Genomic DNA, 57,671 nt, shown 5'->3' on the forward strand with positions numbered 1-57,671 from the left:
CAGTTGGAACAGCTGCTGCGCGGCTATGGCCATGAGCCGCATTTCGTGACCGTCACCGATGCGGACAACACCGCCCAGGCGCACCGGGATTTTGCGGCGGCGCTTGAGGAGTGCCTGGCCGAAATCGGGGCCATCCAGGACTCCCGCCGCGGCACTGCGGAAGACGCTGCCACCGATGGGGACGGGGCAGCGCCGCGCTGGCCCATGATCGTGCTGCGCTCGCCGAAGGGCTGGACCGGGCCGAAGGTTGTGGACGGCCAGCAGGTGGAGGGCACGTGGCGGAGCCACCAGGTCCCGCTCGCCGAAGTCCGAACGAATCCCGAGCACCTCCAACAACTCGAGGAATGGCTGCAGTCCTACCGCCCCGACGAATTGTTCGACGGCGATGGCCGGCTCCGTCCTGATATCGCCGAGGCGGCTCCCACCGGCGATTTCAGGATGAGCGCCACCCCGCACGCCAACGGCGGGCTGCTGCGCCGTGCGTTGGAGCTGCCCTCGTACGGGGCCCACGCAGTAGAGGTGCCGGAGCCAGGTACGGAGCGGATCAGCCCCATGATCACGCTGGGTTCGTGGATGCGGGACGTGATCTCGCTCAACATGGAGAATTTCCGCCTTTTTGGCCCGGATGAGACAGCATCCAACCGGCTCCAGAACGTCTATGAGGTCACCGACAAGGTGTGGCAATACCGGATTGACGACGCCGACGAGCACCTTGCGCGCTCCGGCCGGGTGCTTGAGGTGCTCAGCGAGCACCTGTGCCAGGGCTGGCTGGAGGGCTACCTCCTGAGCGGACGGCATGGCGTGTTCAACTGCTATGAGGCTTTCATCCACATTGTCGACTCGATGTTCAACCAGCACGCCAAGTGGCTGAAGGTGCACCGCAAGCTTCCGTGGCGCCAACCAGTGGCTTCGCTGAATTACCTGCTGTCCTCGCACGTCTGGCAGCAGGACCACAACGGGTTCTCGCACCAGGATCCGGGCTTCATAGACCACGCGGTGAACAAGAAGGCCGAGGTCATCCGGGTCTACCTGCCGCCGGATGTGAACACGCTGCTATCAGTCATGGAACACTGCCTGGCATCAACGGATTATGTGAACATCGTGGTCAGCGGCAAGCAGCCCTCGCCCACGTGGCTGGGGCCGGCTGACGCTGCGAACCACTGCCAGCGGGGGCTGGGCATCTGGGGTTTTGCAGGTTCCGAGGTATCCGGCGAGGAGCCCGACGTCGTCCTGGCCTGTGCCGGCGACGTGCCAACTGTCGAGACAGTCGCGGCTGCGGAGCTGTTGAAGCGCGGCGTTCCGGGGCTGAAGGTCCGCGTGGTCAACGTGGTGGACCTGATGCGGCTCCAAGACGCGAGTGAGCACCCGCACGGCCTCCCGGCGTCGGACTTTGACGGAATCTTTACCCCGGACAAACCTGTCATTTTCGCCTACCACGGCTATCCGGCCCTGATCCATCGGCTGACGTACCGGCGCACCAACCAGGAGGGCCTGCACGTGCGCGGCTACAAGGAAGAGGGGACTACCACCACGCCGTTCGACATGGCCATGCTCAACGGCATCGACCGATTCCAGCTGGCCATCGACGCCATCGACCGTGTACCGGGCCTGGCGGAGAAGCATTCGCTGGTCCGCCAGAGCCTCCAGGACCGCCGGATGCAAGCGCGCGAACACACCCGCATACACGGCGAGGACCCGGAGGATCTCCGCAACTGGACCCTGGGCGGCAGCAGCTAAATGTCGATGAGGCCGGTGAGCTCGACGGACGGCACATGGATCCAGCTTTTCGGTCAATGCCGCCGCGGCATGGGTTCCCGGCGGCACGACGGTCTGCTTCTGGATGACGGCCCGGGCGGCGTCGAAATTCAGGTGTCCCCTACCCCACGGAGCTAAACGGACCGGTACTGAAGGGCCCCGGGGATGCCGCCTGTTTCGCCGAGGCTGTCACCCCGGGCAAAAGCGGCCCACAGGCTCCGCAACTCCCGGCCCACGGCATTGATCTCATCCCATGTTGCTCCCGTGAGGAGTCCGGCGGCGGCCCAGGTCTGCTGATTGCCGAACAACAGGGGCAGGTCAACCGTGTGCGCGGCGCGATAGTAGTTCCCGGGGGCGCCCCAGGAGATGACGTAGCTGTGGGCCTTGCCGCCGGCGCGTGCATGGCGCCGGGCAAACTTCCGGGCTGCCCGGCCGTACACCGCCTCCGTCACGGCCCAGTTGATGGCTTTGACGGCGGCGTTTCCGATGCCGGGGACTTTGCCCAGCCGGCTGACCAGGGGGCTCCGGGGAAGGAAAAGCCGTGCCTCGTCGGCTGTATGCCCGATCAGCACCTCGATGTCCGGAGCCGTCACGTTCCAGGCGGCCTCGATGTCGGCCTCCGGCGGAAGGGGAGCGTGCCCGTACTGCGTACCGAACGGCATGGCCGCCATGAGCCCGTACTTTCGGGCCACCTGGGACACGCGGTCCTCGACGGCCACCACTTCCATGGCAGGAGTGTCTACGGTGACAGCCTCCGCAGCGATGCCCATGGCGTGGCTCATCTTGTGCCGGCCGCGGGTGATGCCAAGGGGAGCACTTTGGATGATGGCCCGCTGGAACAGCGACGGCGCTTCGGGCGTCGCCATGAGGTGGGCCACGGAGTCGCCACCGGCTGACTGGCCGAACGCGGTAACGCGTCCTGGATCGCCGCCGAAGGCAGCAATATTGCGCTGCACCCAGCGGAACGCTTCCAGTTGGTCGAGCAGGCCGAGGTTGGCGGGCCGTCCGGTGCCGGTGGCCAAGTAGCCGAACAGGCCCAAGCGGTAGGTTACCGAGACAACAATCACCCGGTTTTCAGCCACCAGCGATGTGGCGTCGAAGATTGCCAGGTCACCGGAACCGGAAGTGTAGGAACCGCCGTGCAGCCACACCATGACCGGGACCCGCTCATCCTCGGCCAAGCCGGCAGGCACGGTGATGGACAGGCGCTGGCAGTCCTCGCTGCCGGGAAGCTCGCCGTAGCGCGTGCCGAGGATGTCATCCAGGAACGGGACTGGCCCCTGCGGGCAGGCTGGTGCGAGGGTAGTGGCGGCGAAGTCAGTGGCCCAGTCCGGTATGGCCGCCGGAGGTTGAAAGCGGGCCGCGGTGGCGTAGGGGATCCCCGTAGCGCGCAGCACGTCACCGTCCCGCCAACCGCTGACCGGACCGCACGGAGGATTAAACGAAGGCTCGGAACTCACAGGGCAACGATTCCACAGATTTACTTTTGGAGGGGCAACAGAAAATCCCCGCCTCCCGGACATTTCCCCCTCGCATGACGCGGGGATTTGTCCGGGAGGCGGGGATTTTGCGGCGGGGCGCTTAGTGCGCGGCCGGCACGTAACGCTTGATGGAAGCTTCCAGCTCGGCCTCGGCGGCGGCGCGGTCGCCCCAGCCTTCGGCCTTGACCCACTTGCCGGGCTCCAGGTCCTTGTAGCGGGTAAAGAAGTGCTCGATTTCCTTGATCAGGAACTCGCTGACGTCGCTGACTTCCTGGATGTGGTCAAAGCGGGCGTCAACCGGGACGCACAGGACCTTGGCGTCTCCGCCGCCGTCGTCGGTCATGTTGAAGACGCCGATGGGGCGGGACTCAACAATGACGCCGGGGAGCAGGTCAAAGTCCTGCAGGAGCACCAGTGCATCCAGCGGATCGCCGTCTTCGCCCAGGGTGTTTTCGAAGAAACCGTAGTGCGTGGGGTACTGCATGGAGGTGAAGAGGACGCGGTCCAGGCGGACGCGGCCGGTCTCGTGGTCAACTTCGTACTTGACGCGGGACCCCTTGGGGATCTCGATGGTGACGTCGTGCTTCATGGAATGCTCCTCGGCAATTGCAGGGGGTTCGCGGCACAGTAGACGCTCAGCAAAATGGAGTGTCGGTGCCGCCGACTACTATTGAGGATATAGCGAGAGGCCCAGGTTTCAGGAACTTGCGGGGAAATTTCAGGACTTGAGGACCAGCACCAACATGAAGGAAACATCGGGGCCCGCAGGGTTCGGGGCGCCGTTCACGGATGCGTTGCGGCGCACCTTCCACCGCGGAGTTAAGGCCTGGCCCACGGCGCTGCTCCTGGTTTTGATCGTTATTCTGGCGCTCCCCGCCGGCTGGCTGCTTGCCCCCGCCTTCACGGGTCCGGCTTCGGTCCAGGCGCCCGAAACGCCAGCCTGGCAGCAGGCTCCCACGTCACTTTCCACCCGGCAGGGCCTGTCCCCGTTGACGGATTCCGCGCCGGTACCGGTACCGGCAGCCGTCACGGCCCAGTTGGAACCGGTGTTAAAGCCCGACGGCGGCGGTACTTTCACCGGGATGGTCCAGGATGCGCTCACCGGCCAGGTCCTCTTTGACCGCGGCGGTTCGGAGAACCGCATTCCCGCGTCCAATATGAAGCTGTTGACCGCGGTCGCAGCCCTGCGGGTCCTGGGGCCGGACGAGCGGTTCAGCACCAGAGTGGTCGCCGGTCCCACGCCCAGCCAAGTGGTGCTGGCCGGCGGCGGCGACGTCCTCCTGGGAACGGGGAAGTCCGCGCCGGAGCAGGTAATGGGCCATGCCGGGCTTGCCACGCTGGCCGAAGCGACCGTAGCTGCCCTGCGGGAGAACGGCGCAACCGGGGAGCTGACGGTCCTGGTGGACGACTCCCTGTTCAGCGGCCCGTCCCTGAATCCGGCCTGGGCGTCCGGCGACGTTGAGGCCGGCGAAGTGGCCCCGCTGTACCCCCTGGCATTGAATTCCGCGCGGTTCGATCCCGCCGTCATCACCGGACCGCGCCCGCAGGATTCCGCGATCACCGCAGGGGAGGCGTTCGCCGAGCAGCTCAAGGCGGCAGGTGCTGCCGCGGGACTGACGGTGGCGGCCGGCGTCGGGCGTTCCAGCGCGCCGGCGGGCAGTGACCCAACCGTCCTGGCCGAGGTTCAGTCCGCCACCGTGGGCGAGCAGGTCGACCTGATGTTGCAGACCTCGGACAACTACCTCGCGGAGGTCCTGGGCAGAATGGCGGCCGCCGCCCAGGGGCAACCGGCCAGCAACGACGCCGCCACCGCCACAGTCCGTGCCCAGCTCACCGAACTTGGGATCCCCACCGATGCCATGCGGCTCGCGGACGTGTCCGGGCTGGCGCTGGACAACCAGGTCTCGGCCCGCCAGTTCTCCGAAGTGGTGCGGGCCATCACCTCCGGAACGGACCTCAGGCTGCGGGCCGCGCTGGCCGGATTCCCGGTGGCCGGCCTGACCGGAACGCTGGACACGCGTTACGGGGACAGCTCCACCGCAGGCGGTGCCGGGCTGGTGCGGGCCAAAACCGGGACGCTGAATTCGGTGATCGCCCTCAGCGGTTACGTGGTGGACGCCGACGGCCGGCTGCTGGTGTTCTCGTTTATCGGCAACGGGCTCACCCCCGGGGCGGGCGGGAACAAGGAAGCCCTCGATAGGGCCGCCACGGCGCTCGCCGCCTGCGGCTGCCGCTAGGAACGTTCGCCAGGGAATCACAGAATCCGCGTGTCGGCGGCGGGAAAGTCTTAGCGGCCCTCGCCCGCATTGGCGGTGCTGCCCAGCACCGTTCATGAAGGCGGGGACCGGTCTGGCTGGCTCCGGCGGCGCCTGCCGGGGGTTCGCCGGTCAGCGAACTTAAGGACGTTCCGCGGTCTGCTGTGTTCTGATGGGAACTATGGAGTCCACCGCACGTGATTCGTCCGCACCGGCGTCGTCCAGCCCGGCCCAGGCCCTGATCAACTGGGACCTCGCCGCGTCCACAGCTGCACGGCTGACACCGGCGGGACCCATACTGTCATCGGCGGAAATCGGTGACGCCGTGGACAGCCTGCGGCGGCTGGCGGACGCCTCAGTGCACCATGTGCACCACATCACCGGGCTGGAAGCGGCGCGGGATCTGCGGGACTCGTCGGTGCTCATAGTGGACCGGGCGTCCTGGGCCAAGGCCAACACCCAGAGCTTCGCGGTGATGCTGAAGCCGGCCATGGAGAAAATGCTGGAAAGCCGCCGCGGAACAGTCAGCCCGGCTGCGGCCAGCGTCAGCGGTGCCATCACGGGCAGCCAGCTGGGCGCCGTCCTGGCTTTCCTCTCCAGCAAGGTCCTGGGCCAGTACGATCCCTTCGCGGCCCTGGCCGAAGGCTCCAATGCACCGGCGGGCGGCAGGCTGCTCCTGGTCGCCCCCAACATCGTTTCCGTCGAGCGTGAACTCAACGTCACGCCGGAGGACTTCCGGCTCTGGGTCTGCCTGCACGAACAGACGCACCGCGTGCAGTTCGCCGCCGCGCCGTGGCTGCGCCACCATATGCTTTCCGAGATCGACAACCTCAGCGGGCATCTGTTGGGCAACGTTGACTCCCTCTTGGAGCGTGCCTCCGCCGCGGCGCGCTCCCTCAAGGACCGGACCGCCACGGGCAACACTCCCGGCCGCGGTGCCATCCTGGACCTCCTGCAGAACCCCGAAGAGAAGGCTTCCCTTTCCCACCTCACGGCCGTGATGAGCCTGCTGGAAGGCCACGCCAACGTGGTGATGGACGCCGTTGACGCCAGCATCGTGCCGTCGGTGAAGACCATCCGGCAGCGCTTCAACGACCGCGGCAAGGACCGTGGCGTGATCGAAAAGTTCATCCGCAGCCTGCTGGGCCTGGACGCTAAGATGCGCCAGTACTCGGACGGCGCCAAGTTCGTCCGTGCCGTGGTGGATGTTGCCGGGATGCAGGGTTTCAACCGGGTCTGGGAATCGGCAGAGAACCTTCCTACTGAACCTGAAATCCACGACGCCAAGATCTGGCTTGACCGGATGGGCCTCTAATTGCCTGAAGCGCCTCACGCCCGCTCCGGGTTTCACAGCGGACGACGGCGGCCCGGCAGGCTGGCGCCCGTCGTCGGCACTGCGCGCAAGGCGCTCCAGAACGCGCTGGCGGACGCCGGCTTTCCGGCGCACGTAGTGGTGGCCTGCAGCGGCGGGCCCGACTCCCTGGCGCTTGCCGCCGTCGCAGGCTATTTCGCCCGCCGCGGCCACGTGGACGGGCACCCGGTGACGGTGGGCGCCGTGGTGGTGGATCACCAGCTGCAGCCAGGCTCCGCTGACGTGGCCGTCCGGACCGCGCACACGCTCAAGGAGTTGGGCCTGGCCCCGGTGGAGGTGCGGACCGTTATTGTCGCGCCCACAGGCATGGGACCGGAGGCTGCCGCCCGTGATGCCCGCCATGCCGCCCTTGAGGCTGCAGCCGCGGAACAGGGAGCCGGGGCAATCCTCCTGGGCCACACCCTGGATGACCAGGCCGAACAGGTTCTCCTGGGGTTGGCCCGCGGTTCAGGGACCAGGTCCCTGGCCGGGATGAGGCCTGCCAGGGGGATGCTGCTGCGGCCGTTCCTGGGACTTCGCCGTGCGGACACCCTGGAGATCTGCCACGCCGAGGAACTCGAACCCTGGCATGACCCCAGTAACGCGGACCCGGCGTTCGCTCGCTCCCGGACCCGCGTAGAAGTGCTGCCGCTGCTCGAAGAGAAGCTCGGGCCCGGCGTCGCAGAATCTTTGGCCAGGACGGCGTCCATCCTCCAGTTGGACGCCGATTACCTCGAGGACGTGGCGGAGCGCACGTTTGCGGCCTTGGCGGAACGCTCCGGAGCCGAAGTGAGCCTTCCGGAGGAGGCCTTGGGGGAACTTGCGCCGGCCATCAGGTTCCGGGTCATCGCGAAGGCGGCTGCCGACGTCGGGGGCCAGCAGCCCAGCTACCAGAGGCTCCTCGCGGCGGAAGCGCTGCTGCGAAGGCAGGGATCGGCCGGCCCGGTTGAGCTACCCGGAGGAGTGAGTGTCTACCGGTTGTCGCTGGCCCAGCTGCAGGCAGCAAACCGGCCCGCCAGGGACGCCGCCCAGCCCGATGGCAGCTTTCCCGTTCCCCGGGAAGCCCCCCGCTGTGGGAAGCTAGTATTCCGGCCTCAAAAACCGCCCCAAAATTAGTCGCACCCCGCATCTACACAGGAGCCATTGGTGGATTCAAACGACGTCCAGGCAGACCTCAAGCACGTTCTCTACACCAAGGAACAGATCCAGCAGCGGATCTCCGAACTCGCTGCCGAGATCGACAAGGACTACGAAGGCCGTGAAATCCTCATTGTTGGCGTGCTCAAGGGTGCGGTGATGGTCATGGCAGACCTCGCCCGCGCGCTGCACAGCCACATCTCCATGGACTGGATGGCTGTTTCCTCCTACGGCTCCGGCACCCAGTCCTCCGGGGTTGTCCGCATCCTCAAGGACCTGGACACGGACCTCATGGGCAAGGACGTCCTGATCGTCGAGGACATCATCGACTCCGGCCTGACGCTGTCTTGGCTCAAGACCAACCTGGAGTCCCGCGGCACTGCTTCGGTGGAAATCTGCACCGCCTTCCGTAAGCCCACTGCCGCCAAGGTGGAGATCGACGTTAAATACGTCGGATACGACATCCCCAACGAGTTTGTTGTGGGCTACGGCCTGGACTACGCCGAAAAGTACCGCAACCTGGACTTCGTGGGCACCCTGGCGCCGCACGTCTACGAGTAACCCGCGCTTCCCTGCCGCGCACCTGTTGTAAGGGCGGCCTCTTTCGGGAGGCCGCCTTTTGCACACCCGGACAACCAGCATGTGGAAGAGAAGTTGAACAACAAGAACATTGGCATCAAGGACGTAGCAGTCGCCGCCGGAGTGTCCGCCACCACCGTCTCGCACGTCCTCAACGATGTCCCGTACGCGCGGATAAGCGCCGAGACCCGGGAAAAGGTGAAGTCCGCGGCGGTGCAGCTCGGCTACGGCCCCAACCGCCTGGCCCAGGCGCTGCGCACGCAGCGCACCGGCTTGCTCGGGCTGGTCAGCGAGGATATCGCAACTACGCCCCATGCGGGCAGGATCATTCTGGGCGCAGATGACGCCGCACGTGCCCGCGGCTACAACCTCATGATCATCAACACTTCCGCGTCGGCCAGCGATGAATCCAGGAAGTCAGACGTTGATGCCCTGCTGGAGCGTCGGGTGGACGGCATTTTGTACGCCACCATGTACCACCGCATCCTGGATGTGCCCGGCAATCTCGCAAACGTCCCGGCGGTACTGGTGGACGCCGTCAGCAGCGGGGCAACCATCGCCGCCGTTGTCCCCGACGAAGAAGCCGGAGCCAGGACGGCGGTCACTACCCTGCTGGCCGCCGGGCACACCCGCATCGGCTTCCTCAACAACACCGACGACGTTCCGTCCACTCACGGCCGCCTCCGGGGGTTCCGGAAGGCCCTGTCCGAGGCAGGGCTCGACGGCGGTGCCGCGCCGGTGCACACCGGACCGTCCGAAGTGCAGGGCGGCTATGAGGCGGCACGAAGGATGCTGCAGCTCAGCGATCCCCCCACGGGCATCTTCTGCTACAACGACCGGATGGCCATGGGCGCCTACCGGGCCGCGGCCGAGCTGGGACTTGCCATCCCCGCTGACCTGTCCATTGTGGGCTTCGATGACCAGGAACTCATCGCCGGCAACCTGCATCCGGGCCTCACTACGCTGGCCCTGCCGCACTACGAAATGGGTGCCTGGGCCACAGGAACGCTGATTGACGCCATTGAGGGCAAAGGCGACCTCGCCGGGCTGGCACTGGATCCGACGGTCCTGGACTGCCCGCTGGTCACCCGCGGATCCGTCGCGCCGCCCCGGTCCTGACCGCTACGCCCACAGGGAACTTTTGTGCCATACCGTGCGTGATTTACTCCGAACGGTGTATAGCTAGAAGCTGACGCAGCACCACACGCGCGCAGACCACTCGCCGTGCAGCACTACCAGGAGGGACGGGGCGAATCCCCGAACAGATGAAAGCTAAGAGTTTCTTCAAGGGCCCGGGCATCTGGATCGTTGTTGTTATCGGCATGCTCCTTGTGGCCTTTGCAACGCTGGCTCCCGGCGGTGCCGCCCGGATCGACACGAACAAGGGCCTGGAGCTGCTGTCTGAAAACCAGGTTGAGCAGGCGAAGATCTTCGACGGCGAAAACCGCGTGGACCTGGTGCTCAAGGAAAACCTGCAGCTCAACGGCCAGGACAAGGGCAAGAGCGTCCAGTTCTTCTTCGTTGATGCCCGTGCGGTGGACGTGGTCAAGGCCGTCACCGATGCCAAACCTGCCAGCGGCTACACGGACCAGCCAATCGAGAGCAACTGGTTCTCCGGACTGCTCTCGCTCCTGATCCCGGTCATCCTCCTCGGTGCCTTGTTCTGGTTCCTGATGACCCGCATGCAGGGCGGCGGTTCCAAGATCATGCAGTTCGGCAAGTCCAAGGCCAAGATGGTCAACAAGGACATGCCGCAAGTGACTTTTGTTGACGTTGCCGGTGCGGACGAGGCCGTTGAGGAGCTCCAGGAAATCAAGGAGTTCCTGCAGGAGCCGGCAAAGTTCCAGGCGGTGGGGGCCAAGATCCCCAAGGGCGTGCTGCTCTACGGCGCTCCCGGAACCGGCAAAACCCTCCTGGCCCGGGCCGTTGCGGGCGAAGCCGGCGTGCCTTTCTTCTCCATCTCCGGCTCGGACTTCGTTGAGATGTTCGTCGGTGTGGGCGCGTCCCGCGTCCGCGACCTCTTCGAGCAGGCCAAGGCCAACTCTCCCGCCATTATCTTCGTTGACGAAATCGACGCAGTGGGCCGCCACCGTGGCGCCGGCATCGGCGGCGGCAATGACGAACGCGAGCAGACCCTCAACCAGCTGCTGGTTGAAATGGACGGCTTCGACGTAAAGACCAACGTCATCCTGATCGCCGCCACCAACCGTCCCGATGTCCTGGACCCGGCACTGTTGCGTCCCGGCCGTTTTGACCGCCAGATTTCTGTGGACGCCCCGGACCTGATCGGACGCGACCAAATCCTGCAGGTGCACGCCAAGGGAAAGCCGATGGCCCCGGGTGTTGACCTCAAGGCTGTGGCCAAGAAAACCCCGGGCTACACCGGTGCAGACCTCGCCAACGTACTCAATGAAGCGGCGCTCCTCACGGCACGTTCCAACGCCAACCTCATCGATGACCGCGCCTTGGACGAGGCCATCGACCGCGTCATGGCAGGCCCGCAGAAGCGCAGCCGCGTTATGAAGGAACACGAACGCAAGATCACCGCGTACCACGAGGGCGGACACGCCCTGGTGGCAGCGGCGCTGCGGAACTCGGCCCCGGTCACCAAGATCACCATCCTGCCCCGTGGCCGCGCCCTGGGCTACACGATGGTGGTTCCGGATAACGACAAATACTCCGTCACCCGCAACGAGCTCTTGGACCAGATGGCCTACGCCATGGGTGGCCGCGTGGCTGAGGAGATCGTGTTCCATGACCCCTCTACTGGGGCATCGAATGACATCGAGAAGGCCACGGCGACGGCCCGCAAGATGGTCACCGAGTACGGCATGAGCGAACGCGTGGGTGCCGTCCGCCTCGGCCAGGGCGGCGGCGAGCCGTTCCTTGGCCGCGACGCCGGGCACGAGCGCAACTATTCCGACCAGATCGCCTACGTGGTGGATGAGGAAGTGCGCCGCCTCATCGACCAGGCGCACGACGAGGCTTACGCCATCCTCACCGAGAACCGCGACGTCCTGGACCAGTTGGCACTGGAACTCCTGGAACGCGAAACCCTCAACCAGTCCGAGATCGCCGATATCTTCGCCGACATCCGCAAGCGTGACTTCCGCGAAGTCTGGTTGTCCAAGGAGACCCGCCCGGTCCAGCAGGCGGGCCCAGTGGAATCCCGCCAGGAGAAGGCTGAGCGCGAAGCCCAAGAGGAAGCAAAGCAGGCCCGCCTCGAGGAGCCGCTGGACGCGCAGCCCCCGCACCCGCAGGGTGTCCCGGAGGACGCAGCGTTCCAGGGCGGCGTCCCCGACTCGGGGCCTGACGGCGTCCACGGCTAAGCTTTCTTCTGTGAACCACTTCGACGACGACGACATCCACTCCTCCGCCGGACACCCGGCGGAGGACGGCCACCACCACAAAAAGCATGAGAAAGTGGACCGGCCGCGGATCGAAGCTGCTGTCCGCGAAATCCTGCTGGCTATCGGCGAGGACCCGGACCGCGGCGGCCTGCAGGACACCCCGAAGCGCGTGGCCAAGGCCTACGCCGAGGTGTTCGCCGGGCTGCACCACGATCCGGCGGACATCCTGTCCACCAAGTTCGACCTCGACCACGAAGAATTGGTCCTGGTCAAGGACATCCCGTTCTATTCCACGTGCGAGCACCACCTGGTCCCGTTCCACGGGGTGGCGCACGTGGGCTACATTCCCTCGCACGATGGCAAAGTGACCGGGCTCAGCAAGCTGGCACGGCTTGTGGACATGTACGCCCGTCGCCCGCAGGTGCAGGAGCGACTCACCACCCAGATCGTTGAAGCAATGGTCAGCCACCTCAAACCCCGCGGCGCGATCGTCGTGGTTGAATGCGAGCACATGTGCATGTCCATGCGCGGTGTCCGCAAGCCCGGAGCGAAAACCGTCACCAGTGCGGTACGCGGGCAGCTCCATGACCCGGCCACCCGCGCCGAAGCCATGAGCCTCATCCTCGGAAGGTAAGTATCAGACCATGGACTCACTAGCTGCAGCCCCGGGAACCGGGCCCGCAACATCTCCGCTGCCCATCCTGCGCAAACCGCGTCCGGCCGCGAAGTTCTCCGACCTGCCCACCGACCGCACCCTGGTCATGGGCATCCTCAACGTCACCCCGGACTCCTTCAGCGATGGCGGCAAGCATCCGACGGCGGACACCGCCATCGCCGCCGGCCTCCGGATGTTCTACGCAGGGGCTGACATCATCGACGTCGGCGGTGAGTCGACCCGTCCCGGCGCCGAGGACGTCAGCCCGGAAGAGGAACAGCGGCGGGTGATCCCCGTGATCGAGGCCCTGGTCAAGGCAGGCGCCCTGGTCAGCATAGACACCACCCATGCCTCTACGGCAGCTGCCGCGGTGGAAGCCGGCGCAGCCATTATCAACGACGTTTCCGGCCTCACCCTGGAGCCGGAAATGGCCGAGCTCGTGGCAGCGTCCAAGGTGCCCTACGTGCTGACGCACCGCCGCGGCGACGCCCGCACCATGAATTCGCTGGCCGAGTACAAGGACGTTGCCGGGGAAGTGGTGGCAGAACTCGCCGGGGTACGGGACAAGCTCTACGCAGCCGGGGTTGGGCAGGACCAGATCATTGTGGACCCGGGCCTGGGCTTCGCCAAGAACGACGCCCAGAACTGGGAGCTCCTGCAAAACCTGGACCAGCTGGAGAGCTTGGGGCACAAAATTCTGGTAGGTGCCTCCCGGAAGCGATTCCTGGGCACCCTGCTCACGGTGGCAGGAAAGTCCGCCGCCCCGGAGGAGCGGGACGCCGCCACCGCGGCCATCACTGCCATCAGCGCGTTCCGCGGGGCCTGGGCGGTCCGCGTGCACGACGTCGGCCCCAGCCTTGACGCCGTCAAGGTTGCCTCACGCTTGGCTTCCGCCCGCACAACACACTAGGGCCGGGGGACCCATGGACAGGATTACGCTGAGCGGTGTCACCGCCGTCGGCCATCATGGCGTGTTCGATTTCGAACGCCGCGACGGCCAGCCCTTTGTGGTGGACGCCGTGCTGCACCTGGACTTTTCCGGTGCGGCCGCCTCGGATGATGTCCGGGACACCGCGCACTACGGCGAGGTGGCGGAGCGCATCACAGGCTGGATCACGGGCGAACCCGTGAACCTGATCGAGGCCCTGGCTGTGCGGATTGCCGAGGACCTGCTTAGCGAATACCGGCTCCACGCCGTGGAGATCACCGTCCACAAACCCAAGGCGCCCATCGAAGTCCCCTTCGGCGACGTGTCCGTCAGCGTGTACCGGGAGCGGACATGACCACCGGCTATACCAAGGCGGTGCTTGCGCTCGGCAGCAACCTGGGCGAACGGAACGACACCCTTTCCGAAGCGGTAGCTGACCTCGTGGATCCGCCGGAGGTCCGCCTGCTGGCCGTCTCTCCGGTGGTGCAGACGAAGGCGGTAGGTGGTCCTGCCGGCCAGCCGGACTTCCTGAACATGGTCATCACCGTGGAAACCACCCTGTCCCCGGCCAAGCTCCTGGAGCACTGCCAGTCCGTGGAGAACAAGCACCACCGTGTCCGCGAGGTGCGCTGGGGGCCGCGAACGCTCGACGTCGACATCATCACCTATGGCGACTTCACCAGCGAGGACCCGGACTTGACCCTGCCTCATCCCCGCGCTGCGGAACGCGCCTTCGTGCTTTATCCGTGGTCCCTGATCGAACCGGCCGCCATGCTGAACGGTGAACGCATCAGCGCGCTGGCTGTCCGCGCCTCCGACTTTGACGACCTTGCCCCGTTTGACGGCTTCGGCGACTTCGACGGCGTCCCCACCGCCGGGGCGGTTGAATAGGCCATGAAACCGATCAACCCCCTCCGCCTGCTGCTCATCGGCCTGATCCTGGCCGTCGCCGGCTGGGCTGCCACCGTCCTGACCAACCGGTACAGCATGGCCACGCCAGTCCTGCCCGTTACGGCCCTGGCCACCATGGGCGTGATCGTGGCCATCACCCTGATCCTCGGCATCCGGATCCTGCGGTGGCGCAACAGCAACCGGGACAGTACCAAAAAGAAGACTGTTCTTGACCCCATCCTGGCCGCCCGGACCCTGGTCCTTGCCCAGGCCTGCGCCTATGCCGGCACGGTACTCCTGGGCTGGCACGTCGGCATTTTCCTGGACCAGCTGAGGGTCTGGAGCCTGCGCAGTGACCAAGGCATTACCTGGGTGGCGCTTGCCCAGGCCGGTGGCGGCCTCGTGATGATTGTGGTGGGCCTCTTAGTGGAGCGCTTTTGCAAGATTCCGCCGGAGGACACTGAAACGCCGGGCGAGGGCCACCGTGGCCGGAGCCCGCGCGGCGAAGCCGCAGGGGAAGGCGAATATGCGTACCGAGGCGATTGATCCGCCAGGCATCACCTGGCAGCGCGTGTCGCCCAAATACGTCACGGTCCGGCTGGTGGAGTGGGCCCTCGGGAACCTCATCATGGTGCTTGTGCTGTGCCTGCCGCTGGTCTTTGTGACCCTCGGGTGGTGGGTGTGGCCCCCGTTATGGCTGGCGATCCTCGTGCCCGCTGCGGCCGTGGTCATGGCCGTCTGGCGGCTGGTGCTGATCCCGCGACAGGTACGTGCCATCGGTTACGCCGAGCGGGACGAGGACCTCCTGATCCGGGGCGGCATCTTCTTCCAGCGCACCATGGTGGTCCCGTACGGGCGGATGCAGTACGTGGACATCGGGGTGGGCCCGGTGGAGCGTGGGCTTGGATTGTGCACCTTGAAGCTGCATACGGCCTCGCCGGGAACCAACGCACTGATCCCCGGGCTGCCGGCCGCGGAAGGCGCGCGCCTGCGCGAGCAGCTGTCGGCCCGCGGCGAAGCCAGGCTGGCTGGGCTGTGACCGCTGACGGCCCCGTCCCGGAGCCGGGTTCCGCGCCACTTCCGCGTAAAGCCGACGCCGCGCCTACGCCTGCCGCACCTACGGCTGCAATGACTGCGCCCGCCGCGTCCGCACCGGAAACGCACGACGGCGAGTGGCTGCGCGTGCATCCGGCGTCGCCGTTTGTGCGCGGCTGGGTGGCCTTGGCCGCCATCGGCTTTTTCTTCGGCCGCGACTTCTTTGAGCGGATGCTGCAAGGCAGGCCCCTCTTGGAAGAGGGGTTCGCCGGCCGGATTCCCTGGCTGCTGGCCGGCGGCGGGACCGTACTGCTGATCGCCGTCCTTGGCTTCATCCTGACCTGGTACTTCACCAGGTACCAGGTTGCCGGCGGCTACGTCCGGGTCAATACCGGTTTCCTTTTCCGGCAGCAGCGGCAGGCCCGGCTGGACCGCGTCCAGGCCATTGACATCGTGCAGCCGCTGCTGGCCAGGATCTTTGGCCTGGCTGAACTCAAGTTCGAAGTCGCCGACGCCGGTGAGTCGGCTGTGCGCCTCGCCTACCTCCGGATGGACGACGCCCGCCAGCTCCGTGCCACTATCCTCGCCCGGGCCGCCGGCGTAGTCCAGGACCCGGAACGGCCCGAGGAAGCCCCGCCCGAGGCACCGGAATTCCCCGTGCTGTCCGTGCCGCCGTCGCGCCTGGTCGGTTCGCTGCTGCTCAGCGAGCAGAGCTTCTTCGTGGTGCTGGGCGGCGTCGCGTCAGTGGTCCTCTCCGCGGTGACCGACAATCGCGGGTTCTACCTGTACCTGATTCCCGCCGCCCTGGGCCTCGCCGCGACCTACTGGAGTTCCTTCAACAAGGGCTACAACTTCACTGCCGCTATTTCCCCGGACGGCATCCGGCTGCGGTATGGACTACTGGACACCCAGGCCCAGACGCTCCCGCCCGGGAGGATCCAGGCGCTCAGGGTAGCCCAGCCGCCGCTCTGGCGTATTTTCGGCTGGTACCGCATACAAGTCAACGTGGCCGGATATGGTGCTGCGGGAAGCAACGGCGAAACGGCGTCGCGCACCACCCTGCTGCCCGTGGGAAAGCTGGCCGACGTGATGAGCATGCTGTCCCTGGTGCTCCCGGACCCCGGAACCCCGGAACCGGGGAGTGTATTCACCGCCGGGCTCACGGGACTGGATTCCGACGGCGGCTTTGTCACCACGCCGCGGCGCGCCCGGTTCCTGGCCCCGCTGGGGTGGCGCCGCAACGGCTACACCGCCACAGCAACCGCCCTCCTGATCCGCTCCGGCCGCTGGTGGCGGCAGCTAGTGGTAGTGCCGCACCAGCGCACCCAATCCATGGCCCTGCACCAAGGCCCGCTGGCCAGGCGGTTCGGTGTGGCCGACCTCGTTCTGCACACCACCGCCGGTCCGGTCTCGCCCCGCCTGATCCAAGCCGGGGTCGAGGAAGCCAGGACCCTCTTCGACGAACAGTCGACCCGTGCCAGGCTGGCCCGCAAACGCCAGACGAGTGAACAGTGGCTGGCCCAGGTGGCGCCGGCAACTCCCGCCGTTGAGCCCGAAACCGCGGCGATTCAGCCCGATCCAAGCCAGCCGGTTGAGTCCACACCGACCCCTGACACCCCCAAACGACAGGAAGGCCAGCAACATGGCTAAGCCGGGGCGCCTCGGCGTCGGAATCATTGGCGCCGGCAAGGTGGGTGCCGTGCTCGGTGCTGCGCTCCGCTCGGCCGAGCACGCCGTCGTGGGGGTGTCCGCGGTGTCTGACGCGAGCCTGGAACGTGCGGAAGCGCTTCTTCCCGGAGTGCCCATCCTGGAGATCCAGGACATCGTGGAGCGTGCCGAACTGGTACTCCTCGCCGTACCGGATGACGCCTTGGCCGGACTGGTGGACGGACTGGCCAAGCTGGGCGCCTGGCAGCCCGGGCAGCTGGTGGCCCACACGTCGGGCCGGTTTGGCGTGGGCGTCCTGCATCCGGTGCGCGCGGCCGGGTCCATCCCGCTGGCCCTGCACCCGGCCATGACCTTTACCGGCATGAGCCTGGACCTCACCCGGCTCCTGGACTGCACCTTTGGCGTCACCGCGGACGCGGCGATGCTGCCCATCGCGCAGGCCCTGGTGGTGGAAATGGGTGCCGAGCCCGTGGCCATCGCCGAAGGGGACAGGACCCTGTACCACGCAGCCCTCGCCCACGGATCCAACCACATGGTTACCCTGGTGGCACAGGCATCCCAGCTGCTCCGTGACGTGGGCGTGGATTCGCCCGAAAGGATGCTCGGGCCCCTGCTGCGGGCCACACTGGAGAACGCGTTGGCCTCCGGTGAGGCGGCGCTGACCGGGCCGGTGGCCCGGGGCGATGTCGGAACAGTGGCCGCCCACGCCGAGGCCCTGCGGGAGTACGACGCCGGCGCCCACGGCGATGTGTTGGAGGCATACCTGGCCATGGCCCGCTCCACCGCACGCCGCGCCGAGAGCCGCGGGCTGCTGAAGGCGGACCAGCTGGACGGGCTGCGCCAGGCCCTCGAACCCAAGGAAGACTGAAGATGCCCATCAAACTGGTGACGACGGCGGCCGATCTGCGGTCCGAGAGCGCCCGGCTCCTGGTGAACAAGTCCGGCGCCTCGCAGGGGCTGGTGCCGACGATGGGCGCCCTGCACGAGGGGCACGCGCAGTTGGCGCGCACCGCCGTCGAAGAGAACGACGTCGTGGTGGCGTCCATCTTTGTGAACCCACTGCAGTTCGGCGACGCCGTTGACCTGGACCGGTACCCGCGCACGCTGGATGCAGACCTCGCCCTGTTGGAGTCCGAAGGCGTGGACCTGGCGTTCGCGCCGTCCGTGCAGGAGGTGTACCCCGGCGGCGAGCCATTGGTCCGGGTGACCGCCGGCCCGCTGGGGGAGAAGTGGGAAGGCGCCTCCCGGCCCGGACATTTCGACGGCGCCCTCACCGTGGTGGCCAAGCTGCTGCATTACGGCATTCCCGGAACCGGGCTGCCGCCGTCGGGCGCGTTTGCAACCTCAGGTGCGCCTTCTGCCGGCATCCCGGGATTGCCTGCCTACCGCGCCTACTTCGGCCAGAAGGATGCCCAGCAGTTGGCCTTGGTCCGGCGCATGGTGGCCGACCTGAATTTCCCCGTGGACATCGTGGGAGTGCCCACCGTCCGTTCTGCCGACGGCCTGGCCCTCTCCAGCCGCAACCGCTTCCTGTCCGACGAACAGCGGGACGCCGCCCTGGTGCTGTCCCGGGCGCTGCGGCTCCTCGAGCAGCGGGCCAACCTCCACGAGCCATTGGACCTCGAGTCCGCCCAGGCACTGGTAGCGTCCCAGCCGCTGGTTGAACTCGACTATTTCGAGGTGGTGGACCAAGGCACGCTGGAACCGCTGGCCGAGAACTGCCGCGAGACCCCGTTCCGTGGCGACGCCCTGGCGATCATCGCAGCCAAGGTGGGCCCCGTGAGGCTGATCGATAATCTGCCGCTCAGCTCCTGAAGCCTCCTGAACCTTCCTGAACCTTCCGGCCTGGTTCCGGGGTCCGGGCGAAGCCGGTAGGGGGCCCCGGTCCCTGTTGGTTGGCCTGCCGGTCCGCTATGCTCGAATTGTTGCCCCAGACCCTGGCATGGCCTTACTCGGCGTCCACCAGGAGGAGCAGTCATCAACGCGGGCAATCCCCACATCACTTCCCGTCTTACCCTTGGCCTTTGTGCTGCCCGGTGGCCGTATGCCCGGCGCAGCCGCGTACGGGCGTGCGCCGTGCACGCCTGTACCCCCCACCAACGCCTGTGGCCGACGTGCCACACCAGACCAGGAGCAAGTTTCCGATGATTAGCACAATAGAGGACGGCCTGTCCTATGTCGTCAAAGTGACTGACGCGTCCGTCCTGGACGAGTATTTGAATTCCGCTGTGGACCTGGCACGCCAACATGCTGCCAAGAGGGGGATCTGCGGCATCATGGTGACCCGTCACGCGCCCGACACCTTCACGGTAGCGGTGAGCGAGGCCGTGCCTTTTGGCGAGACCCGCGAGCAGATCGACCCCTAAGGGAGGCGCTGATGTATGACGGTCATGCGATGTTGGCACTTGCCCCGGAAATTACAGCACCTGCGCAGTTCCCCGGCATGCCCCGGGCCACGCCGATCGGGGTGCAGGCGCTCGAGATCATCGCCTCCATCCTTGAGGACGAATCGCCCGGGCTGGCAGAGATCAAACTGCACCTTCGCAAATGTGTTGCCGCCTACCCGGGTGCACCGGAACGGGCGTTGCTCGCCCATCTGATGGACACTTCCCAGCGCGTGAATGCGGAAGGTGGCGAAGAGACGCCCTGATTTCGGCCCGTGATGATCATGCGCGGTGGCGGTGAGTATCCTTAGGTGACGACTCCGCCATGCCGGTTCGGCCAGCAGCCGGCGTGAGAGTGGGATGAACAACCCAGCGGGATGGACCAGGGATCAGAGGCTCAGCATGGATGTTGCACCCGGGCTGGTCGCGGGTGGAGAAGACCTGTGCGGCCCCTATCTGCAGAAATTGCCCGTCACGGGAGCTGCAGTGTCCCTGTTTGGCGGCGCCACAGCCGAAACGCTCGTGTGCGCCAGTGACGCCCTCGCCGCCCAACTGGATGAACTGCAGTTCAGCCTGGGCGAAGGGCCGCGCTGGAGGGCTGTCCGGACCCGCCTGCCCGTGCTGATCCCGGATGTGCAGGCGGTAGCGCACGCTGACTGGCCAATGTTCCACGAGGCCGTTGCCAGGACCCGGGCCGCCGCCATGTTTGTTTTCCCACTGACGGTTGGTGCGGTGGACCTGGGCGTGGTTGAGCTCTACCACTCAGAACCCGGAGCCCTCAGCAGGTCCGAGCAGGCGACTGCGGCCGTTCTTGCAGGGCAGACCTCCTGGTACCTCCTTCGAACGATCCTCACCATCAGTTCGCCTGATACCGATCCCGCCTTGGAGCCGGCCCTCATGTCACGCCGTGAGATCCACCAAGCCACTGGAATGGTGCTCGCCCAGTCCGGTGCCACTGCAGCGGATTCCTTGCTGTTGCTGCGTGCCTACGCCTTTGCCCACGACCTCACGCTCCGCCAGACGGCCGACGCCGTCCTCGAAGGCCGCCTGAGTTTCACGTCCGACGGCGGTGTCAGCGGTCCCGGCAGCCCGCCGCTGACGTAAAATAGCGCCATGGCAACGACTACCCGCGCCGAGCGCGTCAGCGGGGCGTTCGTAAAACTTACGGACACCTTGGTTGCGGACTACGACGTCCTGGACCTGCTCCACACCCTCGTTGAGGAATCCGTGGGGCTCCTCGACGTTGCTGCCGCGGGCCTGGTGCTGGCCGACCCCAGCGGAGAACTCCAGGTCCTGGCGTCCACCAGCGAGCAAAGCCAGCTTGTGGAAGTCCTGCAGCTGCGGGCCGGCTCGGGACCGTGCGTCGAATGCTACTCCACCGGACGTCCCGTGGTGGTGGAGGACATCGGCGCCCTGGAGCGCTGGGGGGACTTCAAGGCTGCGGCACTGTCCCAAGGCTTCCGTTCGGTCCACGCGGTGCCCATGCGGATCCATGACCGGACCATCGGCGCCATGGGACTCTTCGGGGCCAACCCCGGTCCGCTGACGGCGGAGGATGCTGCCATCGGCCAAGCCCTGGCAGACGTAGCCACAATCAGCCTTCTGCAGGAGCGCACCATCAGGGAAGCTTCCCTGGTCAACGAGCAGCTGCAGCGTGCGCTGAACAGCCGCGTGCTGATTGAACAGGCAAAAGGCGTCATCGCCCACACTGCGGGAGTCGATATGGAAGAGGCCTTCAACCGGCTGCGCAATCACGCGCGCGCTCATAATGAAGGCCTCCATGTGACCGCCGGCCGGATCGTGGACCGCAGCCTTAACCTCTAAAGCCGCACTGGCACCCGGCCGACACGCGGCCCAGGTGTCAGGCGGGAAGTTCCCGGTTGACCATCAGCTGTTCCAGCAGGGCCTGCTCGGGTTCTCCCGGATGCCGCGCCACGCAGCGGCGGAGCCGTGCCCGCGCCATCTCTTCCCCGGGGGACTTTCCGCAGAGCACTTCATCGATAATTTCCTGTGCCTGCCATCGAAGCGACTCGATCGCAAACCGCCGGATCTCGGCTGGATTGAAGTCCTCATCCAACCAATGTTCAGGATCCGCGGGCACGCTTTGGAACATCCGCTCTGCTGACATAGGGGCCTCCTTGCACCAGACCGGCTGGGCCGAAAACGGTCCAATCGGCGTCGAAAGCACTGCGCGTAGGGGAAACATTACCGCGAGGAAGACCGGTCTGTCTCTACCTGGCGTAAACTGGTTCGTACAATGACTTCAGCCCCAGAGACTGGACCGTCCCCCGTGCAGACGCAGGTGGGGGCGGCAGTTGGCCATGCCGATGCAGTGGGCCGGATACTGGCTGTCGCTTACGAACTTTTCTCCCGCCGTGGTGTCCGGGACGTCGGGGTTAACGAACTCATCGAACGGTCCGGCGTTGCCAAGGCAACCTTCTACCGGCACTTTCCTTCCAAGGACGCCCTGGTGCTGGCCTTCCTGGAACAACGCGACCGGCAGTGGACCGTGGACGCCATTGTCTCCGAAGCCCGGCGCCGCGGGAACACGCCCGCTGAACAGCTGCTGGCCATCTTCGACGTCTTCGGCGACTGGTTCCTGCGCGAGGACTTCGAGGCCTGCTCCTTCATCAACATCCTGCTGGAGATGGGGCCGGCGCACCCCCTCGGCCAGGCAAGTATCGATTACCTGGCCAGGATCCGCGGCCACGTCCAGGCCCTTGCGGAGGAAGCGGGGCTGGCCCGAACCGAAGATTTCGCCCGGTCCTGGCACATCCTGATGAAGGGATCCATCATCTCGGCTACAGAGGGTGACATGCAGGCGAACAAGCGTGCCCAGCAGATGGCTGCCTGGCTGATAGAACACCACCGCAGCTAGGCAGCCAACCAGTCGCGGAACTTACAGTTAAGGCCCCGGTTTCCCGGGGCCTCAACTGTAAGTACGCGCCGTACGGCGGGGGCACTCGCGCCGCCCGAGGGGCTAGCGCTTGACGGCGTCCAGCTTGAGCATCTTGGCGATGACGCTGTCCAGCTCGGAGTCGTCGAAGATCTTCTTCCAGTCGTCCTTGATGATGGTGTCCTTGCCGTACTGGATGGCGATTTCGCAGGCTTCGGAGAACGGGTTGGAGCCGCGCAGGGCGTTGGTGAGGGCAATCTGCACGTGACCGAACAGCATGGCCTTCGCCGCTGCCTCGGGAACGCCGGCGGTGTGCACGGTCTCGTGCAGCGCCTCGTTGAGCAGGGTGCCGATCATGCAGGCAACGGTCTCCACGAGGGTGGGTTCGAGGATGGCGAGCTGCTTGACGGTGACCCAATGGACGTCGATGACGGGTGCGTAGATGATGCGGATGGTGGCCTCGGCTGCCGCCTTGGTCTCCTCCGGTGCGTTCTCGTCGATCGCGGCCACCACGTTCTGCGGGGCGCCCTCGCCGCCGAAGGTGTCGGCCCATTCTTCCTTGGTGGTGCGCTCGAGGAACACGGACGGGTGGCACGGGTGAGCCACAGCCTGGACGACGTCGTCGCGCTTTGCCAGCAGGCCGGCGTAGGCGGCGGCAGGGTCCAGGGTGAGCAGGATTGCGCCGGCCTTCATCTGGGGGACTACGCCCTGGGAGACCACGCCGAGGACGGTGTCCGGGACCGCGAGGATGACCACGTCGGCGCCCTTGACGGCGTCGTCAGTGGCGGTGATTTCGCGGCCTTCTGCCTGGATGCGTTCCTGGCCTGCGGGGGAGTTCTCGCTGTAGAAGACGGTGTGGTCGCTCTTTTGGAGGTTACGGGAAACGCGCATTCCCATTTTGCCACCGGCTCCGATGACGGCGACGGTCAATTTTTCTGCTGACATTTCACTTGCTCCTTAGGAATTCGATGCTTTGTTGGGTCCACTGGTTTTCGAGGCGGATGGTGTCCGCCTCGGAGTCCTGCCACGGCAGCCAGTGTTCGACGATCTGGTTGATGTTTCTTTGGTGGGGCACGAACTTGCTGACCATGTAGTCGTAGTCGAGCAGGCCTTCGCCGAGCGGTGCGCCGGCATAGGTGAATCCGACCCACCCGTCTTTGCGGCTGAACGCGAAGTCCTTGACATGCATGTTCAGGACATAGGGCGCGACGGCGTCAATCACCTCGCGAGGCATCTCCAGCGCCGCGACCGTGTTGGCCGGGTCGGCGCAGATGCCAAGGTACGGGCTGCCCACTCCGCGGATCACGTCCAGGATCCGATTGGTGGGGACCTGCTCGTAGGTTTCCACTGCGATCTTCACCCCGGCGCCCTCGAACTCGGGCAGGACCTCCTTGAAGATCGCCACGGCTTCCTCCGGCGTCGGGGTGTGGCCCGGGACGTTGAACATGGTCCGCAGCAGGGGCGAGCCCAGAATGCCGGCGATGCGCAGGAACTTCCTCAGGTGCTCCGGGCGGATGCCCTTGGTGCCGAGCTCAAGGGAAATGCCCAGCCGGTCCGCGGTGGCCCGGACGGCCTCCAGCTCGGAATCCGGCATCGCTTCGAGTGGGGCGTAGTCGCAGATTTGGAACAGTTCCACCCCGAGCGCGGCGGTCCGTTCCAGCGCCTGATGGATACTGAGCGGTTGGGAGACCTTGTCCGAGAGCTGCCAGAAGAAGGCGTAGCTGCTCAATCCAATTCTTGAACCCTGCCCGATCCGTGAGCCGGTGCCGAGGCTGGTCATACCCTCACCTCCGCAGCGGTCATCCTTGCAGCCGTCTCATCCAGGATGGTCTTCAGCGCTTTCGGGTCGTGTGCGAAGCGGCCCAGGAACAGGCCGGCGACGGCGGGGGCCAGCTTGGTGATCAGGCCTGGTCCGGCGCTTCCGCCATAAATGACGCGGCTGTCCGCCTGGCCGGGCAGGCTGCGCAGGTGCGCGTCCAGCCCGGTGATGACCGCGCTGATGTAATCCGGTGTCGCCGGTTCCGGGGCGCCGATGGCCCACTGCGGCTCGTAGGCCACGATGGTCCGGCTGGCCGGTCCCAGGGACTGCGCGCGGTGGAGGGCGGCGTCGATTTCCGCGGAGCAGCGGGTGACTGCTTCTTCCACGGATCCCCGTTGCAGTTCGCCGACGCACAGGATCGGGGTGAGGCCATTGCGGTAGGCGGCGGCCGTTTTCAGTCCGATGACTGTGTCATCCTCGCCGAAGATCCGGCGGCGTTCGGCGTGGCCCACTTCGGCGTAGCGTCCGCCGAGCTCGGCCACGGTCTTGCCGCCGACTTCACCGGTGAACGCGCCTTCGTCTTCCCAGAAGATGTCCTGGGCGCCCGCGGCGGCTCCCGCCGGTCCCAGGATGCGGGCAGCCTCGGGCAGAACCGGGAGCGTGGGCAGGACGAACAGCTCGATGTCGCCGGCCTGGACCGCCGGGTGCGCGAACGCGATGGCGGCCACGTCGCGGCAGTAGTCCACCGAGCGCTGGTAGCCGAAGTACATCTTCAGGCTGACGCCGATGATGGCCTTCGGTTTTATCGGGGTATTAGCACGAAGTGACACCCTCATAGTCCTTAATCAGGGTGACTTTCCCGGCCGAGGCCGAGGTTTCGTCAAAGGTGTAGGTGAGCCATTCCTTGGCGAGCCGGCGGGCGAGCTCCAGGCCAACAACGCGCTGGCCGAAGGTGAGGACCTGGACGTTGTTGCTCAGGATGGAACGTTCAACCGAGTAGCTGTCGTGCGCGGTAACAGCGCGGATGCCGGGGACCTTGTTCGCGGCGATAGCCACACCAAGGCCGGTGCCGCAGACCAGCAGGGCGCGGTCGGCCTTGCCGGCGGCGATGAGCTCGGCGGCGGCGATGGCCACGGACGGGTACGGGGTGTGGCTGGTGGCGTCCACCCCAACATCGGTGACGGATTCGACCAGCTCGGAGGCCTCCAAATCAGCCTTCAGGGCTTCCTTGTACTCGAAACCGGCGTCGTCGGCCCCAACAATCAGGCGCAGTTTGGCGCTCATGCTTTCTCCTTAATGGTTGTCCGCTCGATGAGCGTGTTGTGGATGGCTCGGATGATCAGTGCCATGGATACGGCACCCGCGTCCGGCGTGCCGAGGCTCTTCTCGGCGTGCGGGCGGGCGCGGCCCATAAGGGGCAGCAGCTGGGCGGTGTCCTCGGCGGCCTGCTCCGCGGTCACTGCGGCGGCGGCCCAGGCCTCGGTGAGGGACTTACCCGCACCGACGCCGGATGCCAGCGCGTCACGGAAGGGAACCAAGACGTCCACGAGGGTTTTGTCGCCGGGTTTGGCTTTGCCGAAGTCCATGATCGCGGCCGCGGCTCCTGCGACACCGGCGGCGACAGCACCGGCGTCGGGCGCTTTGCTGTCTCCCACGGCGTCCCCAACGGCGCGCAGGGCCATGCCCCAGAGGGCGCCGGAAGTGCCGCCGGCCTTGTCGGCCCAGGCATCCGCGGCAAAGTGAAGGGTAGTGGCGGCACCGGCGCCGCGGGCGACGGCGTCCGTTGCGGCTTCGACGGCGGCGCGGACGCCGCGTTCCATGCCGATGCCGTGGTCACCGTCGCCGGCGATCGCATCGATCCGGCCCAGTTCATCGGCGTTGGCATCCACGACGGCCTTCGCGGCGCCGAGGGCGGCGAGGACACGCGCGGCGCCGGCGCGGGATTCTTCCGTGGCGTGCGGGATGACCGCCTCGGCCTCGGCAAGTTCGCCGTCGCCGGCTTCCAGTGCTTCCGCGGTAACGGCGCCGCGGCGGAAGGCCGGGGCGTCGGCGGGGGCGTCCCAGAGGGCCTCGAGTTCGTCGTCGAGCCAGAAAAGGGTTAGGGACGTGCCGGCCATGTCGAAGCTGGTGACGAGTTCACCCACCTGCGGGTCAACCGCTTCCAGGCCGGCCTCGGCGAGGAGTTGTGCGACGCGGCGGTAGACGACGAAAAGCTCTTCGTACTTGACGCTGCCCAGGCCGTTCAGAATGGGGACCACGCGGGCACCTCTGGCGTCGAGCCCCTCCGGCACTTCGGTGAGGAGTTTGGCGACCAGCAGTTCGGCAAGCTCATCCGCCGTCGGAATGTCCGTTTCATCAATGCCGGGCTCGCCGTGGATGCCCATGCCCACGGCCATCCGGCCCTCCGGGACGGAGAACAAAGGATGGTCCGCGCCCGGCAGCGTGCAGCCGGTGAACGCGACGCCGAAGGAGCGCGTGCGGTCGTTGGCGCGTTCGGCGATTTCCATTGTTGCGTCCATGGAGTAACCGGCTTCCGCTGCAGCGGCGGCCACCTTGAAAACGGTCAGGTCCCCGGCGATGCCGCGGCGCTTGGTGCGCTCGGCGGGCGGGGCGGAGGAGACGTCGTCGGTGACGGCGATGCTGCGGCAGTCGATGCCTTCCGCCCGGAGGCGGTCCTGGGCCTGGTTGAAATGCAGGACGTCGCCGGCGTAGTTGCCGTAACCCAGCAGTACACCGCCGCCGTTGTTGGCGGCCTTGGCCACGTTGTAGACCTGCTGGGCGGACGGGGAAGCAAAGAGGTTGCCCATCGCGGCGCCGTGGGCCAGGCCCTGGCCCACGAGCCCGGCGAACGCCGGGTAGTGTCCGGAGCCGCCGCCGATGACCAGCGCCACCGTGTCCGGGGTGCTCTTGGTGTTGCGGACCACGCCGCCGGAAACGCGCTTCACCCAGCGTCCGTGGGAGGCGACAAAGCCCTCGATCATTTCGTCAGCGAAAGCTGAAGGTTCGTTGAACAGGCGGGTCATGGGAAAAGGCTCCTGGAGTTATTGCTCGCTCCGGTGGCTCGACCACCGGTTAGTTGGATTGGTGCGGGGGCGTCCGCGGGTAAAACGGACGCCCCCGGGTCTGGTTTACGGCTCGGAGTGGTGTCCGGCGCCCGCAGGATCCAGTGCCTCGGCGGGGATGCCCTCGCTGACCTTGCCGGAGCGGCTGAGTGCCACCATGAGGATCGAGGAGAGGAGCATAAAGCCGCCCACGACGAACATCGGCACCGTGTAGCCCCCCGTTAGGTCCTTCAGCCAGCCGGTGACGTAGCCCGCGCTGAAGCCCGCCAGGTTGCCGATGGTGTTGATCAGGGCGATCCCTGCGGCGGCTGCTGCGCCGGTGAGGAACTGAGTGGGCACGGTCCAGAAGTTGGGCAGGGCCGCGAAGATGGACATGGCCGTGATGGTGATGACAGCGATGGTGGCCGCCGGGGAACCTGCGAACAGGGCCAGCGGGATGCTGAGGCCGCCGATGAGGGCGGGAAGTGCAATGTGCCAGGTCTTGACGCCGCGCTTGGTGGCGTCCTTGGACCAGAAGTACAGGGCGAACGCTGCCGGCAGGTACGGGATGGCCGTGATCAGGCCCTTCTGCAGGACATCGAACTTGGTGCCGTAGATGCCTTCGAAGCCCGCGATGATGGTGGGGAGGAAGAAGCCGAGGGCGTAGAGGCCGTAGATGAAGCCGAAGTAGATGGCGGAGAGCATCCAGACGCGGCCGTTGCCGAAGACGGTGCGGACGCTGACGTGCTTGTTGCTGGCCGCGGTTTCCTTCTTTTCCTTCTCCAGTGCGCCGGTCAGCCAGGTCTTCTCCTCCTGCGTCAGCCACTTGGCCTTTGCGGGGGAGTCAGCCAGGTAGAACCAGGCGACGATGCCGACGATGATTGCCGGGACTGCGACGCCGAAGAACATGACACGCCAGCCCTCAAGTCCGAAGAGGCCGTGCTGCTGGATGAGGAGGCCGGCCAGCGGGGCGCCGATCACTGTGGTCAGCGGCTGGGCCAAGTAGAACAGGGCAAGGATCTTGCTGCGGTGCCGTGACGGGACCCAGAGGCTCAGAAAGAGGATGGCGCCGGGGAAGAACCCGGCCTCGGCCACGCCCAGGATGAAGCGGAGGACGTAGAGCTGTTCCACGTTGCCCACCCAGGTGAACAACAGGGAAACGATGCCCCAGCTGACCATGATGCGGGCCAGCCAGCGGCGGGCGCCGAACTTGTGCAGGGCCAGGTTGCTGGGAACTTCCAGCAGGATGTAGCCGATAAAGAAGACGCCGGACGCAAAGCCAAACTGTGCTGCAGACAGGGCCAGGTCTGTGTTCATGCCGTTGGGGCCGGCAAACGAGATGGCCGTTCGGTCGAGGTAGTTGATGAAGAACATCAGGGCGACGAACGGCACGAGCCGGATCGCCACTTTCCTGATTGCGGATTTTTCGACCACCGATTGTGTGGTGTCCACGTTGACTCCTAGATGTTGATGTTCCCGGCAGCGTCCGTCTCTGGAGGCTTGGGGGGGCTGTTTCATCGCCGGAGGGCAGGGGGGGACCGGACCGGCGGCTAAAGCATGTGTGACTTCAACGATAAGAGCGAAACGTAAATTGGTCAACCGGTTGACGTGTTGTTTTTTTGGAAGTCCAGGGTTGGCGGCCGGGGCAGGGGCCGGTTGTTACGCTTGGGATGTGTCCATAAACTCCGCCGCATCGACGGCCAAGATCAGCGCAGCGCTCGGTTCCGTGGGCCAGGGCTCCGTTGTCTCTGAAGTCGCAGAGCGCCTGCTCGCGTATTTCACCAGTGGTGATATCGCCGTCGGAACGCGCCTCCCCGCGGAGCGCCAGTTGGCCGCCTCCCTGGGTGTTGGCCGGTCCGCGGTGCGTGAGGCGCTTGCTGCCCTGGAGATCCTGGGGATTGTGATTGTCCGGCCCGGGTCAGGCACCTACCTTCGTGACGGCATCTCCGAACTCCTGCCGCGCACGTTGAGCTGGGGCCTGATGCTCGGCGCGCCCCGGACCCGCGAACTGGTGGAATTGCGCAGTGGCCTGGAGGTCCAGGCCGCGCAGCTCGCCGCCGACCGGATCACCGATGAGGCCCTTGAGCGCATGCGGGGCAACCTGGCCACCATGGCCGAAACGCTCAATGACCTGGCGGCCTTTGTGGAAGCCGATGCCGCATTCCACCGCGAAATCGCCGAAAGCTCCGGAAACCAGGTTCTCAAGGAGCTGCTCCAAAGCATTCGCTCCCTGCTGCGCATCTGGGTGGACCGCGCGCTGACGGACGAAGGCCATGCTGCGGCCGCACTCAAGGAGCACACCGAGATATTCACCGCCCTTGAAGCCCGCGACTCCGAGGCAGTCACCAAGACCATGCGCTCGCACATGCAAACCGCGTCCCGCCGGCTGCTCGCCGGTTTTGACGCCTCGCAGTAGCTTTCCGGCTGACCCCATTCGGGCCCTCTGCGTCGTCCAACTATTGGTCAACCGGTTGACTTGTATGCAGCGATAATTCCATAATCGGATATGGCCTGCCTCACAGGCCCTCTTAAGTTTGCTTTAGCGACGCCGGGCCGCCGGGCCACAGCAGCCCCGGGCCAGGCAGAGAGCAGTGACGTGTCTTCCCAGCCCTTGACCGGTCCGCCGAAACTGTCCCCCTCCGTCCAGGCCAGGCTGGCACCCCCCGTGCGGTTGCTCTCCGCCGGACCGTGGACTGCCCGGCTTGTGGGCGACGAACTCGCACACCTCAGCTACGCGGGCCGGGAGGTCCTGCGGGCCGTCAAAGCCGTAGTCCGGGACCACAATTGGCGGACTCCGAAGCCCTCGGTTCGAAACGTCGAGATCAAGCAGGACGACGACGGCCTGCAGGTACGCTGGGCCGTAGCCTTTGCCGGATACGGCGTGGAGTATGACGGCCAACTGACGGCCGAATTCACTCCCGCGACCGTGGAAATTTCCTTTGAAGGTGCCGCTGGGCAGGCCTTCCGCAGCAACCGGATCGGCTTAGTGGTGCTCCATCCTCCGGCTGAGGCCGGCCGGGAAATCACGGTGGAACACCCCGACGGCGGCAGCACAGCCGCGCAGTTTCCTCACGACATCAGCCCGCACCAGCCCTTTACGGACATCGCGGCACTTGAGTGGGCCGACGCCGGCACCGCCTTCCGTCTTTCGTTCACCGGTGACGTCTTTGAGACCGAGGACCAGCGGAACTGGACGGATGCGTCCTTCAAGACGTACAGCACGCCGCTGTCGCTTCCCTTCCCGGTGGCCGTCGCAGCCGGGGACACTGTTCGGCAGTCCGTCCTCCTCGAGGCGGCCACGCTGGAGCCGCAGGAGGCCGTGGAGGCGGCCGCAGTGGCTGCCCGCGTTGCTTCCAGTTTGCCCACAGCGGTTTCCGCGCGGATTGGCGCTGAAGCCGGCCGGGTTCCGGCCTTGGCCGTGGGGGCTGGGTCGCAGCCCGGGGTGCTCCCGGAGATCCCCGGGCTCGACGCCCTTGTGGTTGAACTTGTCGACGAAGAAAACGACGCCGACCGATCACTCTGGACAGCCCGGTTGGCGGCCGCGGCGGCCGCCGCCTCCATCCACGGAGCCGGACTGGACATCCGGGCAGTGACCGCGGACCCGGTTGGCGCCGTCGCAGACCTCGCACCCTATCTGCCGCAAGCCAAGCGGCTCGCGGTGTTCCATCCTGCCAGCCACGTTACTGAGCCAGACACCTGGGCGGAACTCAAGGACTCGGCACACGCCGCAGGGTTCGGCGGAAGCCTCCTGGCCGGAACCCGGGCGCACTTCACGGAACTGAACCGCGAAAGCAGCCGCACGCCGTCGGACTCCGACGCCCTCACGTTCAGCATTACGCCGCAGATGCATAGTACCGAGGCCGCACACGTCATCGACAGCGTGCCCATGCAGCGGCTCGTGGCCCAGAACGCGCTGCGCCTGGGCGGCGGAAGGCCGGTCCACGTTGGTCCAGTGACGCTGCTGCCGCGGTTCAACGCCGTGGCCACGTCCGGTATCGAATCGGAGGCGGAAGCCGATGAACTGCAGGGCGAGCCGTTCACCGCCGCATGGACGCTGGCGAGTATCAATGCGCTGACCATGGACGGGGTAGCCTCCGTCAGTTACTTCGAGGCATCCGGCCCAACGGGCATTAGCGGCGCCGATGGCCAGCTGAATCCGGCCGGTGAACTACTGAAGGAGCTCGCCGGGCTCCGGGACTCCGTGGTGTTGTCGGTCGACGCCGATGCGGGGCCGGTGACGCTGTACCCTGTGCGGTCGCGGGCAGGCCTGGTCATTTTTGCCGGCAACCTCTCCGGTTCCCCGGTTGCCGTGGACGTTCGGCTTCCGGACGGTGTCAGTGCCAGCGGCGCCGTGTGCGCCGCTTTCGGGCAGGAGACCCCCGCTGCCATCGACTTCAGTACAAATAACGACGGCGACCCCGCAGCCGGGCGGCTGACGCTCGGACCATGGTCTGCCGCCGGCGTCCACTTTCCGGAAAGCAATTTTCCGGCTCCGGGCTGATGCCCCCCACTTCTTTGCTGCCGCCTTCCGACGGCCGCGCCCCCTATGTGAAAGGAGACCCCATGGGTCTGCGTCTTGAAGGAAAAACTGCCCTTGTCACGGGGGCTGGCTCGGGGATTGGCCTGGCCGTTGCCCAGCGCTTTGTCGCCGAAGGGGCCACGGTCTACTTCGCCGACATCAACGTGGAAGCTGCAGAAAAGGCCGCCGCCGCCACCGGGGCTTCGGGCGCGCTCGCCCTCCGGATGGACATCTCGGACGAAGCGAGTGTGGCGGCTGCCTACGCCGAGGTTGCAGCGGCCGGGCAGCTTGATGTGGTGGTGGCGAACGCCGGCGTGCAGTTGTTCGGCCAGGACGCGAAGGTGGGGGACCTGGACCTGGCCGTCTGGGAGAAGACTGTCACCATCAACCAGCGGGGCGCGTTCCTCACGCTCAAACATGCCGTCCGGGCCATGGAAGGGCGCGGCGGCTCCATCATCTGCACGGGCAGCCCCACCGCCGTGGTGGCCTGCGGCCAGACATTCACCGCTTACACGAGCTCTAAGGCCGGGGTCCATGGCCTGGCGAGGGTAGTTGCAGCCGACTACGCGCACGCCGGCATCCGCGTCAACATCGTGGTCCCCGGTTACACCGAAACACCGCTGGTCCAGGCCATTGCCGAGGACCCCGTCAGCCGCGCCAGCCTGGTGAATTCCACCATGCTGGGCCGTCCCGGGACGGCAGCGGACGTGGAGGGCATTATGGTCTTCCTCGCCAGCGACGACTCCGCCTACGCCACCGGCGGGATCTTCACCGTGGACGGAGGCCTCACGGCGCTGTAGGGCTGCGCTGACCTGCTGTTGCCCGCTTGCAGTGCGCGGCTAAAACTTCTCCGTGGTGACGGCCTCCAGGAACGCCACCACCTCGGCCGGCATGTCCACGGAGTCGTTGTCCAGCAGCCACTGCACCTGCAGGCCGTCCATGAGTGCCACAAGCTGGCGTGCAGCGGTGGAGGGAGCGATGCCCGAACGCAGCTGGCCTTGCCTTGCCAGCTCGTCGAAGGCTTCTGTCATGGTGCCGCGGACCCAGGTGTAGCGCCGTTGGAAGTACTCGTGGGCCGGATGGTCGGGATCGGTGGCTTCAGCCGACAGGACGCAGTACAGGGCGACCAGGCCGGGAATCGTGGTGTTGTAGCGGGTGAGCTCCACGAGGCCGCGTAGCATCTCAATCCCCTGGGCAGTCAATGCGCCCGTCCGGGTGATGGATTCCTCGTCCCTCAGCGTGAGGACAGCTTCCAGCAGGGCTTCTTTGCTGGGGAAGTGGTGCAGCAGCCCAGCCTGGCTGAGGCCCACTTTGTCGGCCACATCCTTCAGCGATCCCGCGCGGTAGCCCGACGTCGAAAACACCTCGAAGGCGGCCGTGAGGATCTCCTGGCGGCGGGCTTCGGTCTTGGCATAGCTACCCCGTGGCCGGCCCCGACGAGGTGCCTCGGCGACCGCAGTGGCAGGGGTGTCAGTCATCACATAACCCTAACAAGGTAGTTTTCAGGGGCGGAAAGCCAATTGGTCAACCGCTGTGGGTCGCGTCACATTACGGACGATTCAGCTTTTCAAAATAAAAACCTAGTACCCACTAGGTTTTCATGTTACGGTCTTTCCCAATGGCCGTCCATGGTGGACGCCACTGACCGTGAAAGGGACCAAAGATGTTCCGATCCAAGCGAATGGCCGCTCTTGTCGCCGCCGTTGCCCTAGGCCTCACCGGCTGCTCTGCCGGTGGAGACGCCTCCGGAGAACAGTCCTCCGAAACCCTCACCCTCGGCACGCTTCTGGCGCCGAAGACGTTCGCAGCAGACCAGTCCGAGTTCGCCAACCTGTCGCCGTTCTACCAGGCCGTCTACGACACCCTCATCCGCATGGAGCCGGACGGCACGCTGGTGCCCATGCTGGCCACCGAGTGGAAGTACAACGAGGCCAAGACCGTCCTCACCCTGAAACTTCGCGACGACGTGAAGTTCACCGACGGCACTCCGTTCAACGCCGACGCCGCCAAGCAGAACCTCGAGCGCTTCAAGGCCGGCACATCACCGGACGCGCAGTTCCTCGCGGCCCTGCAGACCGCCACCGCAGTGGATGCCACCACCCTGGAACTGACTTTGTCGGCTCCGGACCCGGCGTTCCTGAACTACCTGTCCAAGGACGCGTCGTTCATGCAGAGCCCGGCTTCCTTCGGCAACGCCGACATCGCCACCAACCCAGTCGGCTCCGGACCGTACATCCTGGACACCGCCGCCACCGTCACCGGCACGTCCTACACCTACAAAACCAACCCGGACTACTGGGACAAGGATCTGGTCCACTACGACAACCTGGTCCTGAACGTCTACGGCGACCAGACCTCGCTGCTGAACGCCATCAAGTCCGGCACGCTCAACGCCGCCAACACCATTGACAACAACACGCTCACCGAAATCGAAGCAGCCGGCTACAAGGTCAACCCGCTCCAGTTGAACTGGTCCGGCCTGCTGATCTTCGACCGCGCCGGCACCACCAACCCGGCCCTGGCAGACGTCCGCGTCCGCCAAGCGCTGAACTACGCGTTCGACTCCAAGGCGATGCTGGAATCCATCGGCCAGGGCCATGGCGAGCTGACCACGCAAGTGTTCCCGCCGTCGTCGGACGCCTATGACGAGTCCCTGGACTCCCGCTACAGCTACGACCCCGCGAAGGCCAAGGCGCTGCTGACCGAGGCCGGTTACGCCAGCGGGCTCACGCTGGAACTGCCCTCCTCCACCCTCCTGGGCAACACCATCCCGGCGCTGATCACCCAGCAGCTCAAGGACGTGGGCATCACGGCCCAGTTCACCGATGTGGGCAACAACTTCATCGCTGACCTCCTGGCGCCCAAGTTCGGCGTGAGCTACATGATCCTCGAGCAGCAGTCCGACTGGCAGCTGATCAACATGAAGCTCACTCCCAACGCACCCTGGAACCCCTACAACTACCAGGACCCGAAGGTGGATGAACTGGTCAACAAGATCCACCTGGGTTCCGAGGACGAGCAGAAGTCCGCAGCGAAGGAACTGAACAAGTACATCGTGGAGCAGGCCTGGTTTGCCCCGTGGTACCGCCCGCAGTCCAGCTTCGTGACCGACGCAAAGACCAACGTCGAGGTCCAGACGGGTAACGCGTACCCGTTCCTCTGGTCCTTCACCCCCGCCTCCTAGCGGACAGCTGCCGCGCCGGGCCGCACTTGAACAGTGCGGTCCGGTCCGGCAGCCTCAGGAACCTTCCCTAAGGATTTTCGAATGTACCGATTCGTGCTGCGGCGCCTGTTTTCCGGTGTCCTCCTGCTGTTCGTCATCACCACTGTCGCCTACCTGCTCCTCTACGCAGGCGGTGGTGACATCGCCCGCCGCATCGTGGGTCCCACGGCCAGCGATGCCCAGGTTGCGCTGAAGGCCAGCCAGCTGGGCCTGGACCGGCCGCTTCTGGTCCAGTACTGGGACTGGCTCACCAGCGCACTGACCGGCGACCTTGGCCGATCCTGGTTCAACGGCCAACTCGTTACGGCCGGTGTCAGCAGCCGCGTCTCCGTCACCATCTCCCTGGTCCTGGGCGCCACCATCATCGCCGCCGTTGTCTCGATCGTTGTGGCCGTCTGGGCAGCCGTCCGCCGCGGTTGGGTTGACCGGGTGGTCCAGTTTGTGGGCGTCCTGGGCTTCGCCATCCCCGGCTTCCTCATCGCCCTGGGGCTGGTGTCCCTGTTCGCCCTGAACCTCAAGTGGTTCAAGGCCACCGGTTATGTCCCGATTACGACGTCGTTCGGCGGCTGGGCGGCCACCGTCACCTTGCCGATCATCGCCCTTTCCATCGGCTGCATCGCCGCCGTGGTCCAGCAGGTCCGCGGCTCGCTGATCGACGCCCTCCGCCAGGATTACGTCCGGACCCTGCGGGCCCGCGGCCTGTCCTTCAACCGCGTGGTCTACAAGCATGTGCTGCGCAACGCCGGCGGCCCCGCCCTGGCTGTGCTCGCCGTGCAGTTCATCGGGCTGCTGGGCGGCGCCGTCATTGTGGAACAGATCTTCGCGCTGCCCGGCCTCGGGCAGATCACCGTCGCCGCAACCGGCCAGGGCGACATTCCGGTGGTGATGGGGGTCGTCGTCGCTACGGCCGCCATCGTGGTCACCGTCAACCTCATCATCGACCTCGCCCAGGGCTGGCTCAATCCGAAAGTTCGGCTGTCATGATCGAAACACCCCTCGCACTGCCCACCACGGCAGCCAAGGTTTCCCTTTTCCGCAGGCTCCTGACCCACCCCACGGGCGCGGCATCGCTGCTGATCCTGGTCCTGGTTGCCCTTGCCTCGGCCCTGGCGCCGCTGCTGGCAACCCACGACCCCAACACCGCAAACCTGAAGGACGTGCTGGCCAAAGCGGGGTCCGAACACCTCCTGGGTGCCGACAGCGCGGGCCGGGACGTTTTCAGCCGCCTGCTCTTCGCCGGCCAGTTCAGCCTCGCCGGCGCGCTGGTGGCCCTCGTTGTGGCAATGGTCCTCGGCGTCACCGCCGGCCTGATCGCCGGCTACTACGGCGGCTGGTTCGACGCCGTCTCCTCCTGGCTCACCGGCCTGATGATGGCCCTGCCGGGCATGGTGGTGCTGCTGGCAGCCCGGGCCGTGCTGGGCCCGTCCATGTGGCTGTCCATGATGATCTTCGGCGTGATGCTCTCGCCGGCATTCTTCCGGCTGGTCTACGCCTCCGTCACCGCTGTCCGCAACGAGCTGTACGTGGATGCGGCACGCGTTTCCGGCCTCAGTGACTTCCGGATCATCGCCCGCCACATCCTCACCGTGGTCCGGGCCCCGGTCATCATCCAGTCGGCCATGGTCCTGGGCATCGCGATCGCCATCCAGGCCGGCCTTGAGTTCCTGGGCCTGGGCGACCTGAACATCCCCACCTGGGGCAGCATGCTCAACGATGGCTTCATCAACATCTTCAAATCTCCCACCCTCGTACTGTGGCCGGCACTGGTCATCGGACTCGTTTGCATCGCCCTGACGCTGCTCGCGAACGCCATGCGCGATGAACTCGAACGCAGCCGCGGGCCGGTCAAGAAGAGCCGCAAGGCCGCGGCAGCAGCCGCAGCAGCCGACGCTGAAGGTGCCGCCGAAAAGCGCGGTGCTGCCGCCGTCGTCCATCCCGATGAACCGACCGAAACAGCGGGTGAGCTGCTGCTGGAAGTCACCGACCTGGGCGTCGGCTACGACCAGCCCGACGGGTCCACCACGCACGTGGTGAACCATGTGGGCCTGACGGTCCGCCGCGGCGAAGTGCACGGCCTGGTGGGTGAATCAGGGTCTGGCAAGACCCAGACCGCATTCTCCATCCTCCGGCTCCTGCCGCAGGGCGGACGCATCACCGGCGGTTCGATCTTCTTCGAGGGCAAGGACCTGGCGCACCTCTCCGAGAAGGAGATGACCAAGGTCCGCGGGAAGCGCATCGCGTACATCCCGCAGGAACCCATGTCCAACCTGGACGCCGCCTTCACCATCGGCAGCCAGCTGACCGAACCCATGCGGGTGTGCTTGGGGCTTTCCAAGGCCGAAGCCCGCAAGCGCGCCCTGGCCCTGCTCGCCAAGGTGGGAATCCCGCATCCGGAGCGCACCTTCAACGCCTACCCGCACCAGATCTCAGGCGGCATGGCCCAGCGCGTCCTGATCGCCGGCGCGGTGTCCTGCGAACCGGATTTGCTGATCGCCGACGAACCCACCACCGCCCTGGATGTCACCGTCCAGGCCGAAGTCCTCAACCTGCTCCGCGAACTCCAGGACGAACTGAACATGGGCGTCATCCTGGTGACGCACAACTTCGGCGTGGTGGCCGACCTCTGCGACCGCGTTTCGGTCATGCAGACCGGCCGTGTGGTGGAAACCGGACCTGTCCGGGCCATCTTCAACAACGCCCAGCACCCCTACACCCGGCAGCTGCTGGACGCGATCCTTGAGGACACCGCTCCCCGCGGGCAGTACCCCACGGTTGGCCCCAACCTCGCCGAAAAAGCGGCTGAGCCCAAGGAACTGAAAGGAGTGACGTCATGACCGAGACCCTGCTGGACGTCAAGGACGTTGTTGTCGAATACCCCCTCAAGGGTTTCCGGAAAGAACCGTTCAGGGCCCTCAAAGGCGTGTCCCTGGACATCCGTCCCGGCGAAACCGTGGGTCTGGTGGGGGAGTCGGGCTCGGGCAAGACCACCCTGGGCCGTGCGGTCCTCGGGCTGGCCCCGGTCACCGGGGGCAGCATCAAGTACCGCGGCCAGGAGATCTCCAAGGCCAGCCGGGCCCAGCGCAAGGAACTCAGCCATGAGATCCAAGTGGTCTTCCAGGACCCCTATACGTCACTGAACCCGTCCATGACCATCGAGCAGATCCTCACCGAGCCGCTCACGGTCCGCAAAGTTGAGCGCCAGGCAGCCAACAAGCGCGTGGCCGAACTCCTGGACCAGGTCCGGCTGCCGCACGGCGCCGCGCACCGGCTCCCGCGTGAATTCTCCGGCGGGCAGCGCCAGCGCGTCGCGATCGCCCGGGCCCTTGCCCTGGACCCGAAGCTGATCGTCTGCGACGAACCCGTCTCCGCCCTGGATCTCTCCACCCAGGCCCGGGTCATGGAACTCTTTATCGAGATCCAGGAACGCACTGGCGTCGCCTATCTCTTTGTCTCCCACGACCTCGCGGTGGTCCGGCACCTCAGCCACCGCGTGGCCGTGATGTACCACGGCGAAATCGTGGAATGGGGCGACGGCGAGCAGGTTACCGGAGCGCCCGAACACCCCTACACCCAGCGGCTGTTCATGGCCGCGCCGATTCCCGATCCCGACCGGCAGGCCAAACACCGTGCTGACCGGCTCCGCCTCCTGGAACTCCAGGACCAGCAGGACATCCAGGCCGGCGTCGCCTGACCCAAGGCATACCGGCGCCTTAACAGCACAAGCACACGTCCTCCGCAGGAACAGCCAAGAAAGCCACCATGGAAACCCTCATTACTGACTTGAATACTGACCAGAGCACCGACGCGCGATTGAAGTCCCTCCTGGCTGAACTGACCCTCGAAGAGAAGGTCCGGCTGTTGACCGGCCGCGACTTCTGGACCACCTGGCCGCTGGAAAAAATTGGCCTGCGCCGGATGCTCTTCTCCGATGGACCCACTGGTGTCCGGGGCGAGGTGTGGGATGAGCGGGAACCGTCCATGAACTTCCCCTCCGCCGCGGCGATCAGCTCCTCCTGGGACCCTGCAATCGCCGACCGGCTCGGCGCCGCGTCCGCCGTCGAGGCCCGGCGCAAGGGCGTGGACGTCGTCCTTGGCCCCACCATCAACCTTCACCGGTCCCCGTTGGGCGGCCGGCACTTCGAGGCCTTCAGCGAGGACCCGGTCCTGACGGCCGAGCTTGCCGCGGCGTACGTGACCGGGGTCCAGCGCAACGGCGTGGGCGCCACTCCGAAGCACTACATCGCCAACGACTCCGAAACCGACCGCTTCACCGTGGACGTCAAGGTTGCGGACCGGCCCCTGCGCGAGCTCTACCTGCTCGCGTTCGAGAAGGCCATTGTCGAATCCAAGGCGTGGCTGGTGATGAGCGCGTACAACTCGATCAACGGCACTACCGCCACCGAAAACGAGCTGCTGGAAACCCCGTTGAACAGTGAATGGGGCTTCGACGGCGTGGTGATCAGCGACTGGACCGCCGTGCGGACCGTGGAGAGCGCCAGCGCGTCCCAGGACCTGGCCATGCCGGGCCCGGACGGCCCCTGGGGTGAAGCCCTGGTGGTGGCCGTAAAATCCGGCCAGGTCGCCGAAGCCGCGATCGACCGCAAGGTGTTCCGGATCCTGCAGTTGGCCGCCCGCGTCGGCGCACTCGAAGGCTTCGAGGCCGTGGCGGCCGAACCGGTGGACCGTGAGGACCCCATTGCGTTCGCCCGCGAGGCCTCCGCCGCCGGCACGGTCATGGTGAAGAACGACGGCGTGTTGCCGCTGGCTCCCGCCGCCGCCAGGACTGTCGCTGTGATCGGGCACAACGCCCGGTACGCCCGAACCCAGGGCGGCGGCTCCGCCACGGTCGTGCCCGAAAAGATCGTCACCCCGCTGGACGGGATCCGCGAAGCGTTCGGCGCGGACAATATCAGCTACAGCGTGGGCGCCGTGGTCCAGGAAGGCATCGCCGAACTCCCCCTGGAACAGCTCACCAACCCCACCACCGGAACCCCCGGCGTGCGGGTCCGGTTCCTGGACTCCAACGGGAACGAACTCTTCGCCGAGGATCGCCGCTCCACCGCCCTGGTCTGGTTCGGCGGCGACGCCCCGATCTCGGCGTCCTCCCTGGTCCAGTTCCACACCATCTACACTCCGGATGAGACCGGCCCCGTCAGGCTCGGCTTCTCCACCGTGGGCCACGGCCGGATCTTTGTCGACGGAGTCCTGGCCCGCGAGGCCACCATCGAAGCGACTGGAACGGACCTCGGCGCCGCGTTCCTGGCACCGCCGTCCGCGTCCGTCGAAGTGCAGGCCACCGCCGGCGTCCCGCTGGAGGTCCGGATCGAACTGGACACCCATGACCGGGAGGGTGCCCTGTCCAACGCCCTTGCCATCACCATCGGCGTGGAAGCTGACGACGCCGACCCGGACTCCCTGATCCGGGATGCTGTGGAGGCTGCCCGCGCAGCCGATGTCGCCGTCGTGGTGGTCGGCACCAACTCCCGGGTCGAATCCGAAGGCTACGACCGGACCTCCCTGGAACTGCCAGGCCTGCAGGACCGGCTCGTGCACGCCGTCGCTGCGGCAAACCCCCGCACCATCGTGGTCGTGAACTCCGGCTCCCCGGTCCTGCTGCCTTGGCGCAACGAGGTGGCCGCGATCCTGATCGGCTACTTCGGCGGCCAGGAATTCGGCCACGCCCTCACCGACATCCTCACCGGCGCCACCGAACCCGGCGGGCGGCTCCCCACCACCTGGCCCGGCACCCAGGAAGACGTGCCCGTCATCAACGTCACCCCCGCACCCGACGGGACTCTGACCTACGACGAAGGCATCCACATCGGCTACCGCGCCTGGCTCAAAGCCGGCACGGAACCGGCCTACGAATTCGGCTACGGCCTCGGTTACACCACCTGGACCCTCGACGGTGTGGACGCCCCCGTTACAGCGGCCCCCGGCGCCGTCGTCCCCCTCACCGTCACCTTGGCAAACACCGGCACCCGGCTAGGCAAAAACGTCGTCCAGATCTACGCCGAAAAGCCAGGCTCCGCCGTCGACCGCCCCATCCGCTGGCTCGTTGCCTCCATCCCCGTGTGGGCCGGACCCGGCGAAACCGCCACCGCCATCCTGAACGTCCCCACCCGGCTCCTGGCCTACTGGGATAACGGCTGGACCTACGAGCCCGGCGACTACACGCTCCGCATTGGCACGTCAGTCACCGAACTGCCGCTGGAAACCGTGCTCACCCTGACCGGCGTCTCCGAGGAGGGGGCAGCATGAACCTGCCCAACCCGCTGATCCCCGGTTTCAACCCGGACCCCAGCATCGTCAAGGTGGGGAGCGACTATTACCTGGCCACTTCCACGTTCGAGTACCTGCCCGGCATCCCCGTCTACCACAGCACCGACCTGGTCAATTGGGCACGGATCGGCCACGTTGTGGATCGCGAAGGGCAGCTGGATTCCCGCGACGTGCCCACCCTCGGCGGTGCCTGGGCGCCCACCATCCGCTTCCACAACGGCCTGTTCTACGTTGCCGTCACGGACGCCATGGCCCGCGGCACCCTGGTGTTCACGGCAAAGGATCCGGCGGGGCCCTGGAGCGATGGCCTCGCGATCGAAGGAGCCATCGGCATCGACCAGGATCTCGCCTGGGACGACGACGGCATGGCCTACATGACCTACTCCGGGCTGGACACTGTCACTGGAAACATGGGTGAGCACGGCGGCATCCTCCAGGTCAGCGTTGATCTAGAAGCCGGCAAGGCACTTGAGGAGCCCCGCAGTGTCTGGTCCGGCACAGGCCTGATGTTCCCGGAGGCGCCGCACCTGTACAAGCGCGGCGACTACTGGTATCTCATGATCGCCGAGGGCGGCACGGAGCGCGGGCACAGCGTCAGCATCGCCCGCGGAACCTCCCCGGCCGGTCCGTTCGAGTCCAACCCGGCCAACCCCATCCTGAGTGCCCGCAGCACGGACCGCCCCATCCAGAACACCGGCCACGGCGACCTGGTGGAGACGCCCGACGGCGGCTGGGCCATGGTCCTCCTGGGCATGCGTCCCAAGGGCATGACCCGCGCCTTCTCCGCGCTGGGCCGCGAAACGTTCATCACCCCGGTCACATGGATGGATGACTGGCCCGTCGCGGAGCCGGTCATTCTGAACCCCCGCGAAGGCGGCGCCTTTGAGGATGACTTCGCGGACGCGGAGCTCGACGGCGGCTGGATCGCCGTCCGGCGCTTCCCCGGCGCGTTTGCCTCAACAGAGAAAGTCCCGGGACGCCTCACGCTGACCAGCGACGGCACGAAACTGGATGATGCCCGTCCCGCGTTCCTGGGCCGCCGCCAGCAGTACCAGGTGGAGACCATCGCAGCACTCGTGGACGTGGAAGGCGCCAGCGCCAGCGAAAGCGGCTCCGGCGGCCTGGCCGTCCGCTACGACGAGGCCCACCACTACTCCATTGAAACGGACGGAACCACTCTTACGGCCCGGGCCAGGATTTCGTCGATTGAACAGACGTGGACCCACCCGGCGCCCGCCGGACCGGTGGAACTGCGGATCGAGACCCGCGAACCGAACCCGGACAACGCCATTGGCAGCCTGAGCTCAGACACCATCGCGCTCCAGGCAGTCGTCGACGGCCAACCAGTTACCCTGGCTGAACTCGACGGCCGGTACCTCTCGGCTGAAACCGCCGCGTCCTTCACCGGACGGGTGGCGGGCGTCTTTGCCAGCGCCGGCACGGTGGCGTTCGACTGGTTCCGCAGCGAAGGCCGCGAACCCCGGTAGAAACCGGCTGGGCCCCGCATCGCAGCTCTGATCACCTCCCACCTCCGCCTGAAAGGCCTTCTGTGACAAACACGACCCTGACACCGCAGTCAGCCACCCGCGAGCAGACCGTCGTGAGCCGGTTATCGGCGGAGTACCGGACAGATACCCCGTTCGTGGCCGAGCCGCGGCCCCGGCTCAGCTGGGTCACTGCCACTGGGAGCACAGACTGGCTGCAAGTTGCAGCCGAAGTCAGGGTGAGGCGGGACGGGAAGTCGGAGTCCGTGCTGCTCGAAGGTCCCGAGTCCGTGCTGGTGGATTGGCCTTTCGCGGACATCACCGCGGGCGGGCAGGTGGAGGTGGACGTCCGGGTCACCGGGAACGACGGCGGCACCTCGGACTGGTGCGCGCCGCTGACCTTGGTGGGCGGTTTTGTGGACGGTCCCTGGCAGGCCGTGGCCATCGGTCTGCCCGCCCCTGCGGGCGAAAATTATCCGCTGGGCCAGCCCGGCCAAGTGCGTCACGAGTTCATGGTGCGGGAAGGGCTGGCCAAAGCCACGCTGTTCGCTACCGCGCACGGCGTCTACCAGGCAGAAATCAACGGGACGGAAGTGGATGACCAGGTCCTCAAACCGGGCTGGACGGCTTATGCGGACCGGCTTAATCATGAAACCACCGACGTCACGGCGCTCCTGGCTCCGGGTGCCAACGCCATCGGAGTCTGGCTCGCGGGTGGCTGGTTCACCGAAAAGTACGGCTTCCACGGCTTCGCCAAACCGTTCTATGGCGAGCAGCCGGCGGTCAAGGTGGAACTGCGCCTTGAATACACGGATGGCACGAAGGACATTGTGGCCAGCAGCCGGGACTGGCGGGCACGCACTGGCGGCCCGCTGGTATCCAGTGGCATCTACGCCGGCGAAACCTTCGACGCCCGGCGCGCGGAGGCCGGCTGGTCCGAACCAGGTTTCGACGACGCCCACTGGCTCCCCGCCGCTGTCGACTCCGATCAGAACTGGGCGGAGGCCACCCCGGCCACGGCCCCGGCCGTGCGCCGCATCGAGGAACTTCCTGTTAGGGAAGTCCTGACCACTCCCTCCGGCGCCACCGTGCTGGACTTCGGCCAGAACCTTGTGGGTCGGTTGCGGATCCGGGTTTCCGGCGAGCCCGGCCACACCATCACCCTTCGGCACGCCGAGGTCCTTGAAGATGGCGAACTGTCACTGCGCCCACTGCGCCAGGCGGCGGCCACCGACACGTATACCCTCGCGGGCCCGGGTGCTGCGGAAGACGGCCTCGGGGGAGGTGGCGAGGAGGAATGGGAACCGCGCTTTACCTTCCACGGCTTCCGCTATGCGCAGGTGGACAACTGGCCCGGCGAGCTGGACCCGGCGGCGATCACCGCCGTCGTGATCCATAACGACATGCGCCGCACCGGCTGGTTCGGCTGCTCAGACCCTTTGCTGAACCGGCTGCACGAAAACGCCCTCTGGGGGATGCGCGGCAATTTCCTGGCGCTGCCCACTGACTGCCCGCAGCGGGACGAACGGCTGGGATGGACCGGCGACATCCAGGTATTCAGCCCCACCGCCAGCTATCTGTATGACTCGCTGGGTTTACTCGGCTCCTGGCTGCAGGACCTCGCCCTCGAGCAGGGCCACCGCGACGGCGTCGTCCCCATTATCGTGCCGTCTGTCCTGGGCATGCTCGAATCACCTGTGGCCGCTTGGGGCGACGCCGCCACCGTGGTCCCGTGGGTGCTTTTCGAGCGCTTCGGTGACACTGGCCTGCTCCGCCGGCAGTTCGCCAGCATGCGTGACTGGGCCGACGCCCTCTTGAAGGTCCGTGACAGTTCGGGGCTGTGGCAGGGCCAGATGCAGCTGGGCGACTGGCTGGACCCCGCCGCTCCGCCGGACAAGCCCGGTGCCGCCCGCACCCACGGCGACATTGTGGCCAGCGCCTACCTGTTCCGGTCCCTGGACCTGGTGGCCCAGGCGGCTGCCGTCCTGGGGAACGACGCCGACCACGGCAAGTACGCTGCGCTCGCCGAGGAGACCAGGCAGGCCTTCCTGGCCCAATACGTGACGCCGGCCGGCCGCATGGTCTCGGACGCCCAGACGGCCTATTCGTTGGCCCTGATGTTCGGCATCAGCACCGATCCGGCGCAGCGCCAGGCCCTTGGTGACCGGCTCGCCGAGCTCGCACGGTTGGGCGGCTACCGGATCGCCACCGGTTTTGTGGGTACGCCGCTGGTTGCCGACGCCCTGACTGTGACGGGCCACCTCGGTGCTGCCGAGCGGCTGCTCACGCAGACCGAATGCCCGTCCTGGCTCTACCCCGTCACGCAGGGTGCCACCACCATCTGGGAACGCTGGGATTCCATCCTGGAGGACGGCAGCGTCAACCCCGGCGAAATGACCTCGTTCAACCACTACGCGCTGGGCGCGATCGCAGACTGGATGCACCGCACCGTGGCTGGCCTGGCCCCGGCAGCGCCCGGATACCGGAAACTCCGCATCGCGCCGCGCCCGCTGAACAGCCTGACGCACGCTTCGACGTCGCACGAAACTCCTTACGGCCTGGCCCAGGTTGCGTGGAAGCGCGTGGGCGACCGGATCCTGGTGGAGGCCAAAGTGCCTCCTGGAACCACCGCGGAGGTCTCTCTGCCGGACGGCTCCGCAGGCTTCGTAGTGGGCTCGGGCCAGCACAGCTGGGACGTTCCCGACGCCGGACCGGCAGCAGAACGCAGTACGGCCTCGCTGCACTCCCCGCTCGCGGACATCATGGACGACCCCCAGGCGTATGCCGCCGTATGGCAGGTCATCGATGCCCATGATCCAGCCGCCGCCGCGGCCTTCCGCAAGGACACCGTCTGGTACCGGCAGACCACCTTGGACCAGGGCCTGATCTTCACCCAACCCGCCGTCAAGCAGGACATCGCCGCCGCCCTCGCAGCCCTGGACGGACGCCGCTCCGAACGCACCCGTCACGACTCCTGAACTCCTGAATCCCGAACCAAGAAGGCATCGATGAGCACTTTTACCGCTGAAAGCCCCCTGTACTTTGTGATGCGGCATGCCGAGGGTAACCGCATCCTCACCGAGCACGTCCCCACCCTGACCAACAACCCCCTGCTGCACACCCTGTACTTCCACGAGGTGGGACTGATCCTAGGAACCGAGGAAGCCTTGAAGGGAAAGCCTGCCCAGGTTGCAGAGATCCTCCGCCTCATCGGCGAACTCGAGCCGGAGGACACCGTGGCGCAGCGGGCCGCGGCAGCCGCCGTCGACGTCCCGGCCCCCGCCGCCGACTACGAACCGGAATCCGTTGAACGGGCCAGCGCGGCTGTTTCCCTGCCCACGGCGGCTGCAGCGCAGGACCGGCTCGAAATCACCTTCGCCGGGCCCTCGCGCGGCAACCCGTTCACCGACGTCGAACTCCGTGCAGTCTTCACCGCCCCGTCCGGGAAGACGTTGGACGTGCCGGGCTTCTATGACGGGGACGGCAACTACAATGTCAGGCTCCTGGTCCCGGAGGCGGGGGAGTGGACCTTCATCACTTCCAGCAACGCCCGCTCGCTCGACGGCATCACCGGATCGTTCAGCGCAGCGGAGGCTGCAGCGGGTGCCAAGGGCGTGGTTCGCGTGGCCAACACCTTCCACTTCGCGTACGACGACGGCACCCCCTACCTGCCGATTGGCACCACGGCCTACGCCTGGACCCACCAGGGCGATGCCCTGGAAAAGCAGACCCTGGACACGCTGGCCACAGGACCGTTCAACAAGATGCGGATGTGCGTCTTCCCCAAGTCGTACCTGTTCAACGAAAACGAACCGGAGCTCTACCCGTTTGAGGGCTCCCTTGCCGGTGGTTTCGACTACGAGCGGCCCAACCCGGCGTTCTACCGCCACCTCGAACAGCGCATCAGCCAACTGGACGAACTTGGCATCGAGGCTGACCTCATCCTTTTCCACGCCTACGACCGCTGGGGCTTTTCCACCATGACCCCGGGCCAGGACGACCGCTACCTGAAGTACGTGGTGGCCCGGCTTGCCTCGCATCGGAACATCTGGTGGTCCCTGGCCAACGAATACGACCTGCTGTTCCGCAAGACCACCGAGGACTGGGAACGCTTCGCCGTGATTGTCCAGGCCAATGACCCCAGCGCCCACCTGCTGTCCATCCACAACTGCCACGCGTTCTACGACTACAGCCGGCCCTGGATCACGCACAGCAGCATCCAGCGCCAGGACGTGCACAAGACCGCGGAGTTCACGGGGGAGTGGCGCGACCGCTGGCAGAAGCCGGTGGTCATCGACGAGTGCGCTTACGAAGGCAACATCGACCAGGGCTGGGGCAACATCACCGGTGAGGAAATGACCCGGCGGTTTTGGGAAGGCGCCGTCCGCGGCGGCTACGTTGGCCACGGCGAAACATATATGCACGACCGGGACATCCTGTGGTGGGCCAAGGGCGGCGCGTTCCACGGCAGCAGCCCGGAACGCATTGCTTTCCTGCGCAGCATCCAGGAAGAGACACCCGGAGGTTTCCTTGATCCGTTGCCCAGCGCCTGGGACGTTCCCACCGCCGGCATCCGGTTCGAGTATGAGATCAGCTACTTCGGGTTCAACCAGCCCACGTACCGGAACTTCGTCATGCCAGCCGGGCGTCAGTACCAGGTGGACATCATCGACACCTGGAACATGACAGTGGAAACGCTGCCCGACGCAGTGGAAGGACGGTTCCAGGTGGAGCTTCCGGGGCGGCAGTTCATGGCTGTTCGTATCCGCGCCGTTTCCTGACATTTCCGGGAACCGCGGCAGGCCCTCAGCGGCTGGATGGCTGCGGTTCCCGGACGGGTGTTCCCGCGGCGCCGCGCTAGAATGGATCGATCATGACCGGTGCCCAGCCCCGTTATCTTGCGTGGCTCGTCGTCCTGGCGACCCTCCTCACGGCCTGCGTGCCCGCGGTCGGCATTGACGAGGCCCTCACCGATTCACCGATCCCGGCCTCCACGGCCCCGCCAGCCGCGAGCGACGCCACCCTCTCGCCCCAGCAGGCCGCGGACCCCACGGCAACATCCGTTCCCACACCATCATCGGTTTCCTCCGCACCATCGGTGCCCAGTCCGGCGTCGGTACCAATGCCGGCTCCGGTGCCCCAGGTGTTCGCCCTCAACCTCTACCAGGAGGGGGACTTCGTGCCGCAGTACACCTTCGACTGGTGTGTTGCGGCGAGCATCCAGATGGCGCACAACCTCATGGACGACACCGGTGGCGGCACGTGGACCGATCGCGCCCAGCAGAATGACCTGTGGGAGATGGCCCGGGCGCGGTCGTCCAACTCGTTCAACGGCGCCAATCCCTTCGGTTGGGCGAAGGTGCTGACCGAGGTGGGAATGGGGCCCTACGAGGTGGTCAGCATCGCGGGCTACGAGGACGCGCTGCAGGCCGCGGCACGCGCCATCGCCGCCACGGGCCGGCCGGTGGGGCTGGTCATGTGGAGTGGCCGCCACGCGTGGGTGATGAGCGGCTTCGAGTCGCTCGGCGATCCCGGCCAGTTCCCGGAATTCTCCGTCACTGGCGTCCACGTCCTGGACCCGCTCTTCCCGCACGGCAGCGGGCAGTGGGGTCCGTCGCCCGCGCCGAACACCCTGATTACCCCCGAGCAGCTGGCCTCGCAGTTCGTGGTCCGGGAGCCGCGACGCTGGAGCAGCGACCTGCCCGCGGGCTACCTGCTGGTGCTGCCAAAGTAGTCAGCTTGCTTATGAGTTTGGGTTTTCCTAGGCTGGATCATGTCAGGCAAACAACTCCAGGCGGATGACGCAGTGCTTCCATGTGCTCCCTCCGCCTCACCAGAGGAGGAAAAGTGTCAGAACACAGCATCGCAGGCAAGAAAGTCGCATTCCTGCTGACGGACGGCGTGGAGCAGATTGAACTCACCAGCCCGTGGCAGGCAGTCAAGGACGCCGGCGGCGAACCCACGCTGGTGGCTCCCAAGAGCGGCAAGCTGCAGGGTTATGAGGGCACAGAGAAGGGCGACACCTTCGACGTGGACCTGACGGTTGCGGATGCCAACGCCTCGGACTTTGACGCCCTGGTGATCCCGGGCGGAGTAGTGAACGCCGACCACCTCCGGGTGGACAAGGCCGCCCAGAATTTCACCCGGGCCTTCTTCGAACAGCACAAGCCGGTGGCCTCGATCTGCCACGGACCGTGGCTGCTGATCGACGCCGGCGTGGTCCGCGGCCGGAATGTAACCTCGTACCACACGCTCCAGACCGATTTGAAAAACGCGGGTGCCAACTGGAGCGATGACGAAGTGGTGGTGGACCAGGGGCTGGTGACCAGCCGGAGCCCGAAGGACCTTCCTGCCTTCAACAGCAAGCTGGTGGAGGAAATCTCCGAAGGCCAGCACGCGGGCCAGACGGCCTAAATAAAATTGTTCCCTCAGGGTTAAGAAAAATGCCCGGCGGAGGAATTAGTCCACCGGGTAGAGTGTTTGAATCTGCAGCGACGAAGCTCGCCTGCCATCAAACTCAAACTCCCTGAGGGAACACTTATGTCTACAAAAGTCTCTTCTGACGCCCACGGAGAGCCCGTGCAGGCCACTGAGGCGCAGCCGTCCGCACCGGCGAAGATGTCCCGCGAATCGGTGACCATCATCGCCACACTGCTGGTGGCAACATTCGTGGTGATCCTCAACGAAACCATCATGAACGTTGCCCTGCAGCGGCTGATGGTGGACCTTGGAGTGGACGCGCCCACCGTACAGTGGCTGTCTACCGGCTTTATGCTCACCATGGCCGTGGTCATCCCCACCACGGGATTCATCCTGCAGAGCCTGTCCACGCGTGCAGTCTTTATGCTGGCCATGGGCCTCTTCGCCGGCGGAACCGCGCTGGCCGCAGCGGCTCCCGGCTTCGAAGTACTGCTCCTGGCACGCATCGTCCAGGCCGGTGGCACGGCAATCATGCTTCCGCTGCTGATGACCACCATCCTTACCCTCGTCCCGCTCGCCAAGCGCGGTGCCGTGATGGGCAACGTCAGCATCGCCATCTCAGTGGCCCCGGCCATGGGCCCCACCGTTTCCGGGCTGATCCTGGAGCACTTCACCTGGCGCTTTATGTTTGTGTTCGTCCTCCCGGTGGCGCTCGCGGCGCTGGCGATCGGCGCCAAGTACCTGACCAACATCGGCGAAACACAGAAGACCAAACTCGACTTCCTCTCCGTGCTCCTGACCGTCCCGGCCTTCGGCGGGCTGGTCTACGGCCTCAGCCAGATCGGCGGCGGCCACGGAGCTCAGGGCGGCCCGAGCCCGGTAGCTATTGGTGCCTTGGTAGTGGGCGTGGCCAGCCTGGCAGTGTTTGTGCTCCGTCAGCTTCGGCTGCAGAAGGCGGAGGCTCCGCTGCTGGACCTCCGCGCCTTCAACTTCCGGATGTTCACCGTCTCCGTGCTGCTGATGGTGGTGGCCATGATGGCGCTGTTTGGCGGCGTGATCCTGTTGCCGCTTTACCTGCAGGAGATCCGCGGCCTGGGATCGTTGGAGACGGGCCTTGCCCTGCTCCCGGGCGGACTGGCCATGGGCCTGCTGGGCCCGTTCATCGGCCGGCTCTTCGACAAGGTAGGTCCGCTGCCGTTGACAGTGACCGGTTCAATCCTGATGGTGCTGTCCCTGTGGCAGTTCTCCATGCTCGACGCCGGCACAGCGGTGTGGTGGATCGTCAGCCTGCACGTGGTGCTGAGCTTTGGCCTGGCACTGCTGTTCACCCCGGCGTTCACCACCGGCCTGAACCCGCTGCCGCCGCACCTCTACTCGCACGGCTCGGCGATCATGAGCACCACGCAGCAGGTGGCCGGCGCCGCCGGAACGGCGCTGCTGGTGTCCATCTTCGCTGTGGTTTCCGCAGCCTCCGGTTTGGTTGCCGGGATGAGCGCAGCGTTCCTGACGGCGACTGTGATAGCCCTTGCCGCCGTCGTACTTTCAGCGATGATGCGCAAGACAGAAGGCGCCGGCCCCACCCACGGCGGCCACTAACCCAACTAAGTAGCAGCAGATGTCGTTTTGAGCCCTCAAAACGACATCTGCTGCTACTTACATGGGGTTAAACGGCCAAGGGGTTAGCCGGCGAAGAAGTCGCTGAGTTCGGTGATGAGCTTGTCCGGGGCGCGGAGGACGCCGTCATGGCCGGAACCTTGGAGGATGGTATAGCTCGAACCGGACAGGACGTCGTGGATCTGGCCGCACGCCACGCCAAAGTACGCCGGGCTCTTCTCACCCACCACGATCAGGGTTTCCAGTGGCAGTTCCAGGAACGGTTCGGCCGGCATGTCCGCGGCGATGATGGCCTTGATTTCCCGGACGCCGGTGCGCATTAGTTCGCGCATCTGCTTGCCTACATGCGTGCCGGCAGTGAGCTTGTTGGCGATGGTGAGCATGGACAACGGCATCCGGGAGAACGCGCCGCCGGTTTCCAGGCCCTTGCTCAGCACGGCGAGTGCGCGGTCGTCGTCCCCGGCGGCCGTGGCGCGTTCGTATTCCGCTGTCCAGTCGGCTTTGACGCTGTGGTTCACGGACACGGCGGGATCGTAGACGGCCAGCCGCTCCACGGGAAGCGTCCGGGCCGCGTGCAGGGCCACGGCGCCGCCGAAGCTGTGGCCGAACACGTCGGTGCTGGACGTGTGCTTCATGACGGCGTCAAGGTCCCGGATATCCGCGTCAAGCGTGTAGTCATCCGGCTGCGGCGACGAGGAACCGCGGCCTCGGCGGTTGAAGGTATGCACCGGGCGGCCCAAGGCTGCGCTGAGCTTCTGCGCGAACTTGGTGTAGTCGGCTGCAGTCACCATGGAGGCCGGCACCACCACCACGCCGGAGCCGGCGGACGCCAGTTCGGCACCCGTGGAGAAGAGCTCGAGTGTGCCGCCGTCGGGGGTCTTGATGTTCTCGCGCGTCATGTTCCGAGCCTAGCCGAGGTACCTGAGTGCTGGCAGCAGGAGTGCCTTTGGCGCCGGTAAAGATTTGGGCTGGAAATCAGCCTTTGAAGTACTCCGAGATGTCCGTCACAAGCTCCTCGACGGCGGCGGGGATGGAGCCATGGAAACCCTTGGGTGACAGCTCAAACGTGCTTCCGGGCACTGCGGCATGGAGCAGCTCGGCCGTGGCTTTGTAATAGGCGGGGCTTTTTCCGCCAGCCATGAAATGGGTGTTGGAGGGCAGGACACCGAAGTCCTTGGCGTGGTCCGGCTCGTTGTACGCGGCCCGCAGCTCACCGACGCCGCTGGGCATCACCTGGCGGAACAGCCTGTTCACCTTGGTCCGGGACATCAGGGCCATCAACCCAGCAAGAACCGGCTCGGGGATCTTGGCCAGCGCACTGCCGGGATTGGTGGACTTCTTCATGTGAGCAAGGGCGTGACCCACGCGGCCGTTGTTAACGGCGTCCTCGAACCCGTCCAGCCAGTCGGTGTCGATGCTGCCGTCGATGTTCACCGCGGCGTCGTACACGGCCAGCTTGTCCGGCACATAAGCTGTGCCGGTAAATTCCTGGACCGCGTTCAACGCGACGGAGCCGCCCAGGCTATGCCCCAGAATGTTGCGCGCGCGGGTGGCGTCAAGGATTGTGCGGAGGTCTGCGATTTCGGTGGCCATGGAGTAGTCCGCCGGCTGTTCGCTGGACTTGCCGCGGCCCCGGCGGTCGTACACATCCACCGCCCAGCCGTCGCCCAGGCCCTCAGCCAGCGCTTCCGAAAAAGGGCGATAGATCAGGGCAGTGAGGAAGGCTCCGCCGATCAGCACTACCCGGCGCTCTCCCGGAGCCTCCTCGGTGCCGTAGCTGTACAACGCCAGCCGGCCGCCGTCGTGCGTTGGCACTACCTGTTCTTTCACCCTCCCCATCCTAGGGCGGCATCCCTTGGAGTTTTTGTCCACCGAACGTGGCCGGCGGCGGTCTGAACGTGCATTATCTGGACAAAAACCCGGTGGCCGGAACTCCCGGTAAACTTGGGGATTGTGACTTCCCAAAACACCCCCAAGAATGCCCCAGAGCCGCTCGACGCCAGCGAACAGATGCGCATCCGCATGGAAAAGCGCGCCAAGCTGATCGAGCGCGGAACCGAGGCATACCCGGTGGGTGTTGAACGCACGCATTCCCTCACCGAGATCCGCGAAAAGTACGCCCACCTCGAAGCCGATGACACCACCGGCGACGTTGTGGGCGTCACCGGCCGCGTGGTTTTTGTGCGCAACACCGGAAAGCTCTGCTTCGCCACGCTGCAAGAAGGCGGCGTTGACGGCAAGGGCACCCGCCTCCAGGCCATGCTTAGCCTGGCCAATGTGGGCGAGGAAGCGCTCGCTGACTGGAAAGCCCTGGTGGACCTGGGCGACCACGTGTTCATCAAGGGCGAGGTGATTTCCTCACGCCGCGGCGAGCTGTCCGTCATGGCCGAGTCCTGGTCCATGGCGTCCAAGGCGCTCCGGCCGCTGCCGGTCCTGCACGCGGAACTGAACGAGGAAACCCGCGTCCGCCAGCGCTACGTGGACCTGATGGTCCGCGACGAAGCCCGGGAAATGGTCTACACCCGCGCCGCCATCACCCGCTCCATCCGCGAAAGCCTCCACCGCCACAACTACGTGGAAGTGGAAACCCCCATCCTGCAGCTGGTCCACGGCGGCGCCCTGGCACGTCCATTCGAGACGCACATGAACGCGTTCGACCAGAAGATGACGCTCCGGATCGCCACCGAGCTCTACCTCAAGCGCGCCGTGGTGGGCGGCATCGACCGCGTCTACGACATGGGCCGCGTCTTCCGCAACGAGGGTGTGGACTCCACCCACAGCCCCGAATTCACCACGCTCGAGTGCTACGAGGCCTGGGCTGACCAGTTCGTCATGGCGCAGCGCATCAAGGAGATCATCCTCGACGCCGCAGACGCCGTGGGCGCCGGCCGCACCCTCCAGACCGAGGCCGGGGAAATCAACCTCGACGGCGACTGGGCCTGGGTCTCTGTCTACCCCGGGCTGTCCGACGCCGTTGGCCAGGAAGTCACCCCGGACACTTCGCTTGAGGTGCTGCGCGACATTGCGCAAAAGCATGAGGTGAAGGTAGACCCGAAGTGGGACGCCGAGAAACTGGCCGTGGAGCTGTTTGGTGAAATCGTGGAGCCCACGCTCCTCAACCCGACCTTTGTGTACGACTACCCGCCGTCCGCGCAGCCGCTGGCCCGTCCGCACCGTGAGGACGGCCGCCTGATCGAGGCTTGGGACCTCATCATCGGCGGCATGGAACGCGGCACGGCCTTCTCTGAACTGATCGACCCCGTCATCCAGCGCGAGCGGCTCACCGAGCAGTCCCGGCACGCTGCTGCGGGCGACGTCGAGGCCATGCAGCTGGACGAGGACTTCCTCAGGGCGCTCGAATACGGTGCGCCTCCCATGGGCGGCATCGGACTGGGCATCGACCGGCTGGTCATGCTGTTCACTGGTGCCGGTATCCGAGAAACCATTCTTTTCCCGCTCCTGAAGCCCGAGGGTCACTGACCATGGAATACGTCGCCGTGCTTCTGCCCTCGCTTGTGGTGGGCTTGCTTTTCTGGTTTGCCATGAAGTCGATTTTCAATGCCGACAAAGCCGAGCGGCAGGCCGAGGCTAAAGCCCAGGCGGAGGCGGAAAGCCGTGCGTCGGGGCCATTGGACGCACCCGATACCGACGCGAATAAATAAAACGACAGAACTTTCTGGGAATATCCCCAGGAACCATTTCACGCTTTGACGCGTTGCCATAATGAGGGTCATACTTTTATCAGGAACATCCTGCTTTTCTGAAAACCCGAACCTTTCCAAGAGGAAGACTATTAATGGCACAGAAAGTAAACATCATCCTCGTAGATGATCTGGATGGGGGATCCGCGGACGAGAATGTCCGTTTTGGCCTCGATGGGGTCAGCTACGAAATTGATCTGTCCTCGGCCAACGCGGCCGAGCTCCGTTCGTCCCTGGAGCGGTTTATTGCTGCAGGGCGCAAGACATCCGCCGGCCGTGCCACCCGCACGAAGGCAGTTTCTGGCGCCCGAAGCAATGACTCCGCCCAAATCCGGCAGTGGGCACGGGACAACGGCTACACGGTTAACAGCCGGGGTCGAATTCAGGCTGAAATCCAAGAAGCCTACCAAAAGGCAAATTCCTAGGACCTTGCCTCCTGGCGGCGTAATAGGCCCTGTCTTCACCCTTGGGTGGAGGCAGGGTTTTTTGTGCCAAATGACTATTAGCAAGCCCGCTTCAGTCGAGTGGAAACAGTTGGATGGAAAAGACGCCGACTTCACTTCAGGTCAATCGCGAAGGGCATTTCCGGCGAACGATCCGGCGCGCCCAGCGGACCTTCGGAGGTGGCAGTGGGCCGGACGGCCGGGCGCTGTCATGTCCTGGCGGAAGCACCTGCGGGATATTCCCGCGCCGGCCCCGGTTTCCCCTGTGGCGAACACGCTCCACAAGTCTGGGTCGGCCACGTAGCATCAAAGTACGTCGTAGCTAGGAGTGTGGCGAAATGTTTGAGCGATTTACGGACCGTGCCCGTCGCGTAGTTGTGCTTGCCCAAGAAGAGGCACGCATGCTGAACCACAATTACATTGGTACCGAACACATCCTCTTGGGTCTGATCCATGAAGGTGAGGGCGTTGCCGCCAAGGCTCTTGAGTCCTTGAGCATTTCGCTCGACGGCGTGCGCGAGCAGGTGCAGGAGATTATCGGGCAGGGCCAGCAGGCCCCATCCGGCCACATCCCCTTCACCCCCCGCGCCAAGAAGGTGCTGGAACTCTCCCTGCGGGAGGCTTTGCAGCTGGGCCACAATTACATCGGCACGGAGCACATCCTGCTGGGACTCATCCGTGAGGGTGAGGGCGTGGCAGCCCAGGTGCTGGTGAAGCTCGGCGCAGACCTCAACCGGGTCCGCCAGCAGGTCATCCAGCTCCTCTCCGGCTACCAGGGCAAGGAAACCACCGGCGCCGGCGTTGGCGCGGGCCAGCCCGAAGGCACGCCGGCCGGTTCGGTGGTCCTGGACCAGTTCGGCCGCAACCTGACCCAGGCTGCCCGCGAGAACAAGCTGGACCCGGTCATCGGACGTGAATCCGAAATGGAACGCGTGATGCAGGTCCTTTCGCGCCGTACCAAGAACAACCCCGTTCTGATCGGCGAGCCCGGTGTTGGCAAGACCGCCGTCGTCGAAGGCCTTGCCCAGGCGATCGTCCGCGGCGACGTCCCGGAGACCATCAAGGACAAGCAGCTGTACACCCTGGACCTCGGGTCCTTGGTGGCAGGCTCCCGGTACCGCGGCGACTTCGAAGAGCGCCTGAAGAAGGTGCTCAAGGAAATCCGCACCCGCGGCGACATCATCCTTTTCATCGACGAGATCCACACCCTGGTGGGTGCCGGTGCCGCCGAAGGTGCCATCGATGCTGCGTCCATCCTCAAGCCCATGCTGGCCCGCGGTGAACTGCAGACCATTGGCGCCACCACGCTGGACGAGTACCGCAAGCACATCGAGAAGGACGCCGCCCTGGAGCGCCGCTTCCAGCCGATCCAGGTCAAGGAGCCCTCAGTTGCGCACGCAATCGAGATCCTCAAGGGCCTGCGTGACCGCTACGAGGCGCACCACCGCGTGACCATCACCGACGGCGCCCTGGCCTCCGCTGCCAGCCTCGCTGAACGCTACATCTCGGACCGCTTCCTGCCGGACAAGGCCATTGACCTGATCGACGAGGCCGGCGCCCGGCTGCGCATCCGCCGGATGACTGCCCCGCCGGAGCTGAAGGCCATGGACGAGCGGATTGCCAAGCTCAAGATGGAGAAGGAGTCCGCGATCGACGCGCAGGACTTCGAAGGTGCTGCCGCGCTCCGCGACAAGGAGCAGAAGCTTATTACGGAGCGCTCTGAGAAGGAACGCCACTGGAAGTCCGGCGGTATGGATGACATCTCCGAGGTGGATGAGGATCTCATTGCCGAGGTGTTGGCCAACTCCACGGGCATTCCGGTCTTCAAGCTGACCGAGGAAGAGTCCTCGCGCCTGCTGAAGATGGAAGAGGAACTGCACAAGCGCGTTGTGGGCCAGAACGAGGCCATCCGGTCCCTGTCCCAGGCGATCCGCCGCACACGTGCAGGCCTGAAGGACCCCAAGCGTCCGGGCGGCTCCTTCATCTTCGCCGGTCCCACGGGCGTCGGCAAGACCGAACTGGCCAAGGCTCTCGCCGAGTTCCTGTTCGGTGAAGAGGACGCCCTTATCACGCTGGACATGTCCGAGTACTCCGAGAAGCACACGGTTTCGCGCCTTTTCGGTGCACCTCCGGGCTACGTGGGCTACGAGGAAGGTGGCCAGCTGACCGAGAAGGTTCGCCGCCGTCCATTCTCCGTGGTCCTGTTCGACGAAGTGGAAAAGGCCCATGCGGACCTCTTCAACTCCCTCCTGCAAATCTTGGAAGACGGCCGCCTGACCGACTCCCAGGGCCGTGTAGTGGACTTCAAGAACACCGTGATCATCATGACCACGAACCTCGGAACGCGGGATATTTCGAAGAGCGTTGCCACCGGCTTCCAGTCGGGCACGGACACGCAGACCGGTTACAACCGGATGCGGGCCCGCGTCACGGAGGAGCTCAAGCAGCACTTCCGTCCCGAGTTCCTGAACCGTGTTGACGACGTCGTGGTCTTCCCGCAGCTGACCCAGGACGAGATCATCGAGATCGTGGACATGTTCGTGGCACGCTTGGAGAAGCGACTCAAGGACAAGGACATGGGCATCGAGCTCACGCCGGCCGCCAAGGTGCTCCTCGCCACCCGTGGCTACGATCCCGCCATGGGTGCCCGGCCGCTGCGCCGTACCATCCAGCGCGAGATCGAGGACCAGCTTTCCGAGAAGATCCTGTTCGGCGAAATCCACGCCGGCGACATCGTAGTAGTGGATGTGGACGGCGAAGGCGACGACGCCAAGTTCACCTTCGCTGGCAACGCCAAGCCGCGCATCCCGGAAATCGCTC

At 65.8% G+C, this 57,671-nt stretch carries 51 protein-coding genes (2 of these 51 running past the window's edge); 39 read left to right on the forward strand and 12 right to left on the reverse strand.

All coding sequences use genetic code 11. The annotated features are described in order from the left end of the window. Window positions 1-1,737: the 3' portion of a phosphoketolase family protein gene (locus V9L18_RS01600; RefSeq protein ID WP_337345420.1), read on the forward strand. Its footprint begins 657 nt before the window's first position; the window shows 1,737 of its 2,394 coding nt (coding positions 658-2,394); its start codon lies off the left edge, out of view; it ends in the stop codon at window positions 1,735-1,737. Window positions 1,738-1,889: 152 nt separating this feature from the next. On the opposite strand, the gene V9L18_RS01605 is transcribed toward V9L18_RS01600, so the two are convergent. Further along, complete coding sequence (locus tag V9L18_RS01605) at window positions 1,890-3,215, reverse strand: carboxylesterase family protein (protein WP_337345421.1); 1,326 nt, start codon at window positions 3,213-3,215, stop codon at window positions 1,890-1,892. 121 nt (window positions 3,216-3,336) lie between these two features. Then, on the reverse strand, window positions 3,337-3,825 hold the full coding sequence (locus tag V9L18_RS01610) for an inorganic diphosphatase (protein ID WP_066287853.1): 489 nt from the start codon (window positions 3,823-3,825) through the stop codon (window positions 3,337-3,339). 154 nt (window positions 3,826-3,979) lie between these two features. Between V9L18_RS01610 and dacB the strand changes: the two genes are divergently transcribed. The 19 genes from dacB to V9L18_RS01705 all read left to right on the forward strand — a co-directional run bounded on the left by dacB (window position 3,980) and on the right by V9L18_RS01705 (window position 21,293). Beyond that, window positions 3,980-5,473, forward strand: a complete 1,494-nt coding sequence (dacB, locus tag V9L18_RS01615; protein ID WP_337345422.1) for a D-alanyl-D-alanine carboxypeptidase/D-alanyl-D-alanine endopeptidase — start codon at window positions 3,980-3,982, stop codon at window positions 5,471-5,473. 199 nt (window positions 5,474-5,672) lie between these two features. Further along, the gene (locus tag V9L18_RS01620) at window positions 5,673-6,806 is read left to right on the forward strand and encodes a zinc-dependent metalloprotease (RefSeq protein WP_337345423.1); all 1,134 of its coding nucleotides are present in this window, start codon (window positions 5,673-5,675) and stop codon (window positions 6,804-6,806) included. A gap of 60 nt (window positions 6,807-6,866) precedes the next feature. Next, the gene (tilS, locus tag V9L18_RS01625; protein ID WP_337345618.1) at window positions 6,867-7,958 is read left to right on the forward strand and encodes a tRNA lysidine(34) synthetase TilS; all 1,092 of its coding nucleotides are present in this window, start codon (window positions 6,867-6,869) and stop codon (window positions 7,956-7,958) included. Between the two features lie 30 nt (window positions 7,959-7,988). Then, the gene (gene hpt, locus V9L18_RS01630) at window positions 7,989-8,540 is read left to right on the forward strand and encodes a hypoxanthine phosphoribosyltransferase (RefSeq protein WP_337345424.1); all 552 of its coding nucleotides are present in this window, start codon (window positions 7,989-7,991) and stop codon (window positions 8,538-8,540) included. Window positions 8,541-8,633: 93 nt separating this feature from the next. Continuing rightward, window positions 8,634-9,677 carry a LacI family DNA-binding transcriptional regulator gene (locus tag V9L18_RS01635; RefSeq protein WP_337345619.1) on the forward strand — a complete coding sequence of 348 codons (1,044 nt, stop codon included), beginning with the start codon at window positions 8,634-8,636 and terminating at the stop codon, window positions 9,675-9,677. A gap of 146 nt (window positions 9,678-9,823) precedes the next feature. After that, entirely contained in the window at window positions 9,824-11,887 is a 2,064-nt protein-coding gene (gene ftsH / locus V9L18_RS01640; protein WP_337345425.1) for an ATP-dependent zinc metalloprotease FtsH, read from the forward strand. A gap of 10 nt (window positions 11,888-11,897) precedes the next feature. After that, window positions 11,898-12,542 carry a GTP cyclohydrolase I FolE gene (gene folE, locus V9L18_RS01645; protein ID WP_337345426.1) on the forward strand — a complete coding sequence of 215 codons (645 nt, stop codon included), beginning with the start codon at window positions 11,898-11,900 and terminating at the stop codon, window positions 12,540-12,542. Window positions 12,543-12,552: 10 nt separating this feature from the next. Then, entirely contained in the window at window positions 12,553-13,473 is a 921-nt protein-coding gene (gene folP / locus V9L18_RS01650) for a dihydropteroate synthase (RefSeq protein WP_337345427.1), read from the forward strand. Between the two features lie 13 nt (window positions 13,474-13,486). Beyond that, complete coding sequence (folB, locus tag V9L18_RS01655) at window positions 13,487-13,846, forward strand: dihydroneopterin aldolase (RefSeq protein WP_337345428.1); 360 nt, start codon at window positions 13,487-13,489, stop codon at window positions 13,844-13,846. Continuing rightward, entirely contained in the window at window positions 13,843-14,382 is a 540-nt protein-coding gene (gene folK / locus V9L18_RS01660; RefSeq protein ID WP_337345429.1) for a 2-amino-4-hydroxy-6-hydroxymethyldihydropteridine diphosphokinase, read from the forward strand. Before folB ends, folK begins: the two co-directional genes overlap by 4 nt. A gap of 3 nt (window positions 14,383-14,385) precedes the next feature. Next, on the forward strand, window positions 14,386-14,928 hold the full coding sequence (locus V9L18_RS01665) for a DUF3180 domain-containing protein (RefSeq protein ID WP_337345430.1): 543 nt from the start codon (window positions 14,386-14,388) through the stop codon (window positions 14,926-14,928). Beyond that, window positions 14,909-15,421, forward strand: a complete 513-nt coding sequence (locus tag V9L18_RS01670) for a PH domain-containing protein (RefSeq protein ID WP_337345431.1) — start codon at window positions 14,909-14,911, stop codon at window positions 15,419-15,421. The genes V9L18_RS01665 and V9L18_RS01670 overlap by 20 nt, the downstream gene beginning before the upstream one ends. An 89-nt stretch (window positions 15,422-15,510) precedes the next feature. Further along, window positions 15,511-17,067 (forward strand): PH domain-containing protein, encoded by a 1,557-nt coding sequence (locus V9L18_RS01675; RefSeq protein ID WP_337345432.1) that lies wholly within the window; start codon window positions 15,511-15,513, stop codon window positions 17,065-17,067. Beyond that, entirely contained in the window at window positions 17,060-17,953 is an 894-nt protein-coding gene (locus tag V9L18_RS01680) for a Rossmann-like and DUF2520 domain-containing protein (protein WP_337345433.1), read from the forward strand. Before V9L18_RS01675 ends, V9L18_RS01680 begins: the two co-directional genes overlap by 8 nt. 2 nt (window positions 17,954-17,955) lie before the next feature. Further along, window positions 17,956-18,900 (forward strand): 4-phosphopantoate--beta-alanine ligase, encoded by a 945-nt coding sequence (locus V9L18_RS01685; protein ID WP_337345434.1) that lies wholly within the window; start codon window positions 17,956-17,958, stop codon window positions 18,898-18,900. A gap of 329 nt (window positions 18,901-19,229) precedes the next feature. Beyond that, window positions 19,230-19,451, forward strand: coding sequence for a hypothetical protein (locus tag V9L18_RS01690; RefSeq protein WP_337345435.1), 222 nt, complete (start codon window positions 19,230-19,232; stop codon window positions 19,449-19,451). Between the two features lie 11 nt (window positions 19,452-19,462). Beyond that, the gene (locus V9L18_RS01695) at window positions 19,463-19,735 is read left to right on the forward strand and encodes a hypothetical protein (protein WP_337345436.1); all 273 of its coding nucleotides are present in this window, start codon (window positions 19,463-19,465) and stop codon (window positions 19,733-19,735) included. Window positions 19,736-19,871: 136 nt separating this feature from the next. Beyond that, window positions 19,872-20,573, forward strand: coding sequence for a GAF and ANTAR domain-containing protein (locus tag V9L18_RS01700; protein ID WP_337345437.1), 702 nt, complete (start codon window positions 19,872-19,874; stop codon window positions 20,571-20,573). Between the two features lie 9 nt (window positions 20,574-20,582). Next, entirely contained in the window at window positions 20,583-21,293 is a 711-nt protein-coding gene (locus tag V9L18_RS01705; protein WP_337345438.1) for a GAF and ANTAR domain-containing protein, read from the forward strand. Window positions 21,294-21,330: 37 nt separating this feature from the next. Here the strand turns inward: V9L18_RS01705 and V9L18_RS01710 are convergent, their stop codons facing one another. Continuing rightward, window positions 21,331-21,597, reverse strand: a complete 267-nt coding sequence (locus V9L18_RS01710) for a hypothetical protein (protein ID WP_337345439.1) — start codon at window positions 21,595-21,597, stop codon at window positions 21,331-21,333. Window positions 21,598-21,726: 129 nt separating this feature from the next. Here V9L18_RS01710 and V9L18_RS01715 point away from each other — a divergent pair, with 129 nt between their 5' ends. Beyond that, complete coding sequence (locus V9L18_RS01715; protein WP_337345440.1) at window positions 21,727-22,347, forward strand: TetR/AcrR family transcriptional regulator; 621 nt, start codon at window positions 21,727-21,729, stop codon at window positions 22,345-22,347. 102 nt (window positions 22,348-22,449) lie between these two features. Here V9L18_RS01715 and V9L18_RS01720 read toward each other — a convergent pair whose 3' ends face one another. The 6 genes from V9L18_RS01720 to V9L18_RS01745 form a co-directional block, all read right to left on the reverse strand. After that, complete coding sequence (locus V9L18_RS01720) at window positions 22,450-23,310, reverse strand: phosphogluconate dehydrogenase C-terminal domain-containing protein (protein WP_337345441.1); 861 nt, start codon at window positions 23,308-23,310, stop codon at window positions 22,450-22,452. 1 nt (window position 23,311) lies between these two features. Beyond that, a complete protein-coding gene (locus tag V9L18_RS01725; RefSeq protein WP_337345442.1) occupies window positions 23,312-24,145 on the reverse strand; it encodes a sugar phosphate isomerase/epimerase family protein in 834 nt (277 codons plus the stop codon). Continuing rightward, window positions 24,142-24,954, reverse strand: coding sequence for a triose-phosphate isomerase family protein (locus tag V9L18_RS01730; RefSeq protein ID WP_337345443.1), 813 nt, complete (start codon window positions 24,952-24,954; stop codon window positions 24,142-24,144). Before V9L18_RS01730 ends, V9L18_RS01725 begins: the two co-directional genes overlap by 4 nt. Next, window positions 24,938-25,408 (reverse strand): ribose-5-phosphate isomerase, encoded by a 471-nt coding sequence (locus tag V9L18_RS01735; protein WP_337345444.1) that lies wholly within the window; start codon window positions 25,406-25,408, stop codon window positions 24,938-24,940. Before V9L18_RS01735 ends, V9L18_RS01730 begins: the two co-directional genes overlap by 17 nt. Then, complete coding sequence (locus V9L18_RS01740; RefSeq protein WP_337345445.1) at window positions 25,405-27,147, reverse strand: dihydroxyacetone kinase family protein; 1,743 nt, start codon at window positions 27,145-27,147, stop codon at window positions 25,405-25,407. The genes V9L18_RS01735 and V9L18_RS01740 overlap by 4 nt, the downstream gene beginning before the upstream one ends. Window positions 27,148-27,252: 105 nt before the next feature. Further along, window positions 27,253-28,617 carry an MFS transporter gene (locus V9L18_RS01745; RefSeq protein ID WP_337345446.1) on the reverse strand — a complete coding sequence of 455 codons (1,365 nt, stop codon included), beginning with the start codon at window positions 28,615-28,617 and terminating at the stop codon, window positions 27,253-27,255. Window positions 28,618-28,837: 220 nt separating this feature from the next. On the opposite strand from V9L18_RS01745, the gene V9L18_RS01750 reads away from it, so the two are divergent. The 3 genes from V9L18_RS01750 to V9L18_RS01760 all read left to right on the forward strand — a co-directional run bounded on the left by V9L18_RS01750 (window position 28,838) and on the right by V9L18_RS01760 (window position 32,484). Next, window positions 28,838-29,581 (forward strand): FadR/GntR family transcriptional regulator, encoded by a 744-nt coding sequence (locus V9L18_RS01750; protein ID WP_337345447.1) that lies wholly within the window; start codon window positions 28,838-28,840, stop codon window positions 29,579-29,581. Window positions 29,582-29,761: 180 nt separating this feature from the next. Then, the gene (locus tag V9L18_RS01755) at window positions 29,762-31,666 is read left to right on the forward strand and encodes a hypothetical protein (protein ID WP_337345448.1); all 1,905 of its coding nucleotides are present in this window, start codon (window positions 29,762-29,764) and stop codon (window positions 31,664-31,666) included. Between the two features lie 62 nt (window positions 31,667-31,728). Beyond that, window positions 31,729-32,484 (forward strand): SDR family NAD(P)-dependent oxidoreductase, encoded by a 756-nt coding sequence (locus V9L18_RS01760; RefSeq protein ID WP_337345449.1) that lies wholly within the window; start codon window positions 31,729-31,731, stop codon window positions 32,482-32,484. Between the two features lie 39 nt (window positions 32,485-32,523). Here the strand turns inward: V9L18_RS01760 and V9L18_RS01765 are convergent, their stop codons facing one another. After that, window positions 32,524-33,162, reverse strand: a complete 639-nt coding sequence (locus V9L18_RS01765; protein WP_337345450.1) for a TetR/AcrR family transcriptional regulator — start codon at window positions 33,160-33,162, stop codon at window positions 32,524-32,526. 185 nt (window positions 33,163-33,347) lie between these two features. Between V9L18_RS01765 and V9L18_RS01770 the strand changes: the two genes are divergently transcribed. The 11 genes from V9L18_RS01770 (at window position 33,348) to V9L18_RS01820 (ending at window position 50,689) form a co-directional block, all read left to right on the forward strand. Further along, a complete protein-coding gene (locus tag V9L18_RS01770; RefSeq protein ID WP_337345451.1) occupies window positions 33,348-34,868 on the forward strand; it encodes an ABC transporter substrate-binding protein in 1,521 nt (506 codons plus the stop codon). 81 nt (window positions 34,869-34,949) lie between these two features. Next, window positions 34,950-35,891 carry an ABC transporter permease gene (locus tag V9L18_RS01775; RefSeq protein WP_337345452.1) on the forward strand — a complete coding sequence of 314 codons (942 nt, stop codon included), beginning with the start codon at window positions 34,950-34,952 and terminating at the stop codon, window positions 35,889-35,891. Further along, window positions 35,888-37,741, forward strand: coding sequence for a dipeptide/oligopeptide/nickel ABC transporter permease/ATP-binding protein (locus V9L18_RS01780; RefSeq protein WP_337345453.1), 1,854 nt, complete (start codon window positions 35,888-35,890; stop codon window positions 37,739-37,741). The genes V9L18_RS01775 and V9L18_RS01780 overlap by 4 nt, the downstream gene beginning before the upstream one ends. Beyond that, window positions 37,738-38,598, forward strand: coding sequence for an ATP-binding cassette domain-containing protein (locus V9L18_RS01785; RefSeq protein WP_337345454.1), 861 nt, complete (start codon window positions 37,738-37,740; stop codon window positions 38,596-38,598). Before V9L18_RS01780 ends, V9L18_RS01785 begins: the two co-directional genes overlap by 4 nt. Window positions 38,599-38,666: 68 nt before the next feature. Continuing rightward, complete coding sequence (locus tag V9L18_RS01790) at window positions 38,667-41,168, forward strand: beta-glucosidase family protein (RefSeq protein ID WP_337345455.1); 2,502 nt, start codon at window positions 38,667-38,669, stop codon at window positions 41,166-41,168. Next, window positions 41,165-42,676: a glycoside hydrolase family 43 protein gene (locus tag V9L18_RS01795; RefSeq protein WP_337345456.1), complete on the forward strand. Its 1,512-nt coding sequence runs from the start codon at window positions 41,165-41,167 to the stop codon at window positions 42,674-42,676. Before V9L18_RS01790 ends, V9L18_RS01795 begins: the two co-directional genes overlap by 4 nt. A gap of 62 nt (window positions 42,677-42,738) precedes the next feature. After that, complete coding sequence (locus V9L18_RS01800) at window positions 42,739-45,651, forward strand: family 78 glycoside hydrolase catalytic domain (protein ID WP_337345457.1); 2,913 nt, start codon at window positions 42,739-42,741, stop codon at window positions 45,649-45,651. A 30-nt stretch (window positions 45,652-45,681) separates the two neighbouring features. Continuing rightward, window positions 45,682-47,454: a DUF5605 domain-containing protein gene (locus tag V9L18_RS01805; RefSeq protein ID WP_337345458.1), complete on the forward strand. Its 1,773-nt coding sequence runs from the start codon at window positions 45,682-45,684 to the stop codon at window positions 47,452-47,454. 92 nt (window positions 47,455-47,546) lie between these two features. Continuing rightward, a complete protein-coding gene (locus tag V9L18_RS01810; protein WP_337345459.1) occupies window positions 47,547-48,407 on the forward strand; it encodes a hypothetical protein in 861 nt (286 codons plus the stop codon). Between the two features lie 113 nt (window positions 48,408-48,520). Continuing rightward, window positions 48,521-49,087: a type 1 glutamine amidotransferase domain-containing protein gene (locus tag V9L18_RS01815; protein ID WP_337345460.1), complete on the forward strand. Its 567-nt coding sequence runs from the start codon at window positions 48,521-48,523 to the stop codon at window positions 49,085-49,087. A gap of 126 nt (window positions 49,088-49,213) precedes the next feature. After that, the gene (locus V9L18_RS01820) at window positions 49,214-50,689 is read left to right on the forward strand and encodes a DHA2 family efflux MFS transporter permease subunit (protein ID WP_337345461.1); all 1,476 of its coding nucleotides are present in this window, start codon (window positions 49,214-49,216) and stop codon (window positions 50,687-50,689) included. Between the two features lie 83 nt (window positions 50,690-50,772). On the opposite strand, the gene V9L18_RS01825 is transcribed toward V9L18_RS01820, so the two are convergent. Beyond that, window positions 50,773-51,606, reverse strand: coding sequence for an alpha/beta fold hydrolase (locus tag V9L18_RS01825; RefSeq protein ID WP_337345462.1), 834 nt, complete (start codon window positions 51,604-51,606; stop codon window positions 50,773-50,775). 76 nt (window positions 51,607-51,682) lie between these two features. Then, window positions 51,683-52,546, reverse strand: coding sequence for an alpha/beta hydrolase (locus V9L18_RS01830; RefSeq protein WP_443197915.1), 864 nt, complete (start codon window positions 52,544-52,546; stop codon window positions 51,683-51,685). A 114-nt stretch (window positions 52,547-52,660) separates the two neighbouring features. Here V9L18_RS01830 and lysS point away from each other — a divergent pair, with 114 nt between their 5' ends. From lysS to V9L18_RS01850, 4 genes are all read left to right on the forward strand, one after another. Then, complete coding sequence (gene lysS / locus V9L18_RS01835; protein WP_337345464.1) at window positions 52,661-54,187, forward strand: lysine--tRNA ligase; 1,527 nt, start codon at window positions 52,661-52,663, stop codon at window positions 54,185-54,187. 2 nt (window positions 54,188-54,189) lie between these two features. Beyond that, the gene (locus V9L18_RS01840) at window positions 54,190-54,369 is read left to right on the forward strand and encodes a hypothetical protein (RefSeq protein WP_337345465.1); all 180 of its coding nucleotides are present in this window, start codon (window positions 54,190-54,192) and stop codon (window positions 54,367-54,369) included. Window positions 54,370-54,503: 134 nt separating this feature from the next. Then, on the forward strand, window positions 54,504-54,833 hold the full coding sequence (locus V9L18_RS01845; RefSeq protein WP_337345466.1) for a histone-like nucleoid-structuring protein Lsr2: 330 nt from the start codon (window positions 54,504-54,506) through the stop codon (window positions 54,831-54,833). Window positions 54,834-55,189: 356 nt separating this feature from the next. Then, window positions 55,190-57,671 carry the 5' portion of an ATP-dependent Clp protease ATP-binding subunit gene (locus V9L18_RS01850; protein WP_337345467.1) on the forward strand. Its footprint extends 11 nt past the window's final position, so the window shows 2,482 of its 2,493 coding nt (coding positions 1-2,482); its start codon is at window positions 55,190-55,192; the stop codon falls past the right edge of the window.

This window comes from Pseudarthrobacter sp. CCNWLW217 (assembly GCF_037203985.1).
Lineage (GTDB): Bacteria > Actinomycetota > Actinomycetes > Actinomycetales > Micrococcaceae > Arthrobacter.

Bases quoted from the DNA above. Each gene is read 5' to 3' on its own strand.
- folB (WP_337345428.1), top strand. From the start codon at position 13,487: ATGGACAGGATTACGCTGAGCGGTGTCACCGCCGTCGGCCATCATGGC.
- V9L18_RS01825 (WP_337345462.1), bottom strand. From the start codon at position 51,606: ATGACGCGCGAGAACATCAAGACCCCCGACGGCGGCACACTCGAGCTC.
- V9L18_RS01610 (WP_066287853.1), bottom strand. From the start codon at position 3,825: ATGAAGCACGACGTCACCATCGAGATCCCCAAGGGGTCCCGCGTCAAG.
- V9L18_RS01695 (WP_337345436.1), top strand. From the start codon at position 19,463: ATGTATGACGGTCATGCGATGTTGGCACTTGCCCCGGAAATTACAGCA.
- V9L18_RS01705 (WP_337345438.1), top strand. From the start codon at position 20,583: ATGGCAACGACTACCCGCGCCGAGCGCGTCAGCGGGGCGTTCGTAAAA.
- ftsH (WP_337345425.1), top strand. From the start codon at position 9,824: ATGAAAGCTAAGAGTTTCTTCAAGGGCCCGGGCATCTGGATCGTTGTT.
- V9L18_RS01775 (WP_337345452.1), top strand. From the start codon at position 34,950: ATGTACCGATTCGTGCTGCGGCGCCTGTTTTCCGGTGTCCTCCTGCTG.
- V9L18_RS01765 (WP_337345450.1), bottom strand. From the start codon at position 33,162: ATGACTGACACCCCTGCCACTGCGGTCGCCGAGGCACCTCGTCGGGGC.
- V9L18_RS01805 (WP_337345458.1), top strand. From the start codon at position 45,682: ATGAGCACTTTTACCGCTGAAAGCCCCCTGTACTTTGTGATGCGGCAT.
- folP (WP_337345427.1), top strand. From the start codon at position 12,553: ATGGACTCACTAGCTGCAGCCCCGGGAACCGGGCCCGCAACATCTCCG.
- V9L18_RS01700 (WP_337345437.1), top strand. From the start codon at position 19,872: ATGGATGTTGCACCCGGGCTGGTCGCGGGTGGAGAAGACCTGTGCGGC.
- V9L18_RS01690 (WP_337345435.1), top strand. From the start codon at position 19,230: ATGATTAGCACAATAGAGGACGGCCTGTCCTATGTCGTCAAAGTGACT.
- V9L18_RS01665 (WP_337345430.1), top strand. From the start codon at position 14,386: ATGAAACCGATCAACCCCCTCCGCCTGCTGCTCATCGGCCTGATCCTG.
- V9L18_RS01810 (WP_337345459.1), top strand. From the start codon at position 47,547: ATGACCGGTGCCCAGCCCCGTTATCTTGCGTGGCTCGTCGTCCTGGCG.
- V9L18_RS01830 (WP_443197915.1), bottom strand. From the start codon at position 52,546: ATGGGGAGGGTGAAAGAACAGGTAGTGCCAACGCACGACGGCGGCCGG.
- V9L18_RS01770 (WP_337345451.1), top strand. From the start codon at position 33,348: ATGTTCCGATCCAAGCGAATGGCCGCTCTTGTCGCCGCCGTTGCCCTA.
- V9L18_RS01740 (WP_337345445.1), bottom strand. From the start codon at position 27,147: ATGACCCGCCTGTTCAACGAACCTTCAGCTTTCGCTGACGAAATGATC.
- V9L18_RS01710 (WP_337345439.1), bottom strand. From the start codon at position 21,597: ATGTCAGCAGAGCGGATGTTCCAAAGCGTGCCCGCGGATCCTGAACAT.
- V9L18_RS01840 (WP_337345465.1), top strand. From the start codon at position 54,190: ATGGAATACGTCGCCGTGCTTCTGCCCTCGCTTGTGGTGGGCTTGCTT.
- V9L18_RS01685 (WP_337345434.1), top strand. From the start codon at position 17,956: ATGCCCATCAAACTGGTGACGACGGCGGCCGATCTGCGGTCCGAGAGC.
- V9L18_RS01735 (WP_337345444.1), bottom strand. From the start codon at position 25,408: ATGAGCGCCAAACTGCGCCTGATTGTTGGGGCCGACGACGCCGGTTTC.
- V9L18_RS01675 (WP_337345432.1), top strand. From the start codon at position 15,511: ATGACTGCGCCCGCCGCGTCCGCACCGGAAACGCACGACGGCGAGTGG.
- V9L18_RS01780 (WP_337345453.1), top strand. From the start codon at position 35,888: ATGATCGAAACACCCCTCGCACTGCCCACCACGGCAGCCAAGGTTTCC.
- V9L18_RS01845 (WP_337345466.1), top strand. From the start codon at position 54,504: ATGGCACAGAAAGTAAACATCATCCTCGTAGATGATCTGGATGGGGGA.
- V9L18_RS01790 (WP_337345455.1), top strand. From the start codon at position 38,667: ATGGAAACCCTCATTACTGACTTGAATACTGACCAGAGCACCGACGCG.
- V9L18_RS01670 (WP_337345431.1), top strand. From the start codon at position 14,909: ATGCGTACCGAGGCGATTGATCCGCCAGGCATCACCTGGCAGCGCGTG.
- V9L18_RS01820 (WP_337345461.1), top strand. From the start codon at position 49,214: ATGTCTACAAAAGTCTCTTCTGACGCCCACGGAGAGCCCGTGCAGGCC.
- V9L18_RS01725 (WP_337345442.1), bottom strand. From the start codon at position 24,145: ATGACCAGCCTCGGCACCGGCTCACGGATCGGGCAGGGTTCAAGAATT.
- V9L18_RS01785 (WP_337345454.1), top strand. From the start codon at position 37,738: ATGACCGAGACCCTGCTGGACGTCAAGGACGTTGTTGTCGAATACCCC.
- V9L18_RS01620 (WP_337345423.1), top strand. From the start codon at position 5,673: ATGGAGTCCACCGCACGTGATTCGTCCGCACCGGCGTCGTCCAGCCCG.
- V9L18_RS01720 (WP_337345441.1), bottom strand. From the start codon at position 23,310: ATGTCAGCAGAAAAATTGACCGTCGCCGTCATCGGAGCCGGTGGCAAA.
- V9L18_RS01715 (WP_337345440.1), top strand. From the start codon at position 21,727: ATGACTTCAGCCCCAGAGACTGGACCGTCCCCCGTGCAGACGCAGGTG.
- V9L18_RS01795 (WP_337345456.1), top strand. From the start codon at position 41,165: ATGAACCTGCCCAACCCGCTGATCCCCGGTTTCAACCCGGACCCCAGC.
- dacB (WP_337345422.1), top strand. From the start codon at position 3,980: ATGAAGGAAACATCGGGGCCCGCAGGGTTCGGGGCGCCGTTCACGGAT.
- V9L18_RS01680 (WP_337345433.1), top strand. From the start codon at position 17,060: ATGGCTAAGCCGGGGCGCCTCGGCGTCGGAATCATTGGCGCCGGCAAG.
- V9L18_RS01760 (WP_337345449.1), top strand. From the start codon at position 31,729: ATGGGTCTGCGTCTTGAAGGAAAAACTGCCCTTGTCACGGGGGCTGGC.
- folK (WP_337345429.1), top strand. From the start codon at position 13,843: ATGACCACCGGCTATACCAAGGCGGTGCTTGCGCTCGGCAGCAACCTG.